53 protein-coding genes, 4 tRNA genes, 1 other RNA gene and 1 pseudogene (2 of these 59 running past the window's edge) are annotated in these 57,671 nt (G+C 38.5%); 31 read left to right on the top strand and 28 right to left on the bottom strand.

Annotated elements, in window-relative coordinates:
* The 4 genes from cysG to AC1M9P_RS01035 all read left to right on the top strand — a co-directional run.
* Positions 1–171 carry the 3' portion of a siroheme synthase CysG gene (gene cysG / locus AC1M9P_RS01050; protein WP_481586496.1) on the top strand. 1,215 nt of this gene lie to the left of the window's left edge, so only the last 171 of its 1,386 coding nucleotides appear in the window; its start codon lies off the left edge, out of view; it ends in the stop codon at positions 169–171.
* 28 nt (positions 172–199) lie between these two features.
* The gene (locus AC1M9P_RS01045) at positions 200–679 is read left to right on the top strand and encodes a tRNA (cytidine(34)-2'-O)-methyltransferase (RefSeq protein WP_481586495.1); all 480 of its coding nucleotides are present in this window, start codon (positions 200–202) and stop codon (positions 677–679) included.
* Positions 680–1,129: 450 nt separating this feature from the next.
* Positions 1,130–2,464, top strand: a complete 1,335-nt coding sequence (locus tag AC1M9P_RS01040) for a solute carrier family 23 protein (protein ID WP_481586551.1) — start codon at positions 1,130–1,132, stop codon at positions 2,462–2,464.
* 108 nt (positions 2,465–2,572) lie between these two features.
* Positions 2,573–3,547 carry an isopenicillin N synthase family dioxygenase gene (locus tag AC1M9P_RS01035; RefSeq protein WP_035267882.1) on the top strand — a complete coding sequence of 325 codons (975 nt, stop codon included), beginning with the start codon at positions 2,573–2,575 and terminating at the stop codon, positions 3,545–3,547.
* 61 nt (positions 3,548–3,608) lie between these two features.
* On the opposite strand, the gene AC1M9P_RS01030 is transcribed toward AC1M9P_RS01035, so the two are convergent.
* Complete coding sequence (locus AC1M9P_RS01030; RefSeq protein WP_481586494.1) at positions 3,609–4,688, bottom strand: hypothetical protein; 1,080 nt, start codon at positions 4,686–4,688, stop codon at positions 3,609–3,611.
* A 167-nt stretch (positions 4,689–4,855) separates the two neighbouring features.
* Here AC1M9P_RS01030 and AC1M9P_RS01025 point away from each other — a divergent pair, with 167 nt between their 5' ends.
* Positions 4,856–5,308: a hypothetical protein gene (locus AC1M9P_RS01025; RefSeq protein ID WP_481586493.1), complete on the top strand. Its 453-nt coding sequence runs from the start codon at positions 4,856–4,858 to the stop codon at positions 5,306–5,308.
* Between the two features lie 35 nt (positions 5,309–5,343).
* On the opposite strand, the gene AC1M9P_RS01020 is transcribed toward AC1M9P_RS01025, so the two are convergent.
* The 7 genes from AC1M9P_RS01020 to rpoD all read right to left on the bottom strand — a co-directional run bounded on the left by AC1M9P_RS01020 (position 5,344) and on the right by rpoD (position 13,765).
* The gene (locus tag AC1M9P_RS01020; protein ID WP_092766849.1) at positions 5,344–6,861 is read right to left on the bottom strand and encodes an outer membrane protein transport protein; all 1,518 of its coding nucleotides are present in this window, start codon (positions 6,859–6,861) and stop codon (positions 5,344–5,346) included.
* 305 nt (positions 6,862–7,166) lie between these two features.
* On the bottom strand, positions 7,167–8,561 hold the full coding sequence (locus AC1M9P_RS01015) for an APC family permease (RefSeq protein ID WP_481586492.1): 1,395 nt from the start codon (positions 8,559–8,561) through the stop codon (positions 7,167–7,169).
* A 267-nt stretch (positions 8,562–8,828) separates the two neighbouring features.
* Positions 8,829–10,013: an iron-containing alcohol dehydrogenase gene (locus tag AC1M9P_RS01010; RefSeq protein ID WP_035267887.1), complete on the bottom strand. Its 1,185-nt coding sequence runs from the start codon at positions 10,011–10,013 to the stop codon at positions 8,829–8,831.
* 2 nt (positions 10,014–10,015) lie between these two features.
* The gene (locus tag AC1M9P_RS01005) at positions 10,016–10,549 is read right to left on the bottom strand and encodes a hypothetical protein (RefSeq protein WP_035267888.1); all 534 of its coding nucleotides are present in this window, start codon (positions 10,547–10,549) and stop codon (positions 10,016–10,018) included.
* 77 nt (positions 10,550–10,626) lie between these two features.
* The gene (gene lipB / locus AC1M9P_RS01000; protein ID WP_035267889.1) at positions 10,627–11,283 is read right to left on the bottom strand and encodes a lipoyl(octanoyl) transferase LipB; all 657 of its coding nucleotides are present in this window, start codon (positions 11,281–11,283) and stop codon (positions 10,627–10,629) included.
* A 129-nt stretch (positions 11,284–11,412) separates the two neighbouring features.
* Entirely contained in the window at positions 11,413–11,700 is a 288-nt protein-coding gene (locus AC1M9P_RS00995) for a YbeD family protein (protein ID WP_035270687.1), read from the bottom strand.
* Positions 11,701–11,827: 127 nt separating this feature from the next.
* On the bottom strand, positions 11,828–13,765 hold the full coding sequence (gene rpoD, locus AC1M9P_RS00990; protein ID WP_228133303.1) for an RNA polymerase sigma factor RpoD: 1,938 nt from the start codon (positions 13,763–13,765) through the stop codon (positions 11,828–11,830).
* A gap of 297 nt (positions 13,766–14,062) precedes the next feature.
* Between rpoD and AC1M9P_RS00985 the strand changes: the two genes are divergently transcribed.
* Together AC1M9P_RS00985 and AC1M9P_RS00980 are read left to right on the top strand one after the other, a co-directional pair.
* Positions 14,063–14,269 (top strand): PA3496 family putative envelope integrity protein, encoded by a 207-nt coding sequence (locus AC1M9P_RS00985; RefSeq protein WP_092766845.1) that lies wholly within the window; start codon positions 14,063–14,065, stop codon positions 14,267–14,269.
* A gap of 66 nt (positions 14,270–14,335) precedes the next feature.
* A complete protein-coding gene (locus AC1M9P_RS00980) occupies positions 14,336–14,860 on the top strand; it encodes a YecA/YgfB family protein (RefSeq protein ID WP_179997742.1) in 525 nt (174 codons plus the stop codon).
* Positions 14,861–14,886: 26 nt separating this feature from the next.
* Here the strand turns inward: AC1M9P_RS00980 and AC1M9P_RS00975 are convergent, their stop codons facing one another.
* From AC1M9P_RS00975 to trhO, 3 genes are all read right to left on the bottom strand, one after another.
* Complete coding sequence (locus AC1M9P_RS00975) at positions 14,887–15,495, bottom strand: DedA family protein (RefSeq protein ID WP_035270685.1); 609 nt, start codon at positions 15,493–15,495, stop codon at positions 14,887–14,889.
* 67 nt (positions 15,496–15,562) lie between these two features.
* Positions 15,563–15,904: a hypothetical protein gene (locus AC1M9P_RS00970; protein WP_481586491.1), complete on the bottom strand. Its 342-nt coding sequence runs from the start codon at positions 15,902–15,904 to the stop codon at positions 15,563–15,565.
* A 195-nt stretch (positions 15,905–16,099) separates the two neighbouring features.
* Positions 16,100–17,032, bottom strand: a complete 933-nt coding sequence (trhO, locus tag AC1M9P_RS00965) for an oxygen-dependent tRNA uridine(34) hydroxylase TrhO (RefSeq protein WP_481586490.1) — start codon at positions 17,030–17,032, stop codon at positions 16,100–16,102.
* Between the two features lie 91 nt (positions 17,033–17,123).
* Between trhO and AC1M9P_RS00960 the strand changes: the two genes are divergently transcribed.
* Positions 17,124–17,630 (top strand): DUF1289 domain-containing protein, encoded by a 507-nt coding sequence (locus tag AC1M9P_RS00960; RefSeq protein ID WP_171076814.1) that lies wholly within the window; start codon positions 17,124–17,126, stop codon positions 17,628–17,630.
* A 58-nt stretch (positions 17,631–17,688) separates the two neighbouring features.
* On the opposite strand, the gene panD is transcribed toward AC1M9P_RS00960, so the two are convergent.
* The 9 genes from panD to AC1M9P_RS00915 all read right to left on the bottom strand — a co-directional run bounded on the left by panD (position 17,689) and on the right by AC1M9P_RS00915 (position 23,592).
* A complete protein-coding gene (gene panD / locus AC1M9P_RS00955) occupies positions 17,689–18,069 on the bottom strand; it encodes an aspartate 1-decarboxylase (RefSeq protein WP_035269276.1) in 381 nt (126 codons plus the stop codon).
* Between the two features lie 147 nt (positions 18,070–18,216).
* Positions 18,217–18,795 (bottom strand): aminoacyl-tRNA hydrolase, encoded by a 579-nt coding sequence (gene pth, locus AC1M9P_RS00950; protein ID WP_035269278.1) that lies wholly within the window; start codon positions 18,793–18,795, stop codon positions 18,217–18,219.
* 19 nt (positions 18,796–18,814) lie between these two features.
* The gene (rplY, locus tag AC1M9P_RS00945) at positions 18,815–19,111 is read right to left on the bottom strand and encodes a 50S ribosomal protein L25 (RefSeq protein WP_035269282.1); all 297 of its coding nucleotides are present in this window, start codon (positions 19,109–19,111) and stop codon (positions 18,815–18,817) included.
* Positions 19,112–19,209: 98 nt separating this feature from the next.
* Complete coding sequence (locus tag AC1M9P_RS00940; RefSeq protein ID WP_035269283.1) at positions 19,210–20,163, bottom strand: ribose-phosphate pyrophosphokinase; 954 nt, start codon at positions 20,161–20,163, stop codon at positions 19,210–19,212.
* A 36-nt stretch (positions 20,164–20,199) separates the two neighbouring features.
* Positions 20,200–20,274, bottom strand: a tRNA-Gln gene (locus tag AC1M9P_RS00935).
* Between the two features lie 91 nt (positions 20,275–20,365).
* Positions 20,366–20,440, bottom strand: a tRNA-Gln gene (locus AC1M9P_RS00930).
* Positions 20,441–20,445: 5 nt separating this feature from the next.
* Positions 20,446–21,276: a 4-(cytidine 5'-diphospho)-2-C-methyl-D-erythritol kinase gene (ispE, locus tag AC1M9P_RS00925; RefSeq protein ID WP_481586489.1), complete on the bottom strand. Its 831-nt coding sequence runs from the start codon at positions 21,274–21,276 to the stop codon at positions 20,446–20,448.
* 12 nt (positions 21,277–21,288) lie between these two features.
* Complete coding sequence (gene lolB / locus AC1M9P_RS00920) at positions 21,289–21,873, bottom strand: lipoprotein insertase outer membrane protein LolB (RefSeq protein ID WP_481586488.1); 585 nt, start codon at positions 21,871–21,873, stop codon at positions 21,289–21,291.
* Between the two features lie 6 nt (positions 21,874–21,879).
* Positions 21,880–23,592 carry a tetratricopeptide repeat protein gene (locus AC1M9P_RS00915; RefSeq protein WP_481586487.1) on the bottom strand — a complete coding sequence of 571 codons (1,713 nt, stop codon included), beginning with the start codon at positions 23,590–23,592 and terminating at the stop codon, positions 21,880–21,882.
* 76 nt (positions 23,593–23,668) lie between these two features.
* Here AC1M9P_RS00915 and hemA point away from each other — a divergent pair, with 76 nt between their 5' ends.
* Positions 23,669–24,952: a glutamyl-tRNA reductase gene (gene hemA / locus AC1M9P_RS00910; protein WP_481586486.1), complete on the top strand. Its 1,284-nt coding sequence runs from the start codon at positions 23,669–23,671 to the stop codon at positions 24,950–24,952.
* 23 nt (positions 24,953–24,975) lie between these two features.
* Here hemA and AC1M9P_RS00905 read toward each other — a convergent pair whose 3' ends face one another.
* Positions 24,976–26,871 (bottom strand): DNA primase, encoded by a 1,896-nt coding sequence (locus AC1M9P_RS00905; RefSeq protein ID WP_481586485.1) that lies wholly within the window; start codon positions 26,869–26,871, stop codon positions 24,976–24,978.
* Between the two features lie 129 nt (positions 26,872–27,000).
* Positions 27,001–28,017 carry an outer membrane protein assembly factor BamD gene (locus tag AC1M9P_RS00900; RefSeq protein WP_481586484.1) on the bottom strand — a complete coding sequence of 339 codons (1,017 nt, stop codon included), beginning with the start codon at positions 28,015–28,017 and terminating at the stop codon, positions 27,001–27,003.
* Positions 28,018–28,088: 71 nt separating this feature from the next.
* Here AC1M9P_RS00900 and rluD point away from each other — a divergent pair, with 71 nt between their 5' ends.
* From rluD to AC1M9P_RS00875, 5 genes and pseudogenes are all read left to right on the top strand, one after another.
* Complete coding sequence (gene rluD / locus AC1M9P_RS00895; protein ID WP_180027949.1) at positions 28,089–29,141, top strand: 23S rRNA pseudouridine(1911/1915/1917) synthase RluD; 1,053 nt, start codon at positions 28,089–28,091, stop codon at positions 29,139–29,141.
* Between the two features lie 17 nt (positions 29,142–29,158).
* Entirely contained in the window at positions 29,159–29,941 is a 783-nt protein-coding gene (gene pgeF / locus AC1M9P_RS00890) for a peptidoglycan editing factor PgeF (protein WP_481586483.1), read from the top strand.
* Positions 29,942–30,503 (top strand): annotated as a pseudogene (locus AC1M9P_RS00885) (flavodoxin family protein). It begins immediately after the preceding gene.
* A 263-nt stretch (positions 30,504–30,766) separates the two neighbouring features.
* A complete protein-coding gene (locus AC1M9P_RS00880; protein ID WP_481586482.1) occupies positions 30,767–32,074 on the top strand; it encodes a hypothetical protein in 1,308 nt (435 codons plus the stop codon).
* Positions 32,075–32,311: 237 nt separating this feature from the next.
* On the top strand, positions 32,312–33,631 hold the full coding sequence (locus AC1M9P_RS00875; RefSeq protein WP_481586481.1) for a hypothetical protein: 1,320 nt from the start codon (positions 32,312–32,314) through the stop codon (positions 33,629–33,631).
* A 29-nt stretch (positions 33,632–33,660) separates the two neighbouring features.
* Here AC1M9P_RS00875 and smpB read toward each other — a convergent pair whose 3' ends face one another.
* Positions 33,661–34,137 (bottom strand): SsrA-binding protein SmpB, encoded by a 477-nt coding sequence (gene smpB / locus AC1M9P_RS00870; RefSeq protein WP_035269908.1) that lies wholly within the window; start codon positions 34,135–34,137, stop codon positions 33,661–33,663.
* Between the two features lie 139 nt (positions 34,138–34,276).
* Here smpB and coaD point away from each other — a divergent pair, with 139 nt between their 5' ends.
* The 4 genes from coaD (at position 34,277) to AC1M9P_RS00850 (ending at position 35,592) form a co-directional block, all read left to right on the top strand.
* The gene (coaD, locus tag AC1M9P_RS00865) at positions 34,277–34,768 is read left to right on the top strand and encodes a pantetheine-phosphate adenylyltransferase (RefSeq protein WP_035269911.1); all 492 of its coding nucleotides are present in this window, start codon (positions 34,277–34,279) and stop codon (positions 34,766–34,768) included.
* Between the two features lies 1 nt (position 34,769).
* Positions 34,770–35,033: a YfhL family 4Fe-4S dicluster ferredoxin gene (locus tag AC1M9P_RS00860; RefSeq protein ID WP_180027945.1), complete on the top strand. Its 264-nt coding sequence runs from the start codon at positions 34,770–34,772 to the stop codon at positions 35,031–35,033.
* A gap of 28 nt (positions 35,034–35,061) precedes the next feature.
* Positions 35,062–35,443, top strand: an RNA gene (rnpB, locus tag AC1M9P_RS00855) — RNase P RNA component class A.
* Positions 35,444–35,515: 72 nt separating this feature from the next.
* Positions 35,516–35,592: transfer RNA gene (locus AC1M9P_RS00850), tRNA-Met, on the top strand.
* 57 nt (positions 35,593–35,649) lie between these two features.
* Here the strand turns inward: AC1M9P_RS00850 and AC1M9P_RS00845 are convergent.
* On the bottom strand, positions 35,650–36,012 hold the full coding sequence (locus AC1M9P_RS00845) for a hypothetical protein (protein ID WP_481586480.1): 363 nt from the start codon (positions 36,010–36,012) through the stop codon (positions 35,650–35,652).
* A 202-nt stretch (positions 36,013–36,214) separates the two neighbouring features.
* Between AC1M9P_RS00845 and AC1M9P_RS00840 the strand changes: the two genes are divergently transcribed.
* A tRNA-Met gene (locus tag AC1M9P_RS00840) sits at positions 36,215–36,291 on the top strand.
* A gap of 35 nt (positions 36,292–36,326) precedes the next feature.
* Here the strand turns inward: AC1M9P_RS00840 and AC1M9P_RS00835 are convergent.
* The 3 genes from AC1M9P_RS00835 to AC1M9P_RS00825 all read right to left on the bottom strand — a co-directional run bounded on the left by AC1M9P_RS00835 (position 36,327) and on the right by AC1M9P_RS00825 (position 39,794).
* Positions 36,327–37,346, bottom strand: coding sequence for a hypothetical protein (locus AC1M9P_RS00835; protein ID WP_481586479.1), 1,020 nt, complete (start codon positions 37,344–37,346; stop codon positions 36,327–36,329).
* Positions 37,339–38,964 carry an NAD+ synthase gene (locus AC1M9P_RS00830; protein WP_481586478.1) on the bottom strand — a complete coding sequence of 542 codons (1,626 nt, stop codon included), beginning with the start codon at positions 38,962–38,964 and terminating at the stop codon, positions 37,339–37,341. Before AC1M9P_RS00830 ends, AC1M9P_RS00835 begins: the two co-directional genes overlap by 8 nt.
* 341 nt (positions 38,965–39,305) lie before the next feature.
* Positions 39,306–39,794, bottom strand: coding sequence for a hypothetical protein (locus AC1M9P_RS00825; protein WP_092766833.1), 489 nt, complete (start codon positions 39,792–39,794; stop codon positions 39,306–39,308).
* A gap of 282 nt (positions 39,795–40,076) precedes the next feature.
* On the opposite strand from AC1M9P_RS00825, the gene AC1M9P_RS00820 reads away from it, so the two are divergent.
* From AC1M9P_RS00820 to AC1M9P_RS00810, 3 genes are read left to right on the top strand one after another with little or no spacing between them, the layout of a single operon-like run.
* Positions 40,077–41,030, top strand: a complete 954-nt coding sequence (locus tag AC1M9P_RS00820; protein ID WP_179997758.1) for a metal-dependent hydrolase — start codon at positions 40,077–40,079, stop codon at positions 41,028–41,030.
* A 15-nt stretch (positions 41,031–41,045) separates the two neighbouring features.
* A complete protein-coding gene (locus tag AC1M9P_RS00815; RefSeq protein WP_481586477.1) occupies positions 41,046–41,891 on the top strand; it encodes an SDR family NAD(P)-dependent oxidoreductase in 846 nt (281 codons plus the stop codon).
* Positions 41,892–41,906: 15 nt separating this feature from the next.
* Positions 41,907–43,484: a flavin-containing monooxygenase gene (locus tag AC1M9P_RS00810; protein ID WP_481586476.1), complete on the top strand. Its 1,578-nt coding sequence runs from the start codon at positions 41,907–41,909 to the stop codon at positions 43,482–43,484.
* A gap of 158 nt (positions 43,485–43,642) precedes the next feature.
* Here AC1M9P_RS00810 and gltA read toward each other — a convergent pair whose 3' ends face one another.
* Positions 43,643–44,917, bottom strand: a complete 1,275-nt coding sequence (gene gltA / locus AC1M9P_RS00805) for a citrate synthase (protein WP_035269948.1) — start codon at positions 44,915–44,917, stop codon at positions 43,643–43,645.
* 1,041 nt (positions 44,918–45,958) lie between these two features.
* Here gltA and sdhC point away from each other — a divergent pair.
* The 9 genes from sdhC to sucD form a co-directional block, all read left to right on the top strand.
* Positions 45,959–46,357: a succinate dehydrogenase, cytochrome b556 subunit gene (sdhC, locus tag AC1M9P_RS00800; protein ID WP_179997761.1), complete on the top strand. Its 399-nt coding sequence runs from the start codon at positions 45,959–45,961 to the stop codon at positions 46,355–46,357.
* A complete protein-coding gene (gene sdhD, locus AC1M9P_RS00795) occupies positions 46,357–46,722 on the top strand; it encodes a succinate dehydrogenase, hydrophobic membrane anchor protein (RefSeq protein WP_035268511.1) in 366 nt (121 codons plus the stop codon). The genes sdhC and sdhD overlap by 1 nt, the downstream gene beginning before the upstream one ends.
* Before the next feature lie 12 nt (positions 46,723–46,734).
* Positions 46,735–48,633 carry a succinate dehydrogenase flavoprotein subunit gene (gene sdhA / locus AC1M9P_RS00790; RefSeq protein WP_035268510.1) on the top strand — a complete coding sequence of 633 codons (1,899 nt, stop codon included), beginning with the start codon at positions 46,735–46,737 and terminating at the stop codon, positions 48,631–48,633.
* A 14-nt stretch (positions 48,634–48,647) separates the two neighbouring features.
* Complete coding sequence (locus AC1M9P_RS00785) at positions 48,648–49,358, top strand: succinate dehydrogenase iron-sulfur subunit (RefSeq protein WP_035268507.1); 711 nt, start codon at positions 48,648–48,650, stop codon at positions 49,356–49,358.
* Between the two features lie 739 nt (positions 49,359–50,097).
* Positions 50,098–52,920 (top strand): 2-oxoglutarate dehydrogenase E1 component, encoded by a 2,823-nt coding sequence (locus tag AC1M9P_RS00780; protein WP_035268518.1) that lies wholly within the window; start codon positions 50,098–50,100, stop codon positions 52,918–52,920.
* 17 nt (positions 52,921–52,937) lie between these two features.
* Complete coding sequence (gene odhB / locus AC1M9P_RS00775) at positions 52,938–54,158, top strand: 2-oxoglutarate dehydrogenase complex dihydrolipoyllysine-residue succinyltransferase (protein WP_035268505.1); 1,221 nt, start codon at positions 52,938–52,940, stop codon at positions 54,156–54,158.
* A 60-nt stretch (positions 54,159–54,218) separates the two neighbouring features.
* Positions 54,219–55,652, top strand: a complete 1,434-nt coding sequence (gene lpdA, locus AC1M9P_RS00770) for a dihydrolipoyl dehydrogenase (protein WP_035268502.1) — start codon at positions 54,219–54,221, stop codon at positions 55,650–55,652.
* A gap of 167 nt (positions 55,653–55,819) precedes the next feature.
* Positions 55,820–56,986 carry an ADP-forming succinate--CoA ligase subunit beta gene (gene sucC, locus AC1M9P_RS00765; protein WP_035268500.1) on the top strand — a complete coding sequence of 389 codons (1,167 nt, stop codon included), beginning with the start codon at positions 55,820–55,822 and terminating at the stop codon, positions 56,984–56,986.
* A 12-nt stretch (positions 56,987–56,998) separates the two neighbouring features.
* Positions 56,999–57,671, top strand: partial view of a succinate--CoA ligase subunit alpha gene (gene sucD / locus AC1M9P_RS00760; RefSeq protein WP_035268498.1) — the 5' portion only. The gene runs 218 nt beyond the window's last position; only the first 673 of its 891 coding nucleotides appear in the window; its start codon is at positions 56,999–57,001; the stop codon falls past the right edge of the window.

Below are 57,671 nucleotides of genomic sequence, written 5' to 3'. Positions count from 1 at the left end.
CCTGTTGCTTTAATTTCTAAAGGTACGACACCAGAACAAAAAGTTGTTGTGGGGACTTTGGCAGATATCGCTTCGAAAGTGTTAGAAAATCAAATTCAGGCGCCAACTTTGACCATTATTGGTGAGGTGGTGAAATTAAGAGAACAGTTGAAATGGCAAGACGAACTGTAAAAGTCTGCTATAAAGTTGAGAAATTATTGTGATTCATGTTGTTTTATACGAACCAGAAATTCCTGCAAATACAGGAAACATTATCCGTTTATGTGCAAATACAGGAGCACAATTACATTTGGTCAAACCGCTAGGTTTTGAGCTGGATGATAAGAAGTTAAAGCGTGCTGGATTAGATTACCATGAATGGGCTCGCATGCAGATTTGGGATAATATCGAAGCTTGTCTGGAAAATCTAACGAGTCAAGGTGTCGATCAAGATTCGATTTATCCTTTAACGACCAAAGGTACCGAAACACCACATACCTCGAATCTGAATAGACCAGTTGCTTTACTCATGGGGCCTGAAACGCGCGGACTACCTGAACATGTTCGTATGATGTTCCCAAAGCAACATTGGATTCGTTTGCCCATGGCGCCAAATTCTAGAAGCTTAAATTTATCTAATGCTACGGCAGTGATTGTTTATGAAGCATGGCGACAACAAGGATTTAAAGATTTAACTTAAGTCAGTAAGGTCATCGAAAGGTGACCTTTTTTAATGCATAAAAGTTTAGTAAAACTTGGCTAATATGATGAAATATTCATTAAGAATAAAATTAAAATAATGATTTTAAATACGATTTGATTTTATATTTCGGGAATCAAATTTTTTTGAGTAAAAGTCTAAAAAATATACAAAACGGTCAAATTTTTTCATTTGTTAATGAAATTAATATTTATATAAAACAGAGTGTTAGGTTTGATTTTTGTTGATCTTAAACTAGCTGTCATCCAAACGAGATATTAGAAATTCGACCAATTGGTATATTTGTTGCTTAGTTAAAGTGAATATATGGTTCCGATAAATTTGATAGACGAACTGTGATTTGTACATAAACGAAATGAATTTATCAATGTACAGCCAATGTCTAAAGATGTTCGACATTGGCTCACATTACCAATGGGGTGGTATGTGATGAAAGAGAATTGGTTTTCCAAATTTACTCCTTTTAAAGGGGATATTGAAAAAACTCCCGTTGCCATGAACGAGTACTTGCCTGCAGGACAAAGTATTGTACTTGGACTTCAACATACATTTGCCATGTTTGGTGCAACAGTGTTGGCACCGCTGCTCATGGGGTTTGATCCTAGTCTAACGATCCTGTTATCTGGTATTGGCACGATATTATTTTTCCTTATCACAGGTGGGAGAGTGCCAAGCTATCTTGGGGGTAGTTTTGCTTTTATTGGTGCTGTGATTGCTGTAACAGGCTATACCGGTTCAGGGTTAAATCCAAATATTGGGATTGCCTTAGGTGCAATAGTGGTATGTGGTATTTTCTATGCCTTGATGGGTTTACTTGTAATGAAAACGGGTTCTCAATGGATGGAGAATCTTTTACCACCAGTTGTTGCTGGTGCAATCATTATGATAGTTGGATTAAATTTAGCACCTGGGGCGATTAAAGCTGTATCAGGTAATGAGTTTGATACATGGATGGCTTTGTTGACCGCAATGTGTATTGGTGGTGTCGCAGTATTTACAAGAGGAATGTTGAGACGATTATTGCTATTGGTGGGTTTGATAGTTTCGTATCTTGTATATTTTGTTTTAGCTAACATGATGGGAATGGGTAAACCAATCGATTTTAGCTCGGTTTCAAATGCGGCATGGTTTGGTTTACCAACTTTATATCAACCTGAATTTCAAATGAATGCAATTCTGCTGATTTTACCTATCGCATTTATTCTTATTGCTGAAAATCTTGCGCATTTCAAAGTTGTAAGTGAAATGACTGGCAAAAATATTACGCCTTATATGGGTAGAGCATTTTTGGCAGATGGGGTATGTACCTCTATGTCTGGTGCTGTAGGAGGAACAGGATTAACTACATATGCAGAGAATATTGGGGTCATGGCGGCAACGCGTATTTACTCTACAGTGGTTTTTGTAATTGCGGGTATTGTCGCCATTATTCTTGGATTATCACCAAAATTTGGAGCACTCATTAGCACATTACCTGTCGCAATTTTGACAGGGACTTCAATGATTGTTTTCGGCTTAATTGTAATCGCTGGTGCGAAAATCTGGATCGAAAATAAAGTCGATTTTACTCAAAACGGCAACATTATTGTGGCATCAGTGACTGTGATTATGGGCGCAGGGAACTATTCGATTATGGTTGGTGGACTTGATCTCGGCGGCATTACAACGGCGACATTTGCTGGAATTATTCTAAATCTGATTTTTAATCGAGCTAAGCAAAAGCAGAATCAAATAGTAGCAGAGGTTGTACCAGAAAAAACTTAAGTTTGAGACTTAGCTTTTAAGACAAATTTTAGTCAATCCTAAATTGTCGAAAGTTTCAGCAAGATAATGAAAACGTAAAAGATGTATACCTGATACAAGGGGATAAAAATGGGAATACCAGTAATTGATTTAGCAGGCGTAGATATAAACAAACCAGAAAGTGAGGCGACTAAACGTGCAGTTGCTGAACTGAGAAAAGCTGCGATGCATTCAGGTTTTTTCTATGTGAAGAATCATACAGTTCCTTTAGAAATGATGACGCGACAGTTTGCATTAGCAAAAGAGTTATTGGCGCTTCCAGAAGACGTTAAGCAAAAATATGATGTACGTAATTTTTTTGGATTCCGTGGATTTGATAAACTAAATGGTCAGCAATTAGACCCTTACGGCAAGCCAGATTATAAAGAAGGGTTTTATTGTGGTCGTAATTATCCTCAAGATCATCCTTTTGCAATCGCTAAATATCAAAACTATGGTCCAAATCAGTGGCCTGAAGAATTACCTCAATGTGAATTGATTTGTCAGGAGTACATCGATGAAATGTATAAACTGGCAAATTTTCTGATGCAACTTTTGGCATTAACGTTAAATCTGCCATCGAACTATTTTGATGCTTCTAGTAAAGATCCTATGGGAACCTTACGTATGTTGCGTTATCCACCTACACCTAGAGATGATGATGAAACATATGGCGTTGGCGCGCATACAGATTGGGGGTCAGTCACCATTTTGGCACAAGATCAAATAGGCGGATTAGAAGTGTGCATGCCTGACGGAGAGTGGGTTGCAGCACCACCAATTGAAGGAACATTTGTAGTTAATCTAGGTGATATGATTCCAAAATGGACCAATGGTCTATATCACTCCAATCCACATCGAGTAAAAAATAGTTTTTCAAATGGTGCTTATCGTTACTCAATTCCATTTTTTTATGAACCAGACTATCACGCTGTGATTGAGCCAGTTCCAGGAACATTGAAAGAAGGTGAATTACCTTTATATGCACCATGTACAGTAGGGGAGCATTTAGAAGAAATGTATAATCGTTCATATAAAAAAGCGGAAGAGAATGCAGTAGCTTAAATCTCGCGATACAAAAAAAGCATTATCTATATAATGCTTTTTTTTTAATTATTCTAATGATTTATGAGCGATATTGATTGATAAAGTCCTCAGAACTTAGCCCTTTTTTAGCATAATGAATTGATGCTCTTTCCGCATATATTTGTCTAATATAGCGCGCTATGTCGCAGCTATCTGCAAACATATTATATTTCCAACCCAAACCATAGGACCATAAATTAATATTATCCACGGTCATGATTTCAATATTTGTATCCTCATGATCCAAATAATGGTCAATCATCTTGCGAATGACCTCTTGGGTGCAGCTTAATTTATATGCATGCCATTCATCATGGGGACACGCATTTTTTGGTGGCTGCCTAAATGGGTATTGAATGCCTCTTCCAGGGCGATTAAGACCGTGACCTTCCCATGGGCTGTATTCTTGGGACAATGTATTTAATGGCCCGTTTGGAACCGCAGGACGTATTTGCCCCCAATGTACCAAATTTTGATTTAACCAATCATCTGCAAAACTATCGCAGTTGAAAGGATCAAGCTTTCTAATCGCCTCTTGGTCATGTTGAAAAGAGATATAAGATTCGATTGGATTTTCGATTTTGAAAATACAGTGGCTATAGTCCATCGCCATTTTAAATGGAATACCTTGATGATTGACTAAAGCTGCAACTTTCTCTACCCGGCGATAATCTTCAGACCAATTATCTACGTGATTTTCAAAGGTAATGGTTATACCCTTACTTTGAGCATACTCATAAAAATATAAATAGGCATCAGCAACTTGTTGATCATTAAGATAGTTGAATTTACTGTCTTTTGCTGCAAGCATAATGTTGTGGTATTTGGCTCCTACGGCACATGATAGCTCGATATTTTCTTTGAATATTTTTTCATGTTCTCCCCAAATATAGCATCCGTAACCTGAATAAACTGGAATATTGTATTTTTGACTCCCTTTAATGTAATCATCAATCATTTCACGATGAGTCGGAATGTGATCGATAAAATCCCACACGTTCGATTCTGCAAGTAGATCGAATTTTTCCATTATTGATGGTTCTTTAAGAGATACTGGATGTTCAAATGATGAGGCTTGTATGCCTAGTCCAGCACAGCCTAACGGAAACATTTTTTTCATAAATTCAATACCAAAAATATATAATTAAATCAGTGAATTGATAATGCAAAAAAAATGCCTTAATCCCTTAATATTTCAATCTATTACATTATTAAAATGGCTTTTTTAAAATATCAGTTGTCTAATACGAACATAAATTTATCGAAATAAATTAGATACGGGGATGTATGATTAAAAACATTAAAAAATACAGCTATGGAATTATAGTAATCATCTGTGCAGGAATGACGACCTCTAAAGTGATGGCACAAAATGAAAATAAAGAACAAGCGGATTTAAATAATATTAATCCATTGACTCAACAGGAAATCGATCAAGCAGTAGCTCAGATGAAAGTAAAAATGTTCAAAAATTTGGAAAATTGGAGTACGGCGTTAAAACGAAATGATTTCGAGCGGACAGGAAAAAATTTGGTGTTAAAAAGTAAGAAACAGCTTGAATTATGTCATATATATCAAGCTTCTGTAGATGAAACATATTCTTTAGCGCAAAAAAATCGCCATCGTATGTCTATAGATGAACAGAAAATTGTGGATGATCGAAACAGGTTTATTGAGTATTTGGGATTCAAAGATAATCAAATTGATACTAAATTAGGTTTTAGTTGTCGATTAATTTAAAAAAGCACGGATGAAGAATCCGTGCTTTTTAAACTCTAGAAACGGTAACCAATTTTAAAGCTATATCCAATAGCTGTATTGTCTTTAAAATCTGCATCATAGCGATCGGTTCCGAACCAACTAGCAGATTGAGCTTTTGCATCACCTAACCAAAAATATCGTGCACCCGCTTGAATGAATGTATTTTTATTAAAGCTGTACTGACCACCTAATCCTGCACTCCAAAAACCTTCAGATGGACCTAAAGTTGAAACATATTCACCTGCACCAGAGTCCCATCCTCCGATAATGGTCAATGCAAGTTTTTCATTTAATTTTCTTGCAATACCGAATGTTGCAGATATTTGATCTTTTTCATAAGCGATTAAGTCGAAACCACGAGGTCCTTTACCTTGTCCCTCCGTAATAGAAGAAGTTAAAACTCCAAATTTGTATGGACGGATTTTGAACTCAGACCAATCTACCCAACGTAAATTGATATAAGCTAATGTATCAGCCATGATACCTGATTGGAAATCTAGGTTAACTGATTGTGGAGTTGATGCTGAGGTTTTACCTTCTGTATATTGGTAGTCGGTACCAAGTGCCCCAATTTTATCTACAATATGCCACCCAGGATGTACAATAGGTAATGTATCTGTAATCACTTCAGGCATACTTTCTTCAGCTTGAACTGAATAAGAAATTTTTGATCTGTAGGTTAATGAAGCTCTTAATGCAATTTCAGGAATTTGAAATGCAGCACCCGCTAGCCAACCAAAAGCACCTTCTTCAGGCATACTTGCTTTATAGCCTTGATAATCTTTTCTTGTATCACGACCAAGAAGATCTCTTGAACCTGTACCTTTTTCCTTAAAAGTACTACACAGTGCTACACCACTAGTCTGTGAATTACATAAATAACCTCCCAACAGACTGTAAGCAGTTCCTTGTAAACTAAGATCACCTTTTACTGTTTGATAAACTGGGCCTGCATAAAAATTAAGGTGTTCATTAGGTTGGAAGCCTACGACTAGAGATAAACTATTTGTCGAAACTTCAGCCTCTGTACTGCCATACTCACTGTGAAATGCACCATATTTTGTCGCAGATTCAAGGTCACCTAATGGCAATCGTCCTGAGCTGTTGACTCTGGAATGTTTTTTATCAGAATTTGAATAAGAGGCTTTTGCTCCGAAAGGTTGGTCATAAATTAAACCTAATGAAATATTGTCAGTCACTTGAAATTTTAAATTAATATTTGCAAATCCGAACGTGTCTGCAATATCACTTAAATTTGAGCCCGCAATTTCCCCACCTGCGTTAATATCATCTGCTGTAGGCATATTCCAACCATTCGGGTCTCTTAATCCTGCAGATGCAGGGCCCGAAGGTTCAGTTCTCATTGTTCCTGAAAGATCAGCATCCAAAATTGAGTAACTAAAATCTACATAGTTTCCTGGCTGCAAAAAGCCATTCATCGATTGGCCTGAACGATCCATAGCTGCAGCATAAGCGCCCGCGGTTGGAAACATTGCGACCAAAATCGCCCCAGTAAGTGTATTCAAACGCATTATTACATTCCCTGTGTAATGAATATTATTAGAGCTTTTACTCAAATATTTTGCTCTTTATACACATCGTGTAATTTTTGGTCAATGAGTATCCTGACAAATATGTAATTTTTTGCCAATCATTTTTTATTTAATTTCATGTATTTGCGTTTAAATGTGTTATTTGTCTCATTATTTTGAAATAAAGCTGCATATTATGATGTAGAGTTTATTTTTAAATAAGAAATTTTGATTGATGTTTGATCATTTTGGTCAATTTCCATGATAAAAAAAGGCGCCTAGGCGCCTTTCTAAAAAATCAATTTTTAACGATCATTAAACTCATCATGTTGTGGAGCAGGGTATTTAAAGCCTTTGGTTTTATAACCTAAATACAAAATACCACCAATCGCCCAAATCAAACCATATTTAAGCGATGCTTGATCGACCTCTAACCACAATGCAAATACTGCAATAAAGCCGAGTAATGGTACGATAACGAAATTAATAATTTCTTTCGCTGTTTTAGTACGACCATCGCGTAACGCATAGCGTGAGATAACAGATAAGTTCACAAAGCTAAATGCTGTTAACGCACCGAAGCTAATTAATGAAATGACAAAGTCTAAATCCATAAAACCAGCGGTTAATGCGACTGCACCTACAATCATGATGTTATATGATGGAGTGAAGTTTTTAGGGCTGATGTGACCAAAAATTTTCTTATTGATGACACCATCGCGTCCCATAACATACATAAGGCGTGATACACCTGCATGTGCAGAAATACCTGATGCCATAACAGTAATGATGGCAAATGCAAGCACATAAGACTGGAACAAAGATCCACCAACCAACAACAAAATTTCAGGTTGAGTTTCTGCAATATTCTGGAAGTATGATCCCGGATTATTAGGAAAATAGATCTGCATGAAGTAAGTGCTGACGATAAAGATAATCCCTGCAATTAACGCAGTTAAGAAAATCGCTTTTGGTAGCGTTTTCTCAGTATCTTTAGTTTCTTCAGCGAGAGAACTGAGTGAGTCAAATCCTGTGAATGAGAAGCAGAGTAATGTCGCACCTGTGATTAAGGCACCCACTGAAGTTAACTCATTCCAAAATGGTTCTAAACTCCAAAGTTGGTAGCGTTGTTCAGCAGAGATTGGACCATCCGCGTTATATCCCATTTGGAGCTTGGTATAGACCATCCATGTAAATACAGCGATCACAATTAATTGTACGAATACAATTAAGCTGTTGAAATTTGCAACAAATCGCGCACCACGAAGGTTAATACCTGTCATAAATGCTGTTAACACAATGACCCAGACCCAATGATTGACATTAGGGAATAAAGCCTCAAGATAAATCACCGCAAGGATGATGTTGACCATGGGGGAGAGCAGGTAATCTAACCATGATGACCAGCCAACCATAAAACCAACGTTAGGGTGGATAGATTTTTGAGCATAGGTATACGCTGAACCTGAAGATGGATATCTACGGATCATATGACCATAACTCAATGAAGTCAGTAGGATTGCAACAAGTGCAAAAATATATGATGTAGGAACGTGGAAATTACTTTCTTCTGATACCAAACCGAAAGTATCAAACAACGTCATTGGCTGAATATAAGCTAAACCGATAATAATGATGTGCCAGAGTCCTAGCGTTTTTTGCAGTTTAGCTGCCGATTGAGTCCCAGTTATATTAGTCAACGGCTTTATCCTCTTAATCGTTGATCAAGGATCAGTCAAATCAATTAAGGATCGTTTGAGACGAACGATCCCCCCTAATGTTTTTTCAAAAGTGCGCCAATCTAAACCAAATTGATGCAGTTTGTCAGTAGTTTGTGCGAGTTTTTTTAGCAGGATTTATGCCAAAGGTATTGAACTCATGAGTTAAAACAACTAACAAATGAAAAGCCTGATGTCTAAAAAAACATCAGGCTAGTTTTAAGCGTATCTTTACTTATTTTGAGAAAATTACCAAGCTTTTTCTAAGATAGATTTCAAATCTTTTAATGTCGCTTCTTTAGGGTTGAAAATGATAGATCCGTCATTTAACGCTTTTTCGGCAACTTCATCTAATTGAGATTGCGTAACTTTGCCTGTCTCACGTAATGTACGTGGCAGTTTAGTTAAATCATAAATGCGATCACGCATTGTGTTGATAATCGCAATAGCTTTATCTGCACGTTGATTTGCTGGTGTCTGTGCATAGATATCAGTACCTGCAAGCGGTAGTAACAGGTCAGCAATCTTATCGCCATTCACATCCTTGTTGTAATCGAGCACATAAGGGAGGAATAAGTTCATGCACAAACCATGTGGTAAGTGAGCAACTGCACCTAGAGCGTGTCCAAGGGAGTGAACAATACCGACCATTGCATTTGAGAATGCAATTCCAGCCATGGTTGATGCTTGAGCAAGTTCTAAACGGGCATCAGCATCTTTTGGATTTTCCAAAACTCTAAACAAGTTTTCACTAATTTTTTTAATTGCAGCAGTAGCGTAAGCATCACTGATAGGATTCGCTGCCAAACACGTATAGGCCTCAACTGCATGTGTCATTGCATCCATTCCTGTCATTGCTGTCAGGTGTGGAGGTAATGTTAAAGTCATACGTGGATCTAAAATTGCAGCACTAGGCATTAAATATTTTGAAGCAAATGCCATTTTTTGATTATTCGCTGTATCTGAAACCACAGCAACCATCGTGACTTCAGAGCCTGTACCTGATGTTGTTGGGATAACAAAAAAAGGCTTTAATGGGCGAGGTAGGTTGTGAGCCCCTGAATATTTCAGCAGATCATCGCCTCCTTCGGAGACGAGAATATTGGCAGCTTTTGCTGTGTCGATGACTGAACCACCCCCAATTGCAATGATGGCATCGCATTGATTGTTACGATACATCTCAGTCACGGCTTTTACTGTTTCTAAACTTGAGTCCGGTGGAACTTCATCAAAAATTGAGCCAATTTTTACTTCTGTCGCTGCAAAAGCAGCTTCCACTGGTTCAAGTAGACCATTGGCACGTACGCCTTTGTCTGTGATGATGAGTGGTTTTTTTGAACCCATTGAATCTAGCTCAAATGGAATGTGTTCAAGCGCAGCATTACCAGCAATCACTTTAACTGGACAGAAAAATTCATAATATGGTTTAGCCATGCTTAAGCACTCCCTTTAATATATGACTGAGCTACTTTGAGATAAATATTTGCTGCACCTGTCAATTTTTCTTTTAATGACAGATTGACCGGATATTCTTTGACTGCAAGTTCAGCGACTAATTTTGGAAGAATAAGGGCTTCCATTTTATTCAGACAACGCACTAAACGTATTGCATGACCTAAATCGCCATCAGCAATCATACGGTCATTTGCAAATGCTTGTGCAGTACTTTCTTGGAAAGAAAATACCAAAAAAGCATGATGCATATGTTTAAAGGTAATCGTTAAATCTGGTTTTTTTGATGCATGGTCGATTAAGACAAGTTGATGTTGTGGATTCACTTGTGCAATAAATGCTGCATCACTGTTGAAAACGTCCATTGAAATCGTGAAGCCGACAGGAAATTTAGCAATTTCCTGTTTTATTTCTTCATCGACTTGACTTGCCATCGCTAAGCCTCTGCCAATCACGTCAAGCATGAGTTTGACATAAGCTTGTTCTAGCGCGGGCTTTACAGAGTTAATAGAAATCACTCACTTGTCCCTTATCACATAGTTTTATAATTTAGAGTAAATACTCTAAAATTATCTAATGACAAAGTAAAGGAGTTTTAATGATCATTCACGATAATTTGACTGAACAGGTCACTTTTTTTTAGATAGGCAATGAGGTCTTGAACTAACATATCAAAACTTGGGTAGGGATTTATCAAATCAGAGATTCTGACCATTTCAAGACCTGCATAACCACATGGATTAATAGTTTGGAAGCCTTCCAGGTCACAATCTATATTAAGTGAGAGTCCATGATAACTGCGACCTTTTCGGATTTTAAAGCCCAGAGATCCAATTTTTCTACCATCAACATAAACACCAGGTGCATCTGGTTTAGCATAAGCTTCGATACCGTATTTTTTTAATAAATCGATCATGACATTTTCTGCATAGCTGACTAAAGTACGGACATTCCAGCCTAATCGATTTAAATCAAACATAAAATATGCAACTAATTGTCCTGGACCATGCCAAGTGACTTGTCCACCACGATCAGTTTGAACAACTGGGATATGGCTAGGCACTAATATATGTTCTGGTTTGCCAGCTTGTCCTTGGGTAAGCACAGAATTGTGCTGCAAAATCCAAAATTCATCTGCTGTTTGTTCGTCACGCTGTTCTGTCATCAGCTTCATTTCTTGGAAGCGATCTTCATAAGAAGTGGTTTGGGTATAGTGACGAATAATCAATTGAGGTTTGGTTTTGACATCCACGGAGGTTAAGGCTCACATTCAAAAATGAGTTTTATTATAGACAATATTGTTGAATTAAGTGTGACCTAGGCACATACTTGATGAATAATTAACAAACATAAAAAAACACGCATGAAGCGTGTTTTTTTATTAAAGTGCAGTTTTAATTAAAGGGCAAGCAGCCAAGTCTGCATATACTTGATGTACTTGCTCAAGCTCTTCAAAACGAAGTTGCGCAGTAATTGAATGATACTTGCCTGTACGCGATGGTGTCACTGTCATTGCATTCCCATCAAAATCAGGGAAATGTTTAACAAAAATGTCATTCACGGCTTTGCGTAAATCCTCACCTGCAAGACCAATCAATTTAATTGGATAATCCATCGGAAACACCCAAAGATGTTCTTGTAGTTCGCGTGATGGAGTGCGATCGATCATGTCAGTCATAGGACACCTCATTAGTAAAAATACCTGCTAGGCGCAGGTATTTAGAATTATTTGCTACATGCTTTATATTATGGGGGAGTGTCCCCCATATTCAAGCCTGTATTATCCTATGGATAGATTAGTCATTCTCAAGGAACGAGCGTAAATGTTCAGAACGCGATGGATGACGTAATTTACGTAACGCTTTTGCTTCGATCTGTCGAATACGTTCGCGTGTTACATCAAACTGTTTACCAACTTCTTCCAACGTGTGGTCCGTCGGCATATCAATACCAAAACGCATCTTCAAGACTTTAGCTTCACGTTCAGTGAGGTTTTCAAGTACCTCACGTGTTGCTTCTTTCAAGCCTTCTGAAGTTGCAGCATCAACTGGTGAAGTGATGTTACCATCTTCAATGAAGTCACCAAGATGTGAGTCTTCATCATCACCGATCGGTGTCTCCATCGAAATTGGTTCTTTAGCGATCTTAAGCACTTTACGAACTTTGACTTCATCCATTTCAAGGCGTTCACCTAACTCTTCAGGCGTAGGTTCACGTCCCATTTCTTGAAGCAATTGACGAGATACGCGGTTGATCTTGTTAATGGTTTCAATCATATGTACAGGGATACGAATCGTACGTGCTTGGTCAGCAATTGAACGTGTAATCGCCTGACGAATCCACCAAGTTGCATAAGTCGAGAACTTATAACCACGACGGTATTCAAACTTATCTACGGCTTTCATCAAGCCAATGTTACCTTCCTGAATCAGATCGAGGAACTGTAAACCACGGTTGGTATATTTTTTCGCGATGGAGATTACCAAACGTAAGTTCGCCTCAACCATTTCTTTTTTAGCACGACGTGCTTTTGCTTCACCAATCGCCATACGTTTAGAAATATCTTTAATTTCACGTACAGTAAGGTCGAGATCTTTTTCGATATCAGCGATTTTTTGTTGGAAAGCAAGAACGTCAGGGCGTACTTTCTCTAAGTATGGTTTTTGGTCAGCAGTGGCTTTAGCAATTTGCTCATCTAACCAAGCTGGATTTGATTCTTGACCAGGGAACGTTGTACGGAATTGAGTACGATCCATACGACCACGACGAACTGCGTAGCGCATTACTTCACGTTCTGCTGTACGAATTTGTTCATGCGTGCCACGAATCATTTCAGAAATGATGTCAAACAAACGTGGTGTGAACTTAAACATCATAAAGACGGTTGCGAGCGACTCAAGAGCTGCTTTACCTTCTTTACTGTTACGACCATGTTTTGCGATCGCATCTTTAGTCGCATTCCATGCAGCTTCTAGCTCTGCAAAACGCACTTTTGCGATTTCAGGGTCTGGACCTGAATCACCCTCAGAATCATCATCACTTTCAGACTCTTCTTCATCATCGTCATCAAGTTTTACATCTTTAGTTGGTTTAGTCTCTGTTTCTTCTTCAAGATCAGCATCAACTTCTTCTAAAACTTCTGGAATTTCTTCATCAGACTCTGGATCTAAATAGCCTGAAAGGATATCGGCTAAACGACGCTCGCCAGTTTCGTAATCTTTATATTCTTGTAATACAACTTCAACCGCATTTGGCCAATAAGCAATTGAGTTTAAAACGTCACGAATACCTTCTTCGATACGTTTTGCAATCTGAATTTCGCCTTCACGAGTCAACAGTTCAACTGTTCCCATTTCTCGCATATACATACGAACAGGGTCAGTTGTACGACCAGGCTCATTTTCTACAGATGCTAAAACTGCAGCTGCTTCTTCTTCAGCAACTTCGTCAGTCGTTTCTGCGCTACTACCATCAAACATTGCATCGTCAGATTCTGGCGCACGTTCGTGTACAGGAATACCGACGTCTTGAAGCATCTGAATGATATCTTCAATCTGTTCGCTTTCAGTGATCGAGTCTGGGAGATGATCGTTAACCTCAGCGTAGGTTAAGTAACCTTGTTCTTTGCCTCGGCTAATCAGAGCCGCTACTTGTGAAGTAGGGGAATGCATATCGCTCATCTTTGCTCTCTTCTCGTTGAATCTGTGGCGGGGAAAAACCGTGCATTCTAGCACAATTAACTTATCTTTAGTATGGTATTAACTCAGTATAATTGGTTTTGAAAACCAATGAATTAAGCTATTTAAGTCAATATTGGGTCAAAATTGTTCATTTCAAGCACATCATGCTTTTTATTTTAAACCAGCAATAAAGATTTGATCCTTGATTAAATAATGACATATTTTTTTGTCCAAAATAAACTAAAATTTGTATAAATATCAGCGAAAAATAAAATAAAACTTGACAAGTATTCTGAACAAAGATAAATAGCGCCTAGCCCCATTCATTTTTTCACACATGAGGTAGTTTTAGTGTCTTCTACAGATTTTGAACTAGATGATAACTACGGTGATGATGATGTTAGTTTTGATGAAACTACGAGCAAAATTAGCGCCAAAGAATCATTAGAAAAGCGTCGCTTGATTGATGACTTACTTGCACAGCGTCGTTTAGATCGTGAATTGAAAGATCTTGAATATGATTTTGACGATGATGATTTCGACGATGATGAAGACTAAATTAGATTGGGTATCCTGATCTAAAATGTTATTCTACGGAATTAAGATACAACCTTTGGAAATACAATGAGTGCATTAGATTTAGACTTGTTAAGTGACTACTTAGATGGCGACCAAAATGAGCATGGTCTAGATTTTGCTGCAACTCATGGTTTTTTGTGTGCGACAGCTGTAGGTCCTCAATTTGATCGTTGGTTGGATGAGTTATTTGACAATAATCAAAAGAAAGTGCCTGCAGAGATCGTAGCTCAAATTAAACTTTGGTTAGAAGATTTACGTCAAAAACTTGCCAATGAAGAAGGTATTGAATTTCCTTTTGAAATTGAAGAAGCAGATGTAGAGTCAAGCCTTGGGGATTGGAGTGTAGGCTTTGTCGATGCAATGTTCTTAAATGAAGATGCATGGTTCACACCTGAGTTTGAAGAGCAATTGGTTGATCTCACTCTGCCAATCATGGTGTTTAGTGGAGTTGACGAAGAAGATCCTCAAATGGAGTCTTTCCGCCGTAACGGTCAATTGATGGATGAGCTTGCAGAAGAAATTCCAGATAACTTGAATGAATTGTATTTGATGTATCACACGCCGAACTAATTAAAAAGCACCGTAAGGTGCTTTTTTTATTTTGAGTGCTTTCTTTTTTGTCTGCGGTACACAATCCAAATGATTATGCTGATCACAATAGCAATAATTAGATAGCTGACTTGGCTAAATATTTTGTGCATCATTTCAGTATTATTTCCAAAATAATAACCCACATATGCTAAAAAGGTAGTCCATATAATCGTGCCTAAACCACTATAAAACATAAACTTTGCAAAAGGCATTTTGCTCATGCCTGCAGGTATGCTAATCAGAGATCGTACTGCTGGAACCATACGTCCAAAAAAAACGATTCGATGTCCATATCTTTCAAACCATTCTAATGATTTATCAACATCAGCTACTTTAATAAATAAATACTTTCCATATTTATCAACGAATGCATAGAGCTTTTGATCAGAGATCTTACGTCCTAACCAATACAGCGTAGCGGCAGCTAAGAGCGAACCTATACTTCCTGAAATAATGACACCGATCAAAAGTAATTGACCCTGAGAAGCGGTATAGCCAGCTGAAGGCATAATAATCTCAGAGGGTATAGGTGGAAACACATTATCGAGAAACATCAATAGAGCAATGCCGAAATAGCCCAATTGCTCCATCACTGAAATGATCCAATCTTTCATAAGTGATTTGTATTTTAAAGTTAAACCTATGCTAGATGTTTTTAGGAAAAAATACAGTGAAATTAAGTTAATGCATTAATTCAGGATGTTGAATTTGTATAAGTGTATGAACATAGACTTCTCGTAGGATATAGCTGACGAGAAGGGGAGCTATGCTGATGATGAAGATAAGACTCATTGAATTTCTCATCTGAAAACCGATTGCTAAAGCAATAATTGCGCCGATACAAGCACCTAACGTTACGATAAAATAATGGGATTGGTTACGTATATGCAATTTAACACCAGAATTATGTGAATCGATATATGTAAATGTTAAATGTGTCGGTACAGCTGATACACGATCTAAATGATTATGGTGAGCAAAATTCCGTCGAACAGGAAGATATTTGAATGGCACTCGATTCATGACTTTCATCCTTGAGCTAAATTTATTTCCTTCGTATTAAATTTATCTGAATGACTTCATGTGTTTTGTGTTGTTCTAAAATAACTTTGTAATGGTGATATAGCAGAATTGAAATTTTGTTTGTTCAATGTAAAAAGCGTCATCTACACTGTAATGTAGACAACGCTTTTGTAAGTTAAATAAAATATTTTTTATTTATAGGCGTTTACGTTTTGCCGCAATAATCTGAGACTGGCGCATACGGAATCCTTCTTTCTGCTTTTCTGTTGTTTTATCGATACAATAAAGACATGATACGCCATGTTCGTAACTTGGTAATGCTACTTCTTCAGGGGTTAATGGCCAACCACAAGCATGGCACTTCACATTTTGACCTTCTTCCACTCCGTGTGTAACCGCAGTACGACCATCAAAAACAAAGCATTCACCTTCCCATAAACTTTCTTCAGGAGGGGTTTCTTCTAAATATTTAAGAATACCACCTTTGAGGTGATATACCTCTTTAAAGCCTTCTTGAAGAAGTAGTGAAGTTGATTTTTCACAACGAATCCCGCCTGTACAAAACATGGCAATCTTTTTATCTTTATGCTGTTCAAGATTGTTTTTTACATATTCAGGGAATTCGCGGAACGTTTCAGTTTTTGGATCAATTGCCCCTTTGAATGTGCCTGCTTTGTATTCGTAATCATTTCTTGTATCGACTAAGATCACGTCATCACGTGCAATGAGTTCGTTCCATTCTTTAGGGTCTAGATAGTGACCAACTAAGTCGCGTGGCTTCACTGGAACACCTAAAGTCACGATTTCTTTTTTATGTTTGATTTTCATTTTACGGAATGGTTTTTCGTCACTGTGTGACTCTTTATATTCCATATCATTAAATCCTTCATTTAAAAGGAATTGATGAATGACATCAATTGCATGACGGTCACCTGCAACTGTTCCGTTAATCCCTTCATGGGCAACAATAAGAGTACCGCATAGGTTGATGGTTTTTACCAACTCAAGTAATTTTTGTTGAAGTGCTAGAGAATCTTCAACCTCTTTAAATTGATAAAGTGCCGCAACAACCCAACCAGTGGTCGCTTGCTGTTCTACAGGTGCAAGCTGTTCTACAGTAGCGTTCATGGAGTACTCCAAATGTATTAATATAGGGACAAAATCAGGCGCGTATTCTAACGCGATTTTTGAAAATATGCGAGAAAGCCATAGAGAATTTATGGTTTTATATGAGGAAAATATTTTGAATACAGCGCGTCGAATCCCATCATTAACACCATGTGCGGGACGTTGTTCAACAGTGTTTGGTGACGCGGTATGTCGTGGTTGTCGACGTTTTAATCATGAAGTGATTCAATGGAATACTTATAATGAAGAACAACGACTGAGTATTTGGAAGCGTTTAGATCAACAACTGGATCAAATTTTGGTTCCAATGCTTCCTCATGCTCAACTTTCTGAGGTGGAAAAATTCATTGAATCAAAAAGAATCCGAGTATTGGAGAATGCTTCAAAAGGCCGAAAATTATATCATGCGCTTAAAATTTGCGAAAAAAACAAGCATTTAGCAGAGCAGAGTGGTTTAGGTATTTCAGCTCCACATGTTAAACCGATCTGGACTGAGTTTGAACGTCGGGTTCTTGCGTTGGCGAATGCCAGTTATGAATTAGCTTGGTTAAGAGCAGATGGGATTAGCCAGAGCTTGCAGTTGGTGGATGAAGAGTAATTCTATGATAATTTGTTATAAAAAAACTCGCTCAAGTAAGCGAGTTTTTAGTCAATCATTAAGCAACTTGGACAGGAATACAGTTTGCTGTGTGATTCACAGTGTTATCTGGATTTGCATAAACCAAACGTGGTTTATGTGCATCAGCTTCTGCAACAGTAAAATCACCGAAAGTCGCGATAATAATAATGTCACCTAAATCTGCTTGGTGAGCAGCACCACCATTTACAGAAATAATGCCTGAGTTTTCTTCACCACGGATTGCGTAAGTTGTAAAACGCTTGCCATTAGTTACATTCCAAATATGAATTTCTTCATATTCACGAATACCAGCTAAATCTAGTAATACACCATCAATTGCACATGAACCTTCATAATGAAGTTCAGCTTGTGTTACAACTGCACGGTGGATTTTAGCTTTTAATAAACGAGATAGCATGGGAAGCGTCTCCTGAGTTGTTCTAAGATTGTTTTATTATCTAGAAACAACAGTTTTTTAATTTGGGTGAAGCATTTGAAAGCGCATTTTGCCCTCAAATTTTCATCGTGGCAAGAAAAATTGTTGAACAAAAATTAAATTTATCAACTACGGCTTGTAGGCATTTATTTGATTCATTGCCTGCTGAATTTCACCATTCACTAATAATTTTGTACGACTTAGTGCGTGATGAATTGCATCGTCAATGAGCGTTTGTTCACTTGAGGGTGCTTTACCTAGAACATGACCTGATACACGGTCTTTTGATCCAGGGTGTCCAATTCCAATACGTAAACGATGGAAGTTAGGGCCAGTATGAGGAACAATGTCACGTAAACCGTTATGACCACCATGACCACCACCCGTTTTGAGGCGAATGATACCTGGATCCATATCAAGTTCATCGTGAGCAATAAGCATTGCTTCTGGAGAGATTTGGTAGAATTTTGCGAAGGGTACAACACTTTGACCAGAACGGTTCATAAAGGTTGAAGGTAATAAAAGTCGAACATCTTGTCCTTCTACATTACCGCGACCACTTAATCCATTAAACTTAGGGTCATTTTTAAGTGTTATGCCATATTGTTCTGCAAGACGTTCTACATACCAGAAGCCTGCATTATGGCGGGTTTGAGCATACTCTTTACCAGGGTTGCCCAAACCAACAATCAGTGAAATATGAGACACTAATTTACACCATCAACACTTATGCGCGTTTGAAGTCAGCGTGCATTGGAGTGTTTTTAGCTGGGTGACGTTGTAAAGCTTGGATTTTAACGCTTTCAACTTTACCATCAACATCAATTTCAATTACTTCTTCAAAGAAAGCGTTGTCTTCTAAGTATTTAACAAGCTGACGAAGCTCAAGTGTAATTGCTACAGGTGCAGCATCACCACCATAGATGATAGCAGGAACTTTAGATTGAAGACGAAGGCGGCGGCTCGCACCTTTCCCTTGTACTGCTTCTTCACGTGCTACTGCATTTAATACGAAGTTTGCCATGAGAGACATCCTATTTAAGTTAAGTGAACTAGATCTGCGACCGATCTAGTGATAGAAAGCCCTACCAAAAGGCAGGGCTTTAAAATTTTAGCGCTCTATTATAGATAAGAATCGAACATTGCGCTAATAGATTCTTCGTTGTTAATACGACGAATTGTTTCAGCAACCATACTCGCAACTGAAACTTGGCGAATCTTACCAAGAGCTAAAGCTTCTTCTGAAAGCGGAATTGTATCTGTCACAACAAGTTCATCGATAACAGAGTTTTTCAAATTCTCGATCGCTTTACCAGATAAAACAGGGTGAGTAGCATATGCTACGACACGACGCGCACCAAAAGTCTTCAATGCATCAGCGGCTTTACATAAAGTACCAGCAGTATCAACCATGTCATCAACGATCACGCAGTCGCGATCTTTAACATCACCAATCAAATGCATCACTTGTGATTCATTTGCTTTTTGACGACGTTTGTCGATGATAGCTAAATCGATATCGCCCATTTGTTTCGCAACAGCACGAGCACGAACAACACCACCAACGTCTGGCGAAACAACCATAAGGTTGTCATGAGACTGTTGACGTAAGTCAGCTAAAAGCGCTGGCGTACCGTAAATGTTGTCTACAGGGATGTCGAAGAAACCTTGAATTTGGTCAGCATGAAGATCGATCATCACAACACGGTCAATACCTACAGTTGTTAGCATATCTGCTACTACTTTTGCAGTAATTGGAACACGTGAAGAACGAGGACGACGGTCTTGGCGAGCATAACCGAAATAAGGAATCACAGCAGTGATACGACCAGCACTTGCACGACGCAATGCATCTGCCATTACTAAGATTTCCATAAGGTTATCATTAGTTGGAGCACAAGTAGGCTGAACGATGAATACGTCTTTACCACGGACATTCTCAGTGATTTCGACAGCGATTTCACCATCAGAGAATTGACCTACAGATGCAGCACCTAGAGGGATATGCAAGTGGCTAACGACTTTTTGGGCGAATTGTGGATGCGCAGTTCCACTAAAAACGACAAGATTGGGCATGAAGCACCCTTGGCGGTTGAAATGTATAGAATGAGATGGCAGGGGCGGCTGGATTCGAACCAACGGATGGCGAGATCAAAACCCGCTGCCTTACCACTTGGCGACGCCCCTAATGCGGCAGAACTTTAATGGTTTTATATGGGTTTGTCAAGATTGTTTGACTCAACTCATGATACCAATGTTCTGTCTTTTTGAACTAAATTGGCAGGGGCGGCTGGATTCGAACCAACGGATGGCGAGATCAAAACCCGCTGCCTTACCACTTGGCGACGCCCCTATCATTTAAACGATGATTTGATTCAATGGTGATTGTTCTAAACTATTCACTAAGTAAGCTTTACAAGGTGAATGAGCAAGAATGTCATCAATGTTCATTTCAGTCGTTACTTCAGTAAAAACACAAGCACCTGTACCTGTAAGTTTTGCAATACCGAACTGATCTAAATATTGCATTGCTTCATCGACTTCAGCATATAGACTTCTTGCCAGAGGTTCAAAGTTATTTCTGAAATCAGATGGCTTTATCTGATAGGCGCAAAATTTAGAGGTCTTCGTGTCTCTTGTCAACGATTTTTGTGAAAAAAGCAGTTGAGTGCTGATAAAACAGTCAGGTTTTAACACAATGTATTGTTTTTGATCTAAGTCTATGAATGTTAAGTGTTCACCAATACCTTCTGCCCATGCATTACGACCATGGATGAAGATGGGAACATCAGCACCCAGTTGTACACCAATTTCTGCTAATTGATCACGATTTAAGCCACATTGCCAAAGTTGATTCATGATTAATAACGCGGTAGCCGCATTTGAAGAGCCACCACCGAGTCCTGCACCCATCGGTATATTTTTTTCGATGTTGACATGAATGCCTAATTTTTCACTTTTGGCATAGGGTTTCAGCATCATCATTGCACGATAAATCAAATTTTGTTCAAGACTTACTTCTGATAGGCCTGAAATGGAGATAGATTGGTTAGAGATTGGAGTAAATTCCATCCAATCACAAAGATCTATCAACTGAAAAATAGTTTGCAACTCATGGTAACCATTTTCACGGCGCCCCGTAATGTGTAAAAACAAATTCAGTTTTGCAGGGGAGGGTACACGAATCATAAATAATCAAACTTAACGATTTTGAATTACCATTGTAATACGATTTTCAGTTCCATCTTCAAGTTGTTGCTTTAAAATCAAACGGTTTGGTTGTGTAGATTGACCGTTGTAAGATAATTGAATATGCCAACCTTGTTCTTTAATTTCACTGATTCGCATCGATTCGTCTTTTTGAATTTCAGCTTCTTCAGTCGCTTGCTTAGCTTGTACCCAATCGACTAAATAAGTAATTGGTGCTTCCCAACCTGTTGCACGAAACAATAACTCTTCAGGTGAGTTGGCTGTAATTTCACCAGTTTTGGCACTGTTCAGTGTCACTTGACCAGGTTGACCTGAGATTTGAGTTTTACCGACTCCAAGAATTCCGCTTAACTCGATATCAAACTGTTCATCTTGCTGTTGCCAAGTAAAAAAAGCACTGCCTGATTGCTTGGGGGTCTTGACGCCAATTTTACCCTGAAGATTAAATTGATTTGATTGTTCAAGGTTTTGCGTTGTTGGCTGTGATGGTTGAGTTTGAATTGCTTGACAGCCAGTTAACCCAAGAAGCGCACTACTTGTGGCAATCAGCAATAATGATTTTAAATTTAAGATCATACAGTATTAACTCTTTTTGATATTTTGTGGCAACAATAAACTATCGAGTTGATCCAATTGAGGATGATTTGGATGATTTTTATGGAGTTGATGTAACACTTGGCTAAATTCTTCCAGTGAACCCAGCATATAAAGCGATTTAGCATATCGAATGCCGATATTTGGACTTTGGCTGAGTTGATATGCTTTCGCAAGTACACGGGTGGAAGTGTCAAAATCGTTTTGAAGAAAGCAGATATAGCCTAAGGTATCTAAGATAGATGCTTGTTCTGGGGCATTGTCTAAAGCTTGTTCGGCATATTGTCTCGCCTCATCTAAACGACGATTTTGCAACGCCAGAGTATATGCATACGCATTCAGATATGTTGGACTATTGGGTTCGATCGTGAGTAATTTTTTAAGCAATTCATCTAATTGATCGCGATCCGTAAATGGATCAAGTAATAAGACTTGAGAATATAAAATTTCAGGGTCATCAGTTAAATTTTTAGCCGCTTCTTTGAGTAAGCCCAAGGCAGCTTTGTTATTGCCCATTTTTTTGAGTATTTCAGCTTGTGCTTGATATAAGAAACTCGCATGTTGGGGGTAATTCACCCGTTCCTGAGTCAGAAAGCGCAGCGCATCACTTAAGCGATTTTGTTTGTCATAGATTGAAATTAGATTTCGTCTAGAAACCATATATAAATTACCATCTACAAGTCGATAATAAGCTTTAGCTGTTTCAAAATGTTGTTTTCGTTCAGCATTTAATGCCAAATAAAAATAAGCATCATTTTGATACTGTCCAGATGCACGTAGTTCGACCAAATACTGTTCAGCAAGCTCATATTCTTTGAGATCAATTGATGTTAGACCAGCGATAAAAAGAGCTTCTTCCGAATCAGGCCATTTTTTTATGATGCGTTTTAATTTGCTTAACGCCTGTTCATTTTTATTTAGTTTAATTAAGTAGCGGATTTCAGCCAGACTGAGCTCTAAATTATTACGATTTTTACGAGCACTTTTTTCAAACCATTTTAGCGTCTCTTCTTCGTCGCCTAAAGCCATGAGTAAGTTTGCTTTCAGTAAGATAAACCCTGTTGATTTGGGGCGTTTTTTTAATGCTTTATTTAAAGTAATTAAGGCATTTTCGATTTCATTATTTTGTGCTTGTAAACTCGCAATCAAAACGAGAATTGAAGGATTGTTACGCGTTTTACTATTACGCAAAGTGTTTAATAAATATGCTCGATCCTCAGGGGATTCCGGAGAAATTCCTTCAAGAATTTGTTCTAAATCTGATTCAGGATCTAAATTTAAAATATCATCGAGCACATCAGCAGCAAGTTCATATTCGTGTGACTTTAATGCGATATGCGCAAGATAGAATTTTGCAGGTACATCTTTGGGTTCTTGCACGACCCAATGGGTTGCAATATCTAAAGCGGCTTGTAAGTCGTTTTGTTCGAGTGCGACGTTAAGTGCACGTTGTTTTAAAGCTGTTGAACTGGTTTGGATTGCAAGTACGGTATAGTTGTGTAAAGCAGTCGGTGTGTCATGTGCAGCTAAAGCAAATTCTGCAACCATAGCCTGTTGTAAAACTTTATGATTTGAATTGGCATGGTAAAATTCTCCAGATGCTCTAATATGAGCACTGTAAGTCATGCTACTCACTAACAAGAGTGTGGTAGAATACTGTCGAATTGTCATGCCGGTTGTGCGGCTCATTGTTTGACGCAATTTTTTTATCCAAGTACTGCTTTTTATGACACCGTTATTGCACAATAGCATAAATTTAGCCAATTGATGATCTGATATGTCTTTCTTTGCATTGGGTGTCAACCATCAAACAGCCTCAGTTGAATTACGAGAGCAAGTTGCTTTTAACCCTGAAAAGTTAAAACTTTTGTTGGCTGAACAAAGTCACCATGACCAGCTGAACGATATGGTTGTGGTGTCAACCTGTAATCGTACTGAAGTCTACGCCATCGCTGATAATGCGGAGATGGTATTAGATTGGCTCGCTCAAAAAAATGGCATTGATGTAAAACAATTACAAAATCATATTTACCGTTATGAAAATACAGATGCTGTGACACATTTGATGCGTGTTGCATCAGGATTAGATTCACTCATGCTTGGAGAGCCTCAGATTATGGGGCAAGTTAAGTCTGCACTTAATTTAGCAAAAGAGTCTGAAGTTGTTTCACAAAATTTAAATCGTATTTTCGAATATGCATTTTATGCTGCTAAGAAAGTGCGTTCAGAAACAGCGGTCGGTAGTCATGCTGTATCCATGGGTTATGCGGTAGCACAGTTAGCACTACAAGTTTTTAGTAAGCCTGAACAATTAAGCGTTATGGTGGTTGCAGCAGGTGAAATGAATAGCTTGGTTGCAAAGCATTTAGCCGAAATGGGCGTTGCTAAAATTTTAATTTGTAACCGTGGTCAGGAACGGGCGGAAATTTTAGCGCAAGAAATATCACATCGCGTTGCGGTAGAAATTATTCCTTTTGTTGATTTAGCTCAAAATTTACATCGCGCTGATGTGATTTCAAGTTGTACAGGAAGTTTACATCAGGTCATTTCCTATCAAGATGTTAAGTCAGCACTCAAAAAACGTCGTTACCGTCAAATGTTGATGGTGGATTTGGCTGTTCCTCGCGATATTGAATCTAAGGTTGAAAGTTTGGATGGGGTTTACCTTTATGGGGTGGACGATCTTCAAGGTGTTATTGATGAAAACTTAGCGCAGCGACGCCAAGCCGCTGTTGAAGCTGAAGTGATGGTCAATCAACTAGCAACACAATTGGTGACTCAGCAGAAAGTTTCACAAGCTGGAGCGACAATTAGTGAGTATCGTGCTCATGGAGATAAAGTTAAAGCATTTGAATTAAACCATGCATTAGATCGTTTAGCCTCTGGAGATGATGCAGCCATTGTCATGCAGGAAATGGCTCATCGTTTGACGCAAAAGCTATTACATCCTACTTCCATCTTACTCAGAGAAGTCGCTAAAGATGAAAATCCTGATGTCTATGAAACGATTAAAGATCATTTAGAAGATATTTTTAGTGCTCAGCGAAAACTAAAAAAATAAAAGCGGTCACTGACCGCTTTTATTTATTCATGTAGTAAGCGTAGTCCAATTTTTTTGGTTAGCTCATTCAGTTGTTGTCTTAAGTTTTTAGACTCGTTTAATGATTTTGCTGCTTTAAATTTGATTCTCAGATATTTTTCTTGAAGTGAAAGCGAGTATTCTGAGGCAAGTTTATCAGCCATTTCAGGGGCTTCAGTAAGTGTTTGAATATTGGTACGTTTTAAAATCTCAGAGAGTTCATGATGAAATGGGCTACATGCACCCAAAATATAATAACTCGCCAACTCTTGGTCATCTGGCAGATCATCAAAAATGACATTAAAGATTTTTAATACTTTTGCAAGCAATTCATCTTCAGGAATCACTGCACGTAATACTTCAAAATGAATATAAAGAAAAGGATGGTACATTAACATTGCCACTGCGAAATCTTCATCTCGTGTGCGAATATTAAATGATAATGAAGCGTCAAGACTCACTTGAGGCTGCCACTTTTTATTGAATCCTAATTTCTCTTTGAAATATTGACGAATCAAATAGCGATACGAACCTTGCTTAGGCATCAGATTGGTGAGTTGATTTAACTCAGCCATGACCTGACTTTTACCTTCAGGTGTATTGATTTGATATTGTTGACTGAGAAGAGAAAAAGCAAACTCTGATAAGAGTGGTGATTGTTGCCAAAGTCGATTGAAAGTTTCAACACCGTCCTTACGAACTAATGAGTCAGGATCATGCTCCGCAGGTAGAATAAAAAATTTCAGTTCACGACCATCATTTAAGAGGGGAAGTGCAATTTCTAAAGTGCGTCGAGCTGCTTTTTGACCAGCCGAATCACCATCAAAAGCAATAGTTAACTGATTGTTTTGTTTAAATAATAGATTCAAATGATCAGCATTGCTCGCCGTCCCCAAGGTGGCAACTGCGCCAGGAATGCCAGCTTGCTGTAATGCGATGACATCCATGTAACCTTCAACCATTAACCAATGATTGGCTTTGAGCTTACGACCTTCATATAAGCCATAGAGTAGTTGGTTTTTATGGAAAACTTCAGAGTCAGGCGAGTTGATATATTTGGGTTTGATCTCGTCATTCAATGCTCGTCCACCAAATCCGACAACGCGACCTTTTGCATCACGTATAGGAAAAATGACACGTTCTCGTAGTAGATCAAAATCACGACCAGAATCACTGGTTCTGATCAAACCGAGTAGTTTTAATCCTTCAATATCTTGCGGAAATGCTTTTTCAAGATGTTGCCAATCTTCTGGCGCATAACCTAATCGCCAATACTTAATCGTGGTATCACTTAGTCCGCGTCGCTGAAAATACTGTTGCGCAATTTGGCTATTTGGAAGTTGTTTTTCATAAAATAAAGCAACATTTTCAAGAAGATCGTATAAATTACCTTCAGGTGCGACCTCAACTGAATTCAAGTCATCTGAATTAAATTGATACTCATCGAATTCATAGTTTTGAAATGCTTCAAAAGGATCTACATCAAAAGCTGAAGCAGGCGGAGAAATGATTTCTCCTGCATCTGCTTCAATGGGTGCCTGCGGTTGCTTTTCTGGGTTAGGTTTAATAGGTTCTCTCTTGTATGAGAGTTTTTTATTATCTTGATTGTCTTTAGGTAATTCGATACCGGTTTGGCTTGCCAGGTCTTTAATCACCTCGATGAAATTGCGATTATCAATATCCATCATAAAGCGAATAGCATTTCCATTGGCTTGGCAACCGAAACAGTGGAAATATTGCTTATCACGGTAGACGTGAAAAGAAGGTGTTTTCTCTTGATGAAAAGGACAACAGCCTGAATAGGTACGACCTGACTTTTTTAATTTCACACGTTGGCCAATAAGATCGACGATGTCAGTTCGATCTAAAATTTGATCAATCGTATGTTGTGGAATTGCCATAATTAAAAAGCCATAAGAATGAGGAATAAAGTGATTGAATTAAGTCTATCCTAAACACTTAAGACGATAAATAAAGCCATGCAATAAAAAAGGTGGGTAATCCCACCTTTTTTGATTCGTAAGAATGGATTATTGACGCTGTGGGTCGTACATACTTTCATTTGCTGGCGCACTTTCCACATTGTGATCTTTATTACCAAGCAAGCCAAAGCTTAAGCGATTCAATAAACCGGGTTGTGTATTGGTGTTGTCAGATTGCTCTGCTGATACTTCTGCTGTTGTTTGACTGCGTGCTTCACGACCTAAAATACCTAAGGTTGCACGATTTAACCAACTTCCATCTTTACGTGCTGCGCGTAAATCGACCTCACCATTAGACTTCACAAGATGAGGGTAGTTTAGCTTTAGCACTTCAACGTATTGTTGAGATGTTGCCTTGTCACCGAGTTTATCGTATCCGTAAGCAATCGTTGCAAGCGCTTCTGGTACTTGAGGTGTTTGAGGGAAATGTTCCACAACCCATTGTCCACGCTCAACTGCTGCAAGCCAAGCTTTACGCTTTAAGTTAAAGCGAGCCGCATTCATTTCACTTTCAGCAAGTTCTTGACCAATAAACTTCATGCGCTGAGCAGCATCTACAGCATACTGACTACTTGGGAAACGACGAATGAAATCAACAAAATTTTGATATGCAACTTTCAAATAGCTGACATCACGATGAGCCTGTTGGAGTGATGTGTAGCGGATGAGACCATCATAGTTTTGCTCCATATTCGCCACACCACGAACATAGTAAGCATAATCAACATTAGGATGTTGAGAGTTTAACCGAATAAAACGGTCTGCTAGAGCAATAACAGCTTCATAGTCTTTTTGTTGAAAACGAGCATATAAAAGATCGAGTTGAGCTTGTTGAGTATATTGACCTGTAGGGTAATAAGTTTCAATTGCTTCTAATGATTGTGCTGCATCGCTATATTGACCACGATCTAATGCTTTTTGTGCTTTATCGAAATAAGATTGTTCGGTTGATTTAGGTCCAGTATCCACAACATCCTTCTTGGGATTACTGCTACAGCCCACAAATGTTGCTGCTAAGCCTAGCGATAAAGCAAGCATTGTAACTTTATAACGTGGTAGCGACATAAAAATTCCTCTGTTTATACGGGCAATAGGCTACAATTGCACTATTAAACCACTTTTGTCCGAATGAGCAAATGACTTCAGCACAAACTTCTAATTCTAATTTCCCAGAAATCGACATCAATTTACTTGAAGATTCTGAGGATGCAGATAACCATACTTCAGCCCCAACTGCAACACGTTTATCGTTGCAATTTCAAGTGGATGAGAGTTCTCTTGGTCAGCGAATAGATCAAGTTGCAGCACTCGCTTGGAACGAATTTTCGCGTGAAAAATTGAAACAATGGTTGAAGGATGGTCATTTGTTGGTAAATGGTCAAGTTGTGAAACCAAAATATAAAAGTGAAGGGAATGAGCTACTCACGCTTGATGTAGAGCTTGAAGCCCAAGTCACCAGTCAACCTGAAAATATCCCTTTAGATATTATTTATGAAGATGATGACATCTTAGTCATTAACAAGCCAGTGGGGATGGTTGTACATCCTGGCGCAGGAAACCCGAATGGTACTTTGGTTAATGCACTTTTATATCATTTTCCTAAATCAGCAGAATTATCTCGAGCTGGTCTAGTACACCGTATCGATAAAGATACTAGTGGTCTCTTGGTTGTAGCTAAAAATTTAGAAGCTCAATTTTCCTTAAGTAAACAGTTAGCGAAAAAATCAGTTTATCGAATTTATGATTTAATTTGTTACGGCAATATTATTGCAGGCGGTAAAATTGATGAGCCGATTAAACGTCATCCTGTAGATCGTGTAAAAATGGCGATCTTACCAGGTGGTCGTGATGCCGTGACTCACTATAATGTGAAAGAAAGATTCCAAAATTTCACACGTGTTCAAGCACAATTAGAAACTGGACGTACTCATCAGATTCGTGTGCATTTCACTTATATTGGTTTCCCTTTGGTCGGTGATCCAGTTTATGTCAGTCGTGTCAAAGTACCTGCGGGTGCTTCGGAAAAACTTGCTACTCATTTACGAGAGTTTAGACGTCAAGCGCTTCATGCATCAAAATTGGGGTTAATACATCCACGGACAGGTGAAGAAATGATGTTTGAAGCACCATGGCCTGAAGATTTCACAGCATTACTTGAGACTCTTCGTACGGAAAATAAGGCTTACTAAATTAAAGGAAAGTTTACATGCAAATTGTGCAAGGTTTGCCCAAAGGTGTCGTGGTAGGACAAACAGAATTGAGTCACCCTCACGCACTGAAAACACCACAGACTGATTTAGAAGGTTTTAACTTGGCGTTGCATGTAAATGATCAACCAGAACGTGTTCATCGGCATAGAATGAGCTTGTTAAATGACTTTTCAGTCTATGGGGTGAATCGATTAACTTGGATGAACCAAACGCACAGTACAATCTGTCACGTTGTAAATGATGACATGAGCTTACACGCCCTAAATGGCGATGGTTTAGTGACACAGCAAAAACAACATGCATTAATGATGATGACGGCAGATTGTTTACCGGTGGTTCTCGGTAACAAGGATGGTACTGAAGTCGCTAATTTGCATGCAGGTTGGCGAGGATTGGCAAATGGCATTATTGAAAATACAGTCAATGCCATGAGCACTCAACCCTCTTGGGCGTGGTTAGGTGCGGCAATTAGTCAGCCATGCTTTGAAGTGGGTGAAGAAGTAATGCACACATTCTGCGATAGGATTCCAGAATTAAGTTCAGCATTTCAAAAGGGAGATCTAGAGGGTAAGTATTACGGAGATCTCTATGCGATTGCTCGCCATATATTGAAAAGTTTAGGGGTGGAACAGGTTCTTGGAGGTGAGCGATGTAGCTACACGGAGGATCAAACATATTATTCTCATCGCCGTAATTCAAAAACCGGCCGCATGGCGACATTTGTATTTATGCACAGTAATCAAGAAACTCATCTGATTTCTCAAAGTTTCATACTATGACTGACCAAACTTCGTAAAAGCATCGCTATCGTTTATTACATCCCATTTTGTCACACTAACAAAGTCGCCGAACATATCGCCATTGGTGCACAAAAACTCAATATTGAGGTATTGCTCATCAATGTTACAGACGTGAACTGGGAGTTGCTTGATCAAGCTGAATCTATTGTATTTGGCTGTCCTACTTATATGGGAAGTCTAACCTCAGCGTTGAAATTATTTATGGAGCAATCTTCAAAGCGTTGGCTAGCGAGAACATAGCAGGGCAAATTGGCAGCTGGTTTCACAAATGGTGGAGGATTAAGTGGATATAAGTTGGCTGTGCTTCAGCATATCAATCTTTTTGCAATGCAACATGGCATGATTTGGTCTGTACTACCGCTAATGTCTACAGGTAGATCGCATCAAGATCTCAATCGTATGTCTAGTTTTTTGGGGACTCATGACGCAGTCTGATAATGCGCCTGTGGAGGTAACACCTCCGAGTGGGGATATTGAAACGGCCACATGGTTTGGTGAACATTTAGCGAATACCGTATTTAGGTTAAATTGCATGGATTAAAAAATCATTTTCATCTAATTTAATTATTTATTGCTCGCTTTCAATGTAAATACAAAATGAAGTTAAATTAATTAAGTTATTGAAAGCGAATTTATAATTTTTTATCTCAATCTTGAATATCCACATAAAAATCTGATCAACTAATTACAAAATAGTGCTAAATATTTCACATTAAATTTTGAAAATAATTATAATTAATCATCGAATAAAAACGTGCGCAATTGGACTTGGTTGCCAAAAAATTACAAGGTTTGGAGTCATTCATGACCTACATTTCAAAAAAAATAGGGTTCAATTTAGCTGTTTTAATGTCTGTTCTCATGTTCTCACCACTGGTGTGCGCTCAAACTACGATGGAAAAATTGGACGATCGGGAGTTGTCTGACATTTCTGGTCAAGCTTTATTAAGTATGAGTTACATCGACCCCAATGATGGGGCAAACAATATGCGAGGTAAAGGTGTTGGCTTTTATAAGCTTGGAATGGAAGCAGATATAGAACTCAATGCAAATATTAAGCATTTACAACTTGGTTGTGGTGGTATTAATGGAGCAGGTGGATGTGACATTGATATCGAAAATCTGAGTTTGAGTGGGATGTCAGACACCAGAGAAGGTCGTGTAGGTTCTTCAGCCAAGTTAACCAATCCATTTTTAGAGTTTGCGATAAAAAATCCAACATCGGCATCAACGCGAGAAGTTGTTGGTTTGCGTCTCAGTGCTGAAAAAGTATTAGGTTTGCTGACGCTAGGTGATGAAAACTCTGCCAAACCGAATGGTATTAACTCGCTCAGTGGTTATTTAAAAATTGACCCTAGTACGGGGATTGGACAAACTGCGGCAAGAAATATGACTTATCAAGATACTGGGAAAGTAATTAAAGCGAACATCGATGCAAGATTATGTTTTGTTCTATGTACAACAATCCCATTAGGAGTGGAGTCTAAAAATTACAATTTAGCTTTAGAGTCATCGAATGCTAACATTTTTTTAAATGGTACAACTGTTAACGGTACACGAATGAATTCTGCGCAATTGAGTGGGTATGCAGATATTAATCGTATTAATTTTGCTGGTGATTTGGAGGCAAGTTTAAATATTACTGGTGGTTTATTTAAGATTGAAAAACCAGTAGAGGGTGGAAATATTACAGGTCTTAAAGCAAACATTACCGTTAATCAGAATTTAGGATTAATACATAAAATACCTTTGAATAATCCTTTTTCTCTATCAATGCAAAATCAAGAAACTTGGTGGCCTGGAGCAGAGGTTCCTTCGAAAGTTGGATGGTGGATGGCTTTTGAGGACAGTATTAATATTGGCGATGTAACTCCCTCGGAAAAGATTCAAATCACTAATGGTGTGTTACAACAGGTCATTGACCCAATAAGTGGATATTTAACGAAATCTCCTATTCAATGTCAGGGCTTAATTGGGTGTGTTGGAGGTACTCCTTTGACTATAGGAAATATTCATTTACCGAATACAAGTGTGAATTTTCCATTAAAAGACCTCCAACTAAAAAATCAAACTTTTGCTCCAAACTGTTATGGAAATTTAAGATTCTGTTAAATAAGTGATGTGCGTGAATTTTTAGTTTGCATTTCATCGGATAAATGATTATTTACATCACGCTTTAATGTTGTGTAATGTGATGTAAGTCTCTAAAAAATATTCAATTTTGTTATAATTTCTATATTTCAACCCATTTAGCAAGTTTTTGTGCCTCTTTATTTTTTTCAGTAATTTATAGATAGTAATGCTGTTGCTTATGGATTAAGCCTGAATAAAAATAATACGGAGACTCTAATGTTGAAGAGTTTACTTGTTTCTATCAAATTGATTTTATCAACATCTTGCTTAGTGTTGATTCCTTTGTCTGCAACTGCTAATAACATTCAGAATGATTTAAAAATGATGACTGATGAAGAGTTATCTGCGACAAACGGTCAAGCTTTATTAAGTATGAGTTATATTGATCCCAATGACGGGGCAAACAATATGCGAGGTAAAGGCGTTGGCTTTTATAAGCTTGGAATGGAAGCAGATATAGAACTCAATGCAAATATTAAGCATTTACAACTTGGCTGTGGTGGTATTAATGGAGCAGGTGGATGTGATATTGATATCGAAAATCTGAGTTTGAGTGGTATGTCAGACACTAGAGAGGGTCGTGCGGGTTCTTCAGCCAAGCTAACCAATCCATTTTTAGAGTTTGCGGTAAAAAATCCAACATCTGCATCAACTCGAGAAGTTGTGGGTTTGCGTCTCAGTGCTGAAAAAGTATTAGGTTTACTGACGCTTGGTGATGAAAACTCTGATAAACCGAATGGTATTAACTCACTCAGTGGTTATTTAAAAATTAATCCCACTCAGGGTATGGGCTATACTAATGCTCGAAGTATGACCTATGCCGATACTGGTCAAACTATCGATGGAAAAGTGAATGCAAGAATTTGTTTGATTTGTATTATTGCACCTACTTTGACACTCGATTTTAAATCGAATAATTACAATTTAGCATTACAAGAAACGACTGCACCAATTCAAATTAATGGAACTACGGTCTCTGGTACTCGAATGAGTTCTGCACAATTGACAGGTGTTGCCAATATCAATCAATTGAATTTTGGTGGTAATCTCACGGCTAATATCCAAGTGCTAGGGGTGGGATTACTGAATTTGCAAAAAGAGGTCAGTGGTAACATTACAGGTTTAAAAGCCAACATTACGGTAGATCAAAACTTAGGTTTAATTCATAAAATCCCTGTAAACAATCCATTCTCACTCTCTGTTCAAAACAGTGAAATCTGGTGGCCAAATGCTGACGTTGCTGCACAGCAGGGTTGGTGGATGGCATTTAATGATTCGATCAATATTGGGGATGTAACACCTGAGAAGCGTATCGATATTACGAATGATGTGTTAAAACAAGTGGTTGGACCAATCAGTGATTATATCAGTCGAAATCCTCCATCTTGTAATGCACTTGATTGTCTGTTTGGTGACAAACTTGGTGTTGGGAATGTTCATTTGCCGAATACCAATGTAAATTTTCCATTAAAAGATTTACAACTTAAAAATCAGACCTTTGCTCCAAACTGTTATGGAAATTTAAGGTTTTGTTAATAAAAAAACCGCTCAAATGAGCGGTTTTTTTATTTATGAAAAATTCTTGCTTTATCACGCTGCCAATCGCGGTCTTTTTCAGTGGCACGTTTATCGTGTAATTGTTTACCTTTAACAAGTGCAATTTCGAGTTTGACTAAACGACCTTTCCAATAGCACGCCAAAGGTACACATGTGTAACCTTTTTGATTGATCGCTCCTTGGAGTTTCTCGAGTTCGCGACGTGAAAGAAGTAGCTTACGAGTACGTGTTGCTTCGGGAACGATATGAGTTGAAGCAGAAAGAAGAGGTTGAATTTGAGCACCAAATAAATAAGCTTCATTATTTTTGAAAATAATATAGCTTTCCGTGATACTCATGCGTCCAGCACGAAGAGATTTTACTTCCCAACCTTGTAACGCTAAACCAGCTTCAAATTTTTCCTCAATAAAATAATCGTGACGTGCACGTTTGTTAAGCGCAATAGTGCCACTATTATTTTTTTTTACTACAATCGATTTCGACATAATACAAATATTCCAAGATTAGACCTATTTTGCCTCAAACTTGGCTTGAGGTGAAGTCATTTCACTGTCAACAAGTGTGCGTGTGAATTGAGTTTTTGTTAAACTATGCGCCTACATAATAATCTTAGAGTATAAATGGATGTCTAAAACTCGTGTCATCTATCCGGGAACATTCGATCCTATTACCAATGGTCATATTGATCTTGTATCTCGTGCTGCAAAAATGTTTGATGAAGTTGTAGTTGCGATTGCAATTGGTCATCACAAAAATCCAGTGTTTAGTTTAGATGAGCGAGTTGCGCTTGCAAAATCATCGTTAAGCCATTTAGACAATGTAGAGTTTGTTGGTTTTGATGGTTTATTGGTGAATTTTTTTCAAGAGCAAAAGGCAACAGCTGTACTCAGAGGTTTAAGAGCAGTGTCTGACTTTGAATATGAGTTTCAACTTGCAAATATGAATCGTCAATTAGATTCAAATTTTGAAGCTGTATTTTTAACGCCGTCAGAGCAATACTCGTTTATTTCATCCACATTAGTTCGTGAAATTGCACGTTTGAAAGGTGATGTGACGAAATTTGTGCCAAAAGCAGTTGTTGAGGCATTTGAACGTAAGCATCAGCAAGGTTGGTAGAGTGTCTTTAATTATTACGGATGAGTGCATCAATTGTGACGTTTGTGAGCCTGTATGCCCAAATGAAGCGATTTATATGGGTGAACTGATCTATGAAATTGATCCGAATCTATGTACTGAATGTATTGGTCATTATGACCAACCCCAGTGTTCATTATTCTGCCCGGTAGACTGTATTCCTAAAGATCCTAATCATGTGGAATCTGAGGATGAATTGCTGGAAAAGTATAAAAAACTAATTGCTCAAAAAAGCACGAGCAATTGATCTCAAAGTTTGTTAAGATGCGCCACTTGAAGTGAGCCAGACGATCGCTGCTGTGAAGGTCTTCGTGACTAAAGCAGGGGAGGAAAGTCCGGGCTTCATCGGGCAAGGTGCCAGGTAACGCCTGGGAGGCGTAAGCCTACGGAAAGTGCAGCAGAGAGTAGACCGCCATTTTGCAACTGAACTTCGGTTTAGCCTAGAATATGGTAAGGGTGAAAGGGTGCGGTAAGAGCGCACCGCATGACTGGTAACAGTTCATGGCATGGTAAACCCCACCTGAAGCAAGACCAAATAGGAATCCTTAAGGTATGGCCCATACTGGATTCGGGTAGGTCGCTTGAGCATATGAGTGATTGTATGCCTAGAGGAATGATCGTTCTAGACAGAACCCGGCTTATCGGCTCACTTCAACAAATTTTGATCAAACAGTGCCGATATTACTTGACGGATACATCAATCAAGTAGATAATGCGCCCACAGTTTACGGCTATGTAGCTCAGTTGGTTAGAGCACCGCACTCATAATGCGGGGGTCACAGGTTCAAGTCCCGTCATAGCCACCATTTTTATAGACCACACTCACTAGTGTGGTCTTTTTTTATGTGTGAAATCTTGAGTTCTCATTGGCACTGAATAAGCTGAGAATCTAGCTTAATTTTTGGAAACTCTTGTTCAAATTGTGCTAAAACGGCTGTCTGATTTACATTTGAAAACACAATATTTTGCAAGCTTTCAATTTTTTGCTCACACAAATAAAGCTGTGCACAATGAAGAGCAACCGCATTCTCTTTACTCACGGCAAGTTTATGATCTTCAGGAATGACATCAATATGCACGAGCTTTTGTTGAGCACGGCTTAATTGAACTAGAGTTCGTTTTTGTTGCATGGTTATAAAATTTTGAGCATTGATCCATTGAGCGACATCCATGCGTACACCGTGATAATTCACAAATATGGGATGAATCGTTTGGCATCCGTTCACAAGGCTTAAACAGCATATGAGAATGAAATATTGAGGATTGAGCATGATTTTGATGTTATTGAAACCTTACTATTACAATAAAATCATATAATTATGGATTAATTTTGTTCAAATAAGGTTTATTTGTATAAAGGGTGATCATTAGTGCTTTCGTATGCTTGACGATACAACGATAACTTAAGATAATGCGCACACAGTTTACGGCTATGTAGCTCAGTTGGTTAGAGCACCGCACTCATAATGCGGGGGTCACAGGTTCAAGTCCCGTCATAGCCACCATTTTTATAGACCATGCTCACCGCATGGTCTTTTTTTTATTTCTCAAAATGTCCTGAGATAAGGTCAAGTGTAGATTGTGCTTGATAAAAAGGCTGAATCAAACTTTGAATTAATTGTTCTAGAATGCCAAAATCATTTAACATGGTGATAAGTTGAGGTGCAAAACGATGGGCTTCGATCACTAAATCTTCTTGAGTTAGTCCAACAGCCGTAAGTAAAGCTTGTAAACTGTAATCACCAAAATATTCATAGAACTCATCAACCACTTCTAAAATGATGGACTGAATCTCAGCGGATTGGCGTAAATTTCTCCAGGTTTCATAGACCAGAATAAAAAAATCTTCGACATCAATGGCTTCAATCTGCTCAAGCTGAGCTGAAATTTTTTGAAATTGGAGATCTGACCAAATATGTTGAATGATTTCATAAAGTTCATTTTGAGGCAGTGTGATAATTTCGCCTAATTGAACCAATATTGCATTTGCAAGTTGGGATTCTAGTTTTAACTCTAATGTTTGTTGCTGATCTTGGAGAAAATTAAAAATCTTTGATTTGACCGTATTATTTTGAACTTTATTTTTTCGAAGCCTATCCAGCCAAGGTGTATATTTTTCTAAAATTTGATTTGCTAATTGAAGACTTACTGCATGTGCCTTCTCATTACTTAAAATTTGTTGTTTTAAACCATAACGTACTTGATCTAATTCAAGAATTTTATTTAGCCATAGCCCAAAATCATGGTCAGAAATTAAATCTCCGATTAAAGCATTTGAATCCTTTAAATGAAGGTAAATACGTTGTGCAACTGCGCCAATAAACTCTAGTAAATCAGGTCCAAGATTTAATTCAAAAGCATATTTTGAAACAACAGCATGAAGTTGTTCAAGATTTACAATGTCTTTTAGTTTGATTCGATTGAACTGAGCATAAGCCTGTGAAACAAACGTGTCTAGTACAGCATTAGATTCAGCATTTAATAAATACTGTTGCGTAAACCGAATTTGCTCAAGCATAAGTGCTTGAGCAAATTGATTGAGTTGTGTCGAGTTAGACACCTGCTTTCCATCCATTTACGATTGGATAGCGGCGTTCGCGGCTAAACGCACGAGAGGATATACGTGGACCAATTGCACCCTGACGGCGCTTATATTCGTTGCGATCAACCAATCCAATGACCTTAGTCACGATATCTCGATCAAAACCTTTAGAAATAATATCTTCAAGACTCTGATCTTCTTCAATATATGCATATAAAATTGCATCAAGAACATCGTAAGGTGGTAAAGAGTCTTGATCTTTTTGATCAGGGCGCAATTCAGCAGAAGGTGGGCGAGTAATAACACGTTCAGGGATTACAGGCGTATCTTCCAAACTATTACGGTATTTTGCTAACTCAAATACAATCGTTTTATAAACATCTTTAAGTACAGCAAAACCACCGACCATATCACCGTACAGTGTGCAGTAACCAACAGATAATTCAGATTTGTTACCTGTAGATAAAACAAGATTACCAAATTTATTCGACAGACCCATTAATAAGGTGCCGCGTGCGCGAGCTTGTAAATTTTCCTCAGTTGCATCAGCAGGAGAATTGCCGAAGAATGGGTGTAATGTCTGCATAAAGCTGTTGACGATTGGGTGAATTTCCGCAATACCAAAAGTGACTCCCATACGTTTTGCCTGCTCAGTCGCGTCTTCAACACTAATTTGAGAGGTATATGTGTAAGGCATCATAACAGCTTGAACTTTATCTGCTCCAATAGCATCGACAGCGATTGCAAGGGTGAGTGCTGAGTCGATACCACCAGAGAGACCAAGAATGACACCAGGGAAACCTGAGCGTTGTACATAATCTCGTGTTGCCAAAACCAAAGCTTGGTAAATTTCTGCAATCGTATCTAATGCAGGTGCTTTGGTAGCGGCTTTAAAAGATTTAAGCTCTGCTTCATATTCAACATGAAAAAGGTCTTCTTTAAAGCTTGGTGCTTCAAGTACAACTTCACCATTTGCATTCACAACGAAACTTGTTCCGTCGAAAATGAGATCATCTTGCCCGCCTACTTGGTTGACATAAACAAGATTGAGATTCAATTGTTTAGCTAACTCTTTAAGCGTAACAACACGGTGTTGAGGCTTTCCAACTTCGTATGGTGAGGCATTTAACACAAGAACAGTTTTAACATTCAGTTTAGCAAGTTGTTGAACACTCTCAAGTGTCCAGACATCTTCGCAAATTAATACACCGAATTTATGTCCTAAATACTCAAATACAAGGTGTTGATGACCCTCAGCGAAATATCTCTTTTCATCAAAAACACTATAATTTGGTAAATTTTGCTTGTTATAAATACCTAATACTTGCCCATCTTTCATAACGGCTGCAGAGTTATAGCGTGCACCCGAATCAGCTTGATTAACAAAACCAAATACCATCACAATGTCTTTCACTTCAGCCAGTTTTTCGAAAGCTGATGCTGTACGTTTGCTTAGGCTTGGACGAAGTAGAAGATCCTCTGCAGGATAACCAATGGTCGAAAGTTCAGGAAACACAATGATATTGGCATTTTGCTGTTTGGCTTCGTTAGCGAGTTCAATCATTCGTTGAACATTGGCTTCTAAATTGCCGACAAATGGAGAGAATTGAGCAAGAGAAACTTTAAAACTATTCATTTAAACCAAGTCCTATCCTATAGGTTTATATACAGCACGTGCTGATTTTATTGGAGTAATTATTCAGCTGTGTGTATGTGATATTACATAACTGCCAAATGGCTCAAATTTACATCATTCAAACATGATAAAAGATCTTATTTTTTGCACAGCAAAAACTACGATTCATATGTATTCTATCTAAAATAAAAGTAGATACTAGCTTTTGCCATTGTTTGTACATAAAAAATTAAATCGTAATGGATTTGCGACACAGTAAATCAGATGTCAAAGCTGATATGGTGTTTCTGATTCACAAATCAATAGCTTGAATAAAAAATATTCTTTTAATTTTACAATTTTTATTGATTCAAAATAATATTCGGAATCTTTTTCAAAAATATATCTCTAGCTATATCGCCTTGTTGTTCAATGTTGTAGTCATTGAAATTTTTTTTTGGGTCAAATTTATAGGCATAAGGATTATACTTTTTGAAGGAAATAAAATACGCACTTTGCAGAAAAGCGCCTTTGAGCAAAACATTTTGTCCTTGTTGGTGTTGTAAAATATGAGTCATCTCGTGAATGAAAATTCCTTGATAGATTTTATTTTCTTTCGAATAGTCAGTTTTGAAATGTTTGTTACGAATATGCAAATAGCCCTTTGGTGCCATAAATACCGCTGAGGGTTGCCACGGTAGAAACGGATGATTCATGATTTTCACCCTGTCATAATCTATAAGATCACCAAAGACACTTTGGCTCAACGTGATTTCACCTTGGGTGAGTGATCTACATCTAAAAGCGTCAAATTTTATCCATTTTAAAATAAGTGGCATCCACAACATCATACTTATTTCTTAATCTACTTAAAGTTTATGTGACATTCAAAATATCACTATTTGGAATCATTACTTGTTAAAAATGGTGTTGACCTTTAATGATAATGAAATGGTATTTACTGATTAAAACTTAATAATTTTGTTAGACAATCTTGATGAATGAGCAATTATGCCATCTCTAAAGATTTATTATGCAAATGGCTATTTCGTCTTTTTATCTTAATTTTTTAGAAACGTCGAAGAATTCACATTATTTGAATTTATTCACTGAGATAAAAGAGAAGGTTCGCCATGTTATTAACTCAGCCACTAAAAAAAATTTCTAAATTTCTAAACGGTTCTAAATTTGATCCTGAGAATCAATCAAAAGCTATTCCAATTCGTCATATGAAATTTGATTTTGATCATCAAAAGATTGATCCAAAATTTTATTTGAATGCGGAATTAGCAAGTGCTTACTTTGCGTCACTTTCAATTTTTTTAACCTATGGTGAGGATCTCGTTATTGATACAGCACGTTATCATCGTGACTTTATTCAAGATCCATTACTTAAGCAAAGAGTGACAGCACTGATTGGGCAAGAAGCTTTACATTCTAAACTTCATGAAGAATTAAATGACGCTTTTTTAAAGGCAGATTTGCCTGTCAAATTGTTTAGATTTCTGGCGCATCACGTTTTTGAATATGGTTTTAATCGGTTGCCTCAGCCAATGAAATTATCGCTTATGGCTGGGATTGAGCATTTTACCGCAGTGCTTGCTGAATACATGATGAATCATGAGCATATTTTCTTCGAATCTCAAGATGAGAAACAACGCGCAATTTGGATGTGGCATATGCTTGAGGAATCAGAGCATAAAGATATTGCATATGATGTGTTCCAACTTCTTTCGAGTAACTATGCTTTAAGAATAGCAGGCTTTTTCCCAGCGCTTATTACGATTTTAGTGCTGATTTCTGCTGCATCCTTAATTGTGCCATTTTATCGTAAGCCATCAAATCTAATCAGTTTAAGTTACTACAAAGATATGTATCGAAGTATAGGTCTGATTTTTGGGCTAAAAGATGGTGTTTATGGCAGTTCGCTCAAACATATTTTCGAATATCTCAAACCAGACTTCCATCCGAATGATCATGACACATCAGCATTCTTAGAGTACTACAAAGAACGTTTATTAAATCCAGTGGATGGTATTTTGACACCATACTTTACGAAGGAATTCATGCCAGCTTTAAAGGTATAAGAATAAGGATAGTTCATGCTTTTTTTTAAGAAGAAAATTAAACCGAGCCATCAGGCTTATGCTGTGGTAACGGGTGCGGGAAGTGGTATTGGACGCAGTTTTGCATTGGAAATTGCAAAACGTGGTGGTCAAGTGGTGTGTGCTGATATTAATTTAGCTGCAGCTGAAGAAACTGTTCAGCTGATTTCTCAGACCACAGGGCAAAAAGCATTTCCTGAATCCTGCGATGTGGGAAAAAAGGAAGATGTTGAGCGACTGGCGAATCAAGCAGAAAACCTTTTTAATCATCCTGTGACACTTGTTATTAATAATGCTGGCGTGGGGTTAGGTGGTAAGTTTGATGAGATGACACTAGAAGATTGGCAATGGTGTATGCATGTCAACTTATGGGGCGTGATTCATGGTTGCCACTTTTTTGTACCGAAGTTTAAACAACAAGGTTATGGGGCAATTATTAATGTTGCTTCAGCAGCAGGATTTACAGCTGCACCTGAAATGACAGCTTATAACGTGACGAAATCTAGTGTACTTGCATTATCTGAAACGTTATCTGCAGAACTACATCAAGATAATATCCGTGTGAATGTGCTTTGCCCAACTTTAGTACCTACTAATATTATGAAGAATGGGCGATTACCTTCCAATTACTCGGGTTTAGCGGATGATTTATTGCAGAATCATGCATTTGTCACAAGCGATCAAGTTGCACAAAAAACCTTAAACAATTTAGATAAAGGTATTCTTTATACGATTCCACAACCAGACGCGAAATTATTTTGGTTGATGAAGCGTGCTTCACCGACCTTATATACCAAAATGTTAGGTGTAGGTTATCCATGGTTTAAGCGTTTTGTAAAATAATAGAGAGATAAAAGAATGACACTCGATAACGAATTAGAGAGCAATGCAGATTTAAAAATTCAAACTGCTGATCAATCTGAAAAAGCAGAAGTAAAAGTAAAGAAAAAAAATAACGCAGATAAAGAACTTAAAGTCGAACAATCAAAAAAGGTGTATGACACGGTTGTTGTTGGTGCAGGTATTTCCGGTATCGCTGCGGCATATAAAATGAATCAGGCAGGATATCGCGACTACATTGTGCTGGAAAAAGCGAACCGAGTTGGTGGTACATGGCGCGATAATAATTATCCAGGATGTGGATGTGATGTTCCTTCAGCCTTATATTCTTTTTCCTTTTCGCCAAGTCACAAATGGAGTCATTTGTTTGCCAAGCAGCCAGAAATCTTAAGTTATCTTGAGGAAGTGGTTGAGAAGCATCAACTGACTGAAAAAATCCAATTTAATCATGAATTAAAAACAGCACGTTGGGATAACGAGAAGGCGCAGTGGTCGTTAGAAACTTCTCAAGGAAAGTATCTAGCAAAAACGGTAATCTTTACAACGGGACCGATTACTGAGCCATCATTTCCAAAAATTAAGGGCATAGAAAGTTTCAAGGGGGTAATGTTTCACTCTGCAAGATGGAATCATGAGTACGATCTGAAAGGTAAACGTATTGCTGTTATTGGTACAGGTGCTTCAGCGATTCAATTTATTCCTCAGGTTCAGCCATTAGCGAAAGAACTCTTTGTGTTTCAGCGTACAGCACCTTGGGTGTTGCCAAAAGCTGATATGAATTTGAATGATCAAGCGAAATCACTGATCCAGAAATTTCCCGTGATTCAATCCACTTGGCGGAGCAGTATTGCCCAAATTTTAAATGGCATTAACTTTGGTTTGCGTAATCCGAAAGTGCTGAAGCCTGTGAATTTCTTAAGCAAACAATTATTGAAGTTGCAAATTCAAGATGATGAATTAAGAAAAAAAGTCACACCAAATTTTGATATTGGCTGTAAACGTCTTTTATTTGCCAACAATTACTATCCAGCATTGCAACAAGATAATGTGAAACTAATCAATGAGGGATTGGTTGAGATTGATGGGAATACGGTTGTTGCGGCCAATGGTGAGCGTCATGAAGTGGATGTCATCATTTGGGGTACGGGTTTTGAGGTATCGCATCCGCCAATTGGTAAGCGCATTTATGATATGGATGGGAAGCTCTTAGCGGATCGTTGGAAAAATAGTTCACCAGAAGCTTATTTAGGTGCAAGTATTACCAATGTACCAAATGCATTTTTGGTGTTAGGACCAAATATTCTGGTTTATGACTCATTTATTGGTATTGCTGAAGCTCAATTGGATTATATTCTTGATGGTCTACTAAAGATCAAAAAGCAAAACATTAACAAGCTTGTGATTAAAGACGACGTTGTTAAGCGACATAATCAATTGGTTCAAAAGCATCTTAAAACTACTGTATTTAATGCAGGGGGCTGTAAGAGTTACTATTTGGATGAAAATGGTCGTAACTTTGCAGCATGGCCATGGTCTCTTGCAAAATTAAAACAGCAGTTAAGCTCATTAAACTTGGATCATTATTCACAACACTGATCAAAAAAGCCTGATTTAATCAGGCTTTTTTTTTGTTTGTAGATATTCTAGATATACGAGGTTTCTATTTCATTAGGGCTGAAAACAATATTTTGTTGTTAATCAGATAATAAAAAACCACCCAAAGGGTGGTTTTTTGACTGTCGACGCAGTTCGAATTAACGAACGATATCGCGTTGAACTTCGCCAGTGTAAAGTTGACGAGGACGTCCAATCTTGTATGGGCCGCTGTGCATTTCTAACCAGTGGCTGATCCAACCAACAGTACGTGCAAGTGCGAAGATTACAGTGAACATTTCTGTTGGGATACCAATCGCTTTAAGGATGATACCTGAATAGAAGTCAACGTTTGGATAAAGGTTACGCTTGATGAAGTATTCATCAGAAAGTGCGATACGCTCCAATTCCATTGCTAAAGCTAACTGTGGATCATTGATACCTAAAGCACCAAGAACTTCATCACAAGTTTCTTTCATTACTTTAGCACGTGGATCGAAGTTTTTATAAACACGGTGACCGAAGCCCATAAGTTTAACTTCTTTAGTCTTCACTTTTTCCATGAAGCCAGCAACGTTTTCTACAGAGCCGATTTCATCAAGCATCTTAAGAACAGCTTCGTTTGCACCACCGTGAGCAGGGCCCCAAAGTGCAGAGATACCAGCAGCGATACATGCATACGGATTAGCACCAGTAGAACCAGCTAAACGTACTGTAGACGTAGAAGCATTTTGTTCATGGTCAGCATGAAGCGTGAAGATACGATCCATTGCTTTTGCAAGAATAGGGTTAACTTTGTAATCACGATCTGCTGGAGTAGCAAACATCATGTACAAGAAGTTTTCTGCATAGCTTAAGTCATTACGTGGGTAAACGAATGGTTGACCAACAGTATACTTGTAGCTCCACGCAGCAAGAGTAGGAATTTTAGCAATCAAACGGATCGCAGTAATTTCACGGTGATCAACATTTTCGATATCAAGGTTGTTGTGATAGAACGCTGATAACGCACCAACAACACCAACCATAATAGCCATAGGGTGTGCATCACGGCGGAAACCGTTATAGAAGCGGCTAACTTGATCGTGAACCATAGTGTGGTTACGAACTTTAGCGTCAAACTCTTCTTTTTGCTCAGCTGTAGGAAGCTCACCATTTAATAATAAGTAGCAAGTTTCTAAATAATCAGCTTTAGTAGCTAGTTGGTCGATTGGATAACCACGGTGTAATAGAACACCTTTATTACCATCGATAAATGTGATTTTAGACTCGCAAGACGCTGTAGCCATAAAACCAGGATCAAAAGTGAAGTGACCTGCGGCCAATACATCTTTAACGTCGATTACATCTGGGCCCAATGTGCCGCTGTAAATTGGTAATTCAATTTCTTTGCCATCAAGCTGTAATACGGCTTTTTTGCCAGTTGCTTCAGACATTCAATAGATCTCCTGTCCTGGTGAATGTTTTATCTAACCCGAAATAATCTGTTGTAATCCGTGAGTTAGACGGTTTCAAAATTTGCTCTAAGCTTAGTGAGTAGTCAAAAATTGTCAATTATACTTATGGATAAAAATGACGACCTAAAGTGACTGGTTCTAAACTCAGTTAATCAGTAGGAATTTATCTGCTTTTCACTAGCGCCGCCGTATAATAAGACAATTTCAACGGTAGTGGCATAAAAAAAAAGACAAAAACGTGCATATTTTGATGATTTAAACCAAGTAATGCTTGATTATTAATACCTTTTATCAATATGTTGAAGGTTGTTAAAAGCGATTGTTTATAGAATTTGTCTGTTTTTTTAAGATGATAGACTGAATAAATAGACCAATAATGACAATGAAATATTTTTTTTCACTTTATTTACTAATTGATTAAAAAGTGTCTAATTTATAATGTTTCATTACATTTTAAGTGGTGAGCTCAACATTAGAAAATGAAGTTTATTTTGTAATTAATTTATAAGTGCATATGATTTTTATCCTTTTTTACATTTGAAATTACTCAATTCAATTAGATAAAAAAACAATGACCATGTGAGCAATATTCATTTTTCTAATTAGTTTTAAAAGTACAAATTATTTGAGATTTAATTTTCTTTAAGTTTTTGAAAAATAAAATAAATATTATATTTCTTAAAAAAATATATTTTTGTAGTGAGTTGTGCTTTAGTCTAATTAAGACAAATCGAACATTTGAGTTCAGTAACACTAAATTAAAATAAATTGATATAAATATTAATGGCTTAGTGTTTGTATTTAAATGGAGAGATGACTTAACTGTAAGAAAGTAGATGTAAATGATTCTTATTTAAAAATATTTTATGGTTGACGCCTGCTTCGTAGGTTTGTAATTTGAAATTGCACGTTTTATAATTCCGTGTCGTATAAAGGTTTAGACAATTTATTTGTCTAACAAATGCCAGCTTTCCTTCGAATTAATTCCAACAAACTCCGGATGGAGTTTTTAACTACAGGATGCCCGCTGTGAAAAGCAACAGACCTGTCAATTTGTCCATGGGTCAAGTTTTAGACGTAAACTTAAAATCCCCTGTGGCTATTGCATCTATTTTACACCGTCTTTCAGGTGTCATCGTATTTTTACTCGTACCAGTTCTTTTATGGATCTTAGACAAATCATTGTCTTCTCCTGAGGGCTTTGCACAAGTTCAAGCTATTTTTGATAGCTTTATCGTGCGCTTCATCGTATGGGTATTTGTCGCTGGCTTAATCTACCACTTCATCGCAGGTATCAAGCATTTGCTTGCTGATATGGGTATCGCTGAAGAGTTACAAAGTGGTCGTGTAGCAGCAACAATCGCATTAATTTTATCTGCAATTGGTATCGTTGCATCATTTGTATGGATCGTACTCTAATGAAAAGTGCTACTGGTTTAACGGGTTCAGGTTCTCGCGATTGGTTTATCCAGCGTGTAAGTGCTGTAGTTTTAGCTGTTTATACTGTTGTGGTGTTTGGTTGGATCCTTTGTAATGGTGGTTTCAACTTCGAACAGTGGTACGGCTTTATGATGACATTACCGATGAAGATTTTATCTTTATTGGCAGTCTTATCTCTTGTTGCACACGCATGGATTGGTATGTGGCAAGTATTCACTGACTATGTGACGACTCGTCAAATGGGTCCATCAGCATCAGGTTTACGCCTTGTACTGACTTCAGCAGTTATTATTGCTGTATTTGCATATGCGATCTGGGCAATCCAGATTTTTTGGGCGAATTGATAGGAAACAATCATGGGCGCTATAAACCCTAAAGAAGATTATACAAATATTCCACACGAAACTTTCGATGCTGTCATCGTTGGTGGTGGTGGTTCTGGTATGCGTGCTTCTTACCAACTTGCTCAAGCTGGTTTGAAAGTTGCGGTATTGACTAAAGTATTCCCAACGCGTTCTCACACTGTAGCTGCACAGGGTGGTATTGGTGCTTCTCTTGGTAACATGCAAGAAGATAACTGGCACTACCATTTCTATGACACAGTAAAAGGTTCTGACTGGTTAGGTGACCAAGACGCAATTGAGTTTATGACTCGTGAAGCGCCACAAGTTGTATATGAACTTGAACATCTAGGTATGCCATTTGATCGTAACGCTGACGGCACAATTTACCAACGTCCATTCGGTGGTCACTCTGCGAACTATGGTGAAAAAGCTGTTCCTCGTGCTTGTGCTGCTGCCGACCGTACAGGTCACGCACTTCTTCACACGCTTTATCAAAGCAACGTGAAAATGGGTACACAATTCTTCGTAGAATGGATCGCGCTTGATTTGATCCGTAATGAAGCAGGTGATGTACTTGGTGTTACAGCAATTGACCAAGAAACAGGTAAAATTGCAGTATTCCAAGCGAAAGCAACATTGTTCGCAACGGGTGGTGCTGGTCGTGTTTACCGCGCATCTACAAACGCATATATCAACACTGGTGACGGTCTTGGTATGGCTGCTCGTGCAGGTATTCCATTACAAGATATGGAATTCTGGCAATTCCACCCAACGGGCGTTGCAGGCGCAGGCGTATTGTTAACTGAAGGTTGTCGTGGTGAAGGTGCAATCCTTCGTAACAAAGACGGCGAACCGTTCATGGAGCGTTATGCTCCAACTTTGAAAGACTTGGCACCACGTGACTTCGTATCACGTTCTATGGACCAAGAGATCAAAGAAGGCCGTGGTTGTGGTCCTAAAGGTGATTATATCCTTCTTGATATGACGCACTTGGGTGCTGATACGATCATGAAACGTCTTCCATCTGTATTTGAGATTGGTAAGAAGTTCGCGAACGTTGACATCACAAAAGAGCCAATTCCTGTTGTACCAACAATCCATTACCAAATGGGTGGTATTCCAACTAACATTCATGGTCAAGTTGTTGTTCCTGAATCGCGTGAAACTACTCCGCTAGAAGCACATTACGACAAAGACAGCGATACTTATTCTACCAATGCTGCGGATCGCAATTTCACTAAACCAGTGAAAGGTTTCTATGCGATTGGCGAATGTTCATGTGTGTCTGTACATGGTGCTAACCGTTTAGGTACAAACTCATTGCTTGACTTAGTTGTATTTGGTAAAGCTGCTGGCGAACATATCATTGACTATGTGACTAAGCATCACGGTGATGAATATGCGCCGCTTCCAACAACTGTGCTTCAGCAAACTGTCGAGCGTATCCGTCGCTTAGATGAGTCAACTTCTGGTGAGAATGCGCAAGAAGTTGCTGATGCAATTCGCGATATCGTTCAAGATCATGCAGGTGTATTCCGTACAACTGAACTTCTTGAAAAAGGTGTGAAAGAGATTCTTGCACTTGAGCCTCGTATCCGTAATATCCACTTAAAAGACAAATCAAAAGTATTTAATACTGCGCGTATTGAAGCACTTGAAGTGGAAAACTTATACGAAGTTGCAAAAGCAACCTTAATCTCAGCTGCTGCACGTAAAGAATGTCGTGGTGCGCATACTGTTGTAGATTTTGAAGAATCTCCAGATCATCCAGCATATCCTTACGGCCGTCGTGATGATGAGTGGATGAAGCATACTTTATGGTTCTCTGCTGATAACCGTCTTGAGTACAAGCCAGTACGTTACAAGCCTTTATCAGTTGATGCTATTCCACCTAAACCACGTACATTCTAATTGGGAGAAGTAAGATGAGTAGAGGTACTCGTACATTTAATATCTACCGCTACGATCCTGATAAGGATAAAGCACCGTACATGCAAACATTCAAGCTTGAGTTGACTGATAAGCACCGTATGTTGCTTGATGCGCTACTTGCATTGAAAGTTCAAGACGAAACTTTAACGTTCCGTCGTTCATGTCGTGAAGGTATTTGTGGTTCAGATGGTGTAAACATCAATGGTAAAAATGGTTTAGCGTGTCTTTGGAACCTAAACGATTTGCCAGAAGTAATTACTATTCGTCCATTACCAGGTCTTCCAGTAATCAAAGACTTGGTTGTAGACATGAATCAGTTCTATGATCAGTACGACAAAATTCAACCGTTCTTGATTAATAATCAACCTGCACCACCTAAAGAGCGTTTACAATCTCCAGAAGAGCGTGAGCATCTTGATGGTTTGTATGAATGTATTCTTTGTGCATGTTGTTCAACGTCTTGCCCATCATTCTGGTGGAACCCTGATAAATTCTTGGGTCCTTCAGCATTGTTGAATGCATATCGTTTCATTATTGATTCGCGTGATACTGCTACTCAAGACCGTTTGGCTCGTTTAGACGATCCTTTCAGTTTATTCCGTTGTAAAGGTATCATGAACTGTGTATCAGTATGCCCTAAAGGTCTAAATCCAACAAAAGCGATTGGTCACATTCGTAGCATGTTGTTAGATCAAGCTGGATAATGCTGTTCCAAAAAAAAGCACACTTAGGTGTGCTTTTTTTTTAATCAAAACTTGATGTTAAATTTAGTTTTCGAGATATTTTGGTTGAAGTGGTTAGATTTGCCCCAATCATAAAAAAATATGCACTTTAGGGATAAATGAAAACGTTTTGCATCTGCAAATATCTTTTTAAAATGTTAAGATATCGGTTTTATGATCCAAGTTGCATGTATTTAAATCTATAATTTTAGGCTTTAGTCTAATAATTATGAATTTTAATAGAATTTATCTAAATGCACCTTATATTATCTCAATGGTTTATAGTTGTATTTAGCTAATTTATGAATGGTATGTGTCAATAAAATCAGTTTGAAGTGAAGTTCATGGTAGGATTTGAACAAAATTTTTAGCATGAATATTATTCAATCTGTACATTAAATCAACATTTTGGTGGTTTGGTGTTAAGCTGAAAGCAGGGATAATCAAATTGAAAAGTTGCTTTAGAAAAGACTAATATTTTTATTTTTTTCTAAGTCAATTTGCAAAAATTGCTCGGTAATTTTATCGAGTATAAAGATGAGTGATGATGCCAATGAGGGCGTTATGATTCGTCATTGGTATTAGAAACTCTCTAATGCTATACGCCCCATGGTCTTTTGTACCAGATGGGTGAATGTCAATTTACCGATTTGGCATTATCAATCATGGGCGAGCTTAGAAAGCTCCCTGTAATGTTTTGCAATAGGAAATGGGTCCACAAATGCAAGAAGTTGCTGACGCATTGCGTCTTGACACTGAACTTTCCGCTGACAGTGCAGCGTATATTGAAGAACTTTATGAGCAGTATTTAGTTGCTCCAGAATCAGTCGGTGCTGATTGGCAAGAATACTTTGGTAAGTTCCCAAAAGGGGATCAACCACACAGCAATGTACGTGAGCAATTCCTTTTATTGGGTCGTAACTCAAACCGTATTCAGCCTGTCGTTCAAAGTTCAGTTAGTTCTGAGCACGAGCGTCGTCAGATTGGCGTATTACAATTAATCGCTGCATACCGTAACCGCGGTCATCAAAAAGCAAAATTAGATCCATTAGGTTTGGCAAAACGAGAAGAAGTGCCTGATCTTGATCTAGCGGCTCATGGTTTAACCAAATCTGACTTAGATACTGTATTCAATACAGGTAATCTTGCAATTGGCAAAACTGAAGCAACTTTAGGTGAAATGGTCAATGCGATGGAGGCGACGTATTGCGCTTCTATTGGTGTTGAATATATGCACATTGTTGACACTAAAGAGAAACGTTGGATTCAACAACGTCTTGAAGGTGTGAAAGGTCAATTTGGTTTTTCAGCAGAACAAAAGAAACATGTTCTTGAACGTTTAACTGCAGCTGAAGGCTTAGAGAAATACTTAGGCAATAAGTATGTTGGTGCTAAGCGCTTTGGTGTGGAAGGCGGTGAATCTTTCATTCCGATGGTTGATGCTGTTATTCAACGCGCAGGTTCTGTGGGATGTAAAGAAGTTGTGATCGGTATGCCACACCGTGGTCGTCTCAACTTGCTTGTCAATATCATGGGTAAAAACCCAGCAGATCTTTTCGGTGAATTTGAAGGTAAATCACTTCACAAGAAAGGTTCTGGTGACGTTAAGTATCACCAAGGTTTCTCGTCAAACGTAATGACTCCAGGTGGCGAAGTTCATTTGGCATTGGCATTTAACCCATCACACTTAGAAATCGTAGGGCCTGTAGTTGAAGGTTCAGTACGTGCTCGTCAAGTTCGTCGTAAAGACATTGGTGGTGATGACGTATTACCAGTAATCGTACATGGTGATGCTGCATTTGCTGGTCAAGGTGTGAACCAAGAAACCTTCCAAATGTCACAAACACGTGGTTATACGGTAGGTGGTACAGTTCATATTGTTGTCAATAACCAAGTTGGTTTTACAACATCAGATCCACGTGATGCACGTTCTACTGAATACTGTACTGATATCGCGAAAATGATTCAGGCACCAATCTTCCATGTGAATGGTGATGATCCTGAAGCTGTATTGTTTGTTGCTCAACTTGCACATGATTTCCGTCATACTTTCCGTAAAGACGTTGTTATCGATATGTTCTGTTACCGTCGTCGCGGTCACAATGAAGCAGATGAGCCAGCAGCAACTCAGCCAATGATGTATCAAGTCATTAATAAGAAAACGACGACTCGTGCATTATATGCTGACAAATTAGTACAAGAAGGTGTAATTGATCGTGCGACTGCAGATCAGATGATCGAAGATTACCGTGCTGATTTAGAAGCAGGTAAACATGTTGCTAATGCACTTGTACTTGAACCGAATAAAAAAATGTTCGTTGACTGGACGCCATACTTAGGTCACGAATACACTGACGTTTGGGATACTACTTTCCCTGAAGAGCGTTTAAAAGAACTTGGTCGCAAAATGCGTGAGCTTCCTGAAGGCTTCGTGATGCAGCGTCAAGTTTCTAAGGTGATCGATGATCGTCTTAAAATGCAAACTGGTGAAATGCCATTGAACTGGGGTGCAGCTGAGACTCTAGCTTATGCTTCGTTATTGGACGAGGGTTATCTTGTTCGTTTAACTGGTGAAGATGTTGGTCGTGGTACATTCTCGCATCGTCATGCGAAGCTTCATAACCAAGTAGACGGTTCGACGTATATTCCACTTTGCCATATTAAAGAAAATCAACCGCGTACAGCGATTTATGACTCATTATTGTCTGAAATGGCAGTATTGGCATTCGAATATGGTTATGCAACAACTCTACCTAAGAGCTTAATTATTTGGGAAGCACAATTTGGTGACTTCGCGAACTGTGCTCAAGTTGTTATTGACCAATTCATTGCTTCTGGTGAGACAAAGTGGGAGCGCGTTTGTGGTTTAACGATGCTTCTTCCACATGGTTTTGAAGGTCAAGGCCCAGAACACTCATCTGCACGTTTAGAGCGTTTCTTACAGCTATGTGCTGAAGAAAACATGCAAGTGATGACGCCTACAACTCCTGCACAGATTTTCCATGCTTTACGTCGTCAGGCGATTCGCCCAATTCGTAAACCAATGATTATCATGTCTCCAAAGTCATTATTACGTCACAAATTAGCGGTATCTAATCTTGATGAATTGGCGAACGGAACTTTCCAAACTGTGATTGATGAAGTTGATAACATTAATAAGTTGGATGTGACTCGTGTAGTGCTTTGCGGTGGTAAGGTTTATTACGATTTACTTGAAAAACGTCGTGAAAATGAATTGAACAACACTGCTATTGTTCGTGTTGAACAATTGTACCCATATCCAGAAGCACGTTTAGCGGAAGTACTTGCACAATATCCAAATATGAAAGAGCTTGTTTGGGCGCAAGAAGAACCGAAGAACCAAGGCGCATGGTTATTCATCGCACCACGTTTATACGAAGGTGTTATGAAGTCAGGTCAACAAATTCAAATCAGCTATGCAGGACGTGAAGCATCTGCTGCACCGGCTTGTGGCTCACCATATTTACATGCAAAACAACAAGCACAACTCGTTAACGAAGCGCTTGCGATCGTAGCAGAATAATCAGGAGAATCTTAAGAATGGCAACCGAAATTAAAGCACCGGTATTCCCAGAGTCAGTTGCAGACGGAACAATTGCAACTTGGCACAAACAACCAGGTGAAGCGGTATCACGTGATGAAGTGATCTGTGATATCGAAACGGATAAAGTTGTACTTGAAGTTGTTGCTCCTGCAGATGGTACGATTGCAAATATCATTAAAGGCGAAGGCGACACAGTTCTTTCTGATGAAGTAATTGCTACATTTGAAGCAGGTGCTGTTTCTGGTGCTTCTCAAACTCAAGCTGTTCAATCTGAAGAGAAAGTTGAACAAGCTGCGGCTGCTACAGAAGCGGGTGCTGCTCCGGTTGTTGAACGTGCTCAAGCTCCTGTTCAAGACCAAGCTCCAGCTGTTCGTAAGGCATTAACTGAAACTGGTATCAATGCATCAGAAGTTTCAGGTACAGGTCGTGGTGGCCGTATCACTAAAGAAGATGTGGCGAATCACCAATCTAAACCTGCTGCTCCTGCTGCTGCACCATTAAGCGTAGCTGTAGGTGAGCGTATTGAAAAACGTGTTCCTATGACACGTCTTCGTAAGCGTGTGGCTGAGCGTTTACTTGCTGCAACGCAAGAAACAGCAATGTTAACGACGTTCAACGAAGTCAACATGAAGCCAATCATGGACATGCGCGCTCAGTACAAAGATGCTTTTGAAAAGCGTCATGGTGCTCGTTTAGGCTTTATGTCATTCTTTGTTAAAGCTGCAACTGAAGCACTTAAACGCTACCCAGCTGTAAATGCTTCAATTGATGGTGATGATATCGTTTATCACGGTTACTATGACATCGGTGTAGCGGTATCTTCTGACCGTGGTTTAGTAGTTCCAGTATTACGTGATACTGATCGCATGAACTATGCTGAAGTAGAAAATGGTATTCGTGATTACGCATTCAAAGCACGTGATGGTAAGCTCGGCATTGAAGATATGACAGGTGGTACATTCACGATCACTAATGGTGGTACTTTCGGTTCATTGCTTTCAACACCAATTTTAAATACGCCACAAACTGCAATTTTGGGTATGCATAAAATCCAAGAGCGTCCAATGGCGGTAAATGGTCAAGTTGAAATCTTACCAATGATGTATTTAGCGCTTTCTTATGACCACCGTTTAATTGATGGTAAAGAAGCAGTAGGTTTCCTTGTAACAATCAAAGAATTGTTAGAAGAACCAGCTAAACTTATCCTTGATCTTTAATTCTAAAGAATAAATCCATGGGCTTAGAGCGATCCTCTAGGCCCATTTTTGGAGAGAAGAATGTCTCAACAATTTGATTTAGTAGTAATCGGCGGTGGTCCAGGTGGTTATGAAGCTGCTATTCGTGCAGCACAACTGGGTTTCAAAGTTGCATGTATTGAAAAGCGTATTCATAAAGGAAAACCATCTTTAGGTGGTACTTGCTTGAACGTGGGTTGTATCCCATCTAAAGCACTTTTAGACTCTTCACATCGTTATGAAGATACTGTTCATCATTTAGATGATCATGGTATTACAACGGGCGAAGTGAAATTCGATCTTCAAAAGTTACTTGCTCGTAAAGATAAAATCGTCAACCAACTTACAATGGGTATCGATGGCCTATTGAAAGGTAACGGTATTGAATGGTTGCAGGGTACAGGTAAATTATTAGCTGGTAAAAAAGTTGAGTTTGTTCCACATGAAGGTGAAACTCAAATTTTAGAACCTAAATATGTCATTCTTGCCTCTGGTTCTGTTCCTGTAAATATTCCTGTTGCTCCTGTAGATCAAGATCTTATCGTTGATTCTACCGGTGCGCTTGAATTCCAAGAAGTACCTAAACGTTTAGGTGTAATTGGTGCAGGTGTAATTGGTCTTGAACTAGGATCAGTATGGCGTCGTTTGGGTGCAGAGGTTGTTGTTTTTGAAGCAATGGATGCATTTTTACCAATGGCTGATAAAGCTTTGGCTAAAGATTACCAAAAAGTATTAACGAAGCAAGGTCTTGATATTCGTGTTGGCGCAAAAGTAGCTGGTACAGAAATCAATGGTCGTGAAGTGACAGTTAAGTACACTCAAGGTGGCGAAGACAAAACTCAGACTTTCGACAAATTGATCGTTTGCGTGGGTCGTAAAGCGTATGCAGAAGGTTTATTAGCAGAAGATTCTGGCATTAAACTTACTGAACGTGGTTTGGTTGAAGTAAATGATTGGTGTGCAACTTCTGTTGAAGGTGTATATGCAATTGGTGACTTAGTACGTGGTCCAATGCTTGCACATAAAGCAATGGAAGAAGGCGTAATGGCTGTTGAACGTATTCATGGTCACGCAGCTCAAGTGAACTATGACACGATTATTTCTGTGATCTATACACACCCTGAAGCGGCGTGGGTTGGTTTAACAGAAGAACAAGCGAAAGAAAAAGGTCACGAAGTTAAAACAGGTCAATTTGGTTTCGCAGCGAATGGTCGTGCGATGGCAGCAGGAGAAAACGCTGGTTTCGTGAAATTTGTTGCTGACGCTAAAACGGATCGTTTGCTTGGTATGCACGTGATTGGACCTGCTGCGTCTGATATCGTTCACCAAGGTATGATCGCACTTGAATTTGTATCAAGCGTTGAAGATCTTCAATTAATGACATTTGGTCACCCAACATTCTCTGAAGTAGTTCATGAAGCTGCGTTAGCAGTAGATGGGCGAGCGATTCACGCGATTCAGCGTAAACGTAAATAACACAAAAAAGAGCGGCTGAGGCCGCTCTTTTTGCATTTGGTGGTTGTTTTTGTTTGAATAATCATCTAAAACTAGAATACTAAATTTAATAAATGCCAATATTTATTGCGAAGGAAGTTTAAATATTGGTGTGTCATAAAAAGTGAAAAGTAGTAAAAGGTAAAACAATGAATTTACACGAGTATCAGGCGAAATCGCTGTTAAAAAAATATGGTATGCCAGTTCAGGAAGGCATCATCGCTACAAATGCAGAGGAAGCAGTAAAAGCATTTGAACAGCTAGGCGGCAAATTCGCTGTTATGAAAGCACAAGTACATGCCGGTGGGCGTGGAAAAGCTGGCGGCGTTAAAGTCGTTAAGTCAGCTGATGAAGCAAAAGAATATGCTTCGCAAATTATTGGTACTCGTTTAGTTACATATCAAACGGATGCAAATGGGCAACCAGTTAACAGTGTACTCGTTGCAGAAGATGTCTATCCAGTTGAGCGTGAATTGTATTTAGGCGCAGTTGTTGATCGTTCATCACGTCGTATTACTTTCATGGCTTCTACTGAAGGTGGTGTCGAAATTGAAAAAGTCGCTGAAGAAACTCCAGAAAAAATTATTAAAGTTGAAGTAGATCCATTGGTTGGCTTACTTCCTTTCCAAGCTCGTGAAGTCGCTTTTGCTTTAGAGCTGAAAGATAAACAGATTAATCAATTTGTTAAAATTATGTCTGCAGCTTATCAAGCGTTCGTAGAAAATGATTTCGCATTGTTTGAAATTAATCCATTGTCAGTCCGTGAAAATGGTGAAATTTTGTGTGTTGATGCCAAGGTCGGTATTGATTCGAATGCTTTATATCGTTTGCCAGAAGTTTCTGCTTTAAGAGATAAATCGCAAGAAAATGAGCGTGAGCTCAAGGCATCTGAGTTTGACCTTAACTATGTTGCTTTAGAAGGTAATATTGGTTGTATGGTGAATGGAGCAGGTCTTGCAATGGCAACCATGGACATCATTAAACTCTATGGTGGTCAACCAGCAAACTTCTTGGATGTAGGTGGTGGCGCAACCAAAGAGCGTGTAATTGAAGCATTCAAGATCATTTTAGCGGATCAGTCAGTACAAGGTGTGCTGATCAATATCTTCGGTGGTATTGTGCGTTGTGACATGATTGCTGAAGCAATTATTGCAGCGGTTCAAGAAGTAAATGTAACAGTGCCTGTTGTTGTTCGCTTAGAAGGGAATAATGCAGAACTAGGTGCAAAATTACTTGATGAATCTGGTCTTAAACTAATTTCTGCAAACGGCTTATCTGATGCCGCAGAAAAAATTGTTGCTGCAGTAAAAGCATAAGGAGTATCAATCATGAGCGTATTAATTAATAAAGACACTAAAGTATTGGTACAGGGCTTTACGGGTAAAAATGGTACATTCCACTCAGAACAAGCTTTGGCTTATGGTACTAAGGTTGTGGGTGGTGTGACTCCAGGTAAAGGCGGTCAAACTCATTTAAATCTACCTGTATTCAATACAATGAAAGATGCAGTGAAAGAGACTGGTGCTGATGCATCGGTCATTTACGTTCCTGCACCATTTGTATTGGATTCTATCGTTGAAGCAGTTGACTCTGGCGTTGGACTGATTGTTGTTATCACTGAAGGTGTACCAACCATTGATATGCTGAAAGCGAAACGCTATCTAGAAACCAATGGAAATGGCACTCGCTTAGTGGGTCCAAACTGTCCAGGTGTTATCACGCCGGGTGAATGTAAGATTGGTATTATGCCAGGACATATTCATCAGCCAGGACGAATCGGTATTATTTCGCGTTCTGGTACGTTGACCTATGAAGCTGTTGCACAAACTACGAAGTTAGGATTAGGTCAATCAACGTGTATTGGTATTGGTGGAGATCCAATCCCTGGTATGAATCAGATTGATGCTTTGAAACTGTTCCAAGATGATCCAGACACAGATGCAATTATTATGATTGGTGAGATTGGTGGTACAGCTGAAGAAGAAGCGGCAGAATATATCC

It is taken from the genome of Acinetobacter sp. 25-47-122 (genome assembly GCF_056779695.1).
The sequence above is the reverse complement of the archived record's forward strand: the minus strand, read 5'-3'. Positions and strand labels throughout refer to the sequence as shown.

Bases quoted from the DNA above. Each gene is read 5' to 3' on its own strand.
- pgeF (WP_481586483.1), top strand. From the start codon at position 29,159: ATGCAAATTGTGCAAGGTTTGCCCAAAGGTGTCGTGGTAGGACAAACA.
- AC1M9P_RS00995 (WP_035270687.1), bottom strand. From the start codon at position 11,700: ATGATCGATCGCACTCCATCACGCGAACTACAAGAACATCTTTGGGTG.
- lpdA (WP_035268502.1), top strand. From the start codon at position 54,219: ATGTCTCAACAATTTGATTTAGTAGTAATCGGCGGTGGTCCAGGTGGT.
- odhB (WP_035268505.1), top strand. From the start codon at position 52,938: ATGGCAACCGAAATTAAAGCACCGGTATTCCCAGAGTCAGTTGCAGAC.
- AC1M9P_RS00975 (WP_035270685.1), bottom strand. From the start codon at position 15,495: ATGAAAGATTGGATCATTTCAGTGATGGAGCAATTGGGCTATTTCGGC.
- AC1M9P_RS00900 (WP_481586484.1), bottom strand. From the start codon at position 28,017: ATGTCGCTACCACGTTATAAAGTTACAATGCTTGCTTTATCGCTAGGC.
- trhO (WP_481586490.1), bottom strand. From the start codon at position 17,032: ATGAACGCTACTGTAGAACAGCTTGCACCTGTAGAACAGCAAGCGACC.
- coaD (WP_035269911.1), top strand. From the start codon at position 34,277: ATGTCTAAAACTCGTGTCATCTATCCGGGAACATTCGATCCTATTACC.
- ispE (WP_481586489.1), bottom strand. From the start codon at position 21,276: ATGATTCGTGTACCCTCCCCTGCAAAACTGAATTTGTTTTTACACATT.
- AC1M9P_RS00825 (WP_092766833.1), bottom strand. From the start codon at position 39,794: ATGATGTTGTGGATGCCACTTATTTTAAAATGGATAAAATTTGACGCT.
- AC1M9P_RS00780 (WP_035268518.1), top strand. From the start codon at position 50,098: ATGCAAGAAGTTGCTGACGCATTGCGTCTTGACACTGAACTTTCCGCT.
- AC1M9P_RS01025 (WP_481586493.1), top strand. From the start codon at position 4,856: ATGATTAAAAACATTAAAAAATACAGCTATGGAATTATAGTAATCATC.
- sdhA (WP_035268510.1), top strand. From the start codon at position 46,735: ATGGGCGCTATAAACCCTAAAGAAGATTATACAAATATTCCACACGAA.
- hemA (WP_481586486.1), top strand. From the start codon at position 23,669: ATGTCTTTCTTTGCATTGGGTGTCAACCATCAAACAGCCTCAGTTGAA.
- lolB (WP_481586488.1), bottom strand. From the start codon at position 21,873: ATGATCTTAAATTTAAAATCATTATTGCTGATTGCCACAAGTAGTGCG.
- AC1M9P_RS00875 (WP_481586481.1), top strand. From the start codon at position 32,312: ATGTTGAAGAGTTTACTTGTTTCTATCAAATTGATTTTATCAACATCT.
- AC1M9P_RS00960 (WP_171076814.1), top strand. From the start codon at position 17,124: ATGGTTTTATATGAGGAAAATATTTTGAATACAGCGCGTCGAATCCCA.
- smpB (WP_035269908.1), bottom strand. From the start codon at position 34,137: ATGTCGAAATCGATTGTAGTAAAAAAAAATAATAGTGGCACTATTGCG.
- rplY (WP_035269282.1), bottom strand. From the start codon at position 19,111: ATGGCAAACTTCGTATTAAATGCAGTAGCACGTGAAGAAGCAGTACAA.
- AC1M9P_RS00820 (WP_179997758.1), top strand. From the start codon at position 40,077: ATGTTATTAACTCAGCCACTAAAAAAAATTTCTAAATTTCTAAACGGT.
- AC1M9P_RS00940 (WP_035269283.1), bottom strand. From the start codon at position 20,163: ATGCCCAATCTTGTCGTTTTTAGTGGAACTGCGCATCCACAATTCGCC.
- AC1M9P_RS01040 (WP_481586551.1), top strand. From the start codon at position 1,130: ATGAAAGAGAATTGGTTTTCCAAATTTACTCCTTTTAAAGGGGATATT.
- AC1M9P_RS00970 (WP_481586491.1), bottom strand. From the start codon at position 15,904: ATGAATCGAGTGCCATTCAAATATCTTCCTGTTCGACGGAATTTTGCT.
- AC1M9P_RS00830 (WP_481586478.1), bottom strand. From the start codon at position 38,964: ATGAATAGTTTTAAAGTTTCTCTTGCTCAATTCTCTCCATTTGTCGGC.
- AC1M9P_RS00980 (WP_179997742.1), top strand. From the start codon at position 14,336: ATGAGTGCATTAGATTTAGACTTGTTAAGTGACTACTTAGATGGCGAC.
- AC1M9P_RS00905 (WP_481586485.1), bottom strand. From the start codon at position 26,871: ATGGCAATTCCACAACATACGATTGATCAAATTTTAGATCGAACTGAC.
- AC1M9P_RS01020 (WP_092766849.1), bottom strand. From the start codon at position 6,861: ATGCGTTTGAATACACTTACTGGGGCGATTTTGGTCGCAATGTTTCCA.
- gltA (WP_035269948.1), bottom strand. From the start codon at position 44,917: ATGTCTGAAGCAACTGGCAAAAAAGCCGTATTACAGCTTGATGGCAAA.
- AC1M9P_RS00880 (WP_481586482.1), top strand. From the start codon at position 30,767: ATGACCTACATTTCAAAAAAAATAGGGTTCAATTTAGCTGTTTTAATG.
- rluD (WP_180027949.1), top strand. From the start codon at position 28,089: ATGACTTCAGCACAAACTTCTAATTCTAATTTCCCAGAAATCGACATC.
- sdhC (WP_179997761.1), top strand. From the start codon at position 45,959: ATGCCCGCTGTGAAAAGCAACAGACCTGTCAATTTGTCCATGGGTCAA.
- AC1M9P_RS01035 (WP_035267882.1), top strand. From the start codon at position 2,573: ATGGGAATACCAGTAATTGATTTAGCAGGCGTAGATATAAACAAACCA.
- AC1M9P_RS01030 (WP_481586494.1), bottom strand. From the start codon at position 4,688: ATGAAAAAAATGTTTCCGTTAGGCTGTGCTGGACTAGGCATACAAGCC.
- AC1M9P_RS00815 (WP_481586477.1), top strand. From the start codon at position 41,046: ATGCTTTTTTTTAAGAAGAAAATTAAACCGAGCCATCAGGCTTATGCT.
- sdhD (WP_035268511.1), top strand. From the start codon at position 46,357: ATGAAAAGTGCTACTGGTTTAACGGGTTCAGGTTCTCGCGATTGGTTT.
- AC1M9P_RS00810 (WP_481586476.1), top strand. From the start codon at position 41,907: ATGACACTCGATAACGAATTAGAGAGCAATGCAGATTTAAAAATTCAA.
- sucC (WP_035268500.1), top strand. From the start codon at position 55,820: ATGAATTTACACGAGTATCAGGCGAAATCGCTGTTAAAAAAATATGGT.
- panD (WP_035269276.1), bottom strand. From the start codon at position 18,069: ATGCTATCTCGTTTATTAAAAGCTAAAATCCACCGTGCAGTTGTAACA.
- AC1M9P_RS00785 (WP_035268507.1), top strand. From the start codon at position 48,648: ATGAGTAGAGGTACTCGTACATTTAATATCTACCGCTACGATCCTGAT.
- AC1M9P_RS01010 (WP_035267887.1), bottom strand. From the start codon at position 10,013: ATGGCTAAACCATATTATGAATTTTTCTGTCCAGTTAAAGTGATTGCT.